32 protein-coding genes and 1 pseudogene are annotated in these 41,229 nt (G+C 62.0%); 15 read left to right on the forward strand and 18 right to left on the reverse strand.

The window, feature by feature from the left end:
- Positions 1 to 86: 86 nt before the first annotated feature.
- Positions 87 to 1,073 carry a DUF1403 family protein gene (locus tag BN1233_RS28025; protein WP_244471022.1) on the reverse strand — a complete coding sequence of 329 codons (987 nt, stop codon included), beginning with the start codon at positions 1,071 to 1,073 and terminating at the stop codon, positions 87 to 89.
- Between the two features lie 113 nt (positions 1,074 to 1,186).
- Here BN1233_RS28025 and BN1233_RS28030 point away from each other — a divergent pair, with 113 nt between their 5' ends.
- From BN1233_RS28030 to repB, 5 genes are all read left to right on the forward strand, one after another.
- On the forward strand, positions 1,187 to 2,206 hold the full coding sequence (locus tag BN1233_RS28030) for a tyrosine-type recombinase/integrase (protein WP_046866970.1): 1,020 nt from the start codon (positions 1,187 to 1,189) through the stop codon (positions 2,204 to 2,206).
- Between the two features lie 245 nt (positions 2,207 to 2,451).
- Complete coding sequence (locus tag BN1233_RS28035; RefSeq protein WP_052763959.1) at positions 2,452 to 2,988, forward strand: serine integrase family protein; 537 nt, start codon at positions 2,452 to 2,454, stop codon at positions 2,986 to 2,988.
- Between the two features lie 384 nt (positions 2,989 to 3,372).
- On the forward strand, positions 3,373 to 3,549 hold the full coding sequence (locus BN1233_RS47355) for a hypothetical protein (protein ID WP_154678302.1): 177 nt from the start codon (positions 3,373 to 3,375) through the stop codon (positions 3,547 to 3,549).
- Between the two features lie 2,177 nt (positions 3,550 to 5,726).
- A complete protein-coding gene (gene repA, locus BN1233_RS28040) occupies positions 5,727 to 6,923 on the forward strand; it encodes a plasmid partitioning protein RepA (RefSeq protein WP_046866971.1) in 1,197 nt (398 codons plus the stop codon).
- Complete coding sequence (repB, locus tag BN1233_RS28045; RefSeq protein ID WP_046866972.1) at positions 6,923 to 7,942, forward strand: plasmid partitioning protein RepB; 1,020 nt, start codon at positions 6,923 to 6,925, stop codon at positions 7,940 to 7,942. The genes repA and repB overlap by 1 nt, the downstream gene beginning before the upstream one ends.
- Positions 7,943 to 8,162: 220 nt before the next feature.
- Here the strand turns inward: repB and BN1233_RS44995 are convergent, their stop codons facing one another.
- A complete protein-coding gene (locus tag BN1233_RS44995; protein ID WP_074078378.1) occupies positions 8,163 to 8,318 on the reverse strand; it encodes a DUF1127 domain-containing protein in 156 nt (51 codons plus the stop codon).
- A 175-nt stretch (positions 8,319 to 8,493) separates the two neighbouring features.
- Here BN1233_RS44995 and BN1233_RS28050 point away from each other — a divergent pair, with 175 nt between their 5' ends.
- On the forward strand, positions 8,494 to 9,756 hold the full coding sequence (locus BN1233_RS28050) for a DUF763 domain-containing protein (RefSeq protein WP_046867228.1): 1,263 nt from the start codon (positions 8,494 to 8,496) through the stop codon (positions 9,754 to 9,756).
- A 74-nt stretch (positions 9,757 to 9,830) separates the two neighbouring features.
- Here BN1233_RS28050 and BN1233_RS28055 read toward each other — a convergent pair whose 3' ends face one another.
- From BN1233_RS28055 to BN1233_RS28070, 4 genes are all read right to left on the reverse strand, one after another.
- Positions 9,831 to 11,162 (reverse strand): aspartate aminotransferase family protein, encoded by a 1,332-nt coding sequence (locus BN1233_RS28055; RefSeq protein WP_046866973.1) that lies wholly within the window; start codon positions 11,160 to 11,162, stop codon positions 9,831 to 9,833.
- A 30-nt stretch (positions 11,163 to 11,192) separates the two neighbouring features.
- Positions 11,193 to 12,071 (reverse strand): beta-keto acid cleavage family enzyme, encoded by an 879-nt coding sequence (locus tag BN1233_RS28060; protein ID WP_046866974.1) that lies wholly within the window; start codon positions 12,069 to 12,071, stop codon positions 11,193 to 11,195.
- Between the two features lie 80 nt (positions 12,072 to 12,151).
- A complete protein-coding gene (locus BN1233_RS28065; RefSeq protein WP_187144389.1) occupies positions 12,152 to 12,856 on the reverse strand; it encodes a GntR family transcriptional regulator in 705 nt (234 codons plus the stop codon).
- Positions 12,857 to 13,121: 265 nt separating this feature from the next.
- The gene (locus BN1233_RS28070; RefSeq protein WP_048710010.1) at positions 13,122 to 14,456 is read right to left on the reverse strand and encodes a pyridoxal phosphate-dependent decarboxylase family protein; all 1,335 of its coding nucleotides are present in this window, start codon (positions 14,454 to 14,456) and stop codon (positions 13,122 to 13,124) included.
- Between the two features lie 444 nt (positions 14,457 to 14,900).
- Between BN1233_RS28070 and BN1233_RS28075 the strand changes: the two genes are divergently transcribed.
- The 5 genes from BN1233_RS28075 (at position 14,901) to BN1233_RS28095 (ending at position 19,616) form a co-directional block, all read left to right on the forward strand.
- On the forward strand, positions 14,901 to 15,914 hold the full coding sequence (locus BN1233_RS28075; RefSeq protein ID WP_046866976.1) for an amino acid ABC transporter substrate-binding protein: 1,014 nt from the start codon (positions 14,901 to 14,903) through the stop codon (positions 15,912 to 15,914).
- 136 nt (positions 15,915 to 16,050) lie between these two features.
- Complete coding sequence (locus BN1233_RS28080; protein WP_197094638.1) at positions 16,051 to 17,136, forward strand: amino acid ABC transporter permease; 1,086 nt, start codon at positions 16,051 to 16,053, stop codon at positions 17,134 to 17,136.
- Complete coding sequence (locus tag BN1233_RS28085) at positions 17,137 to 18,252, forward strand: amino acid ABC transporter permease (protein ID WP_197094639.1); 1,116 nt, start codon at positions 17,137 to 17,139, stop codon at positions 18,250 to 18,252.
- A 2-nt stretch (positions 18,253 to 18,254) separates the two neighbouring features.
- Complete coding sequence (locus BN1233_RS28090) at positions 18,255 to 19,028, forward strand: amino acid ABC transporter ATP-binding protein (RefSeq protein ID WP_046866978.1); 774 nt, start codon at positions 18,255 to 18,257, stop codon at positions 19,026 to 19,028.
- Positions 19,029 to 19,334: 306 nt separating this feature from the next.
- Entirely contained in the window at positions 19,335 to 19,616 is a 282-nt protein-coding gene (locus BN1233_RS28095) for a hypothetical protein (RefSeq protein ID WP_046866979.1), read from the forward strand.
- A 395-nt stretch (positions 19,617 to 20,011) separates the two neighbouring features.
- Here BN1233_RS28095 and BN1233_RS28100 read toward each other — a convergent pair whose 3' ends face one another.
- The 6 genes from BN1233_RS28100 to infA form a co-directional block, all read right to left on the reverse strand.
- A complete protein-coding gene (locus BN1233_RS28100) occupies positions 20,012 to 20,917 on the reverse strand; it encodes a helix-turn-helix domain-containing protein (protein WP_046866980.1) in 906 nt (301 codons plus the stop codon).
- A 28-nt stretch (positions 20,918 to 20,945) separates the two neighbouring features.
- A complete protein-coding gene (locus BN1233_RS28105) occupies positions 20,946 to 21,830 on the reverse strand; it encodes a carbohydrate ABC transporter permease (protein ID WP_048710018.1) in 885 nt (294 codons plus the stop codon).
- Positions 21,827 to 22,759 carry a carbohydrate ABC transporter permease gene (locus tag BN1233_RS28110; RefSeq protein ID WP_147707606.1) on the reverse strand — a complete coding sequence of 311 codons (933 nt, stop codon included), beginning with the start codon at positions 22,757 to 22,759 and terminating at the stop codon, positions 21,827 to 21,829. Before BN1233_RS28110 ends, BN1233_RS28105 begins: the two co-directional genes overlap by 4 nt.
- Positions 22,760 to 22,767: 8 nt before the next feature.
- On the reverse strand, positions 22,768 to 24,039 hold the full coding sequence (locus tag BN1233_RS28115; protein ID WP_046866982.1) for an ABC transporter substrate-binding protein: 1,272 nt from the start codon (positions 24,037 to 24,039) through the stop codon (positions 22,768 to 22,770).
- A gap of 48 nt (positions 24,040 to 24,087) precedes the next feature.
- The gene (locus BN1233_RS28120) at positions 24,088 to 26,760 is read right to left on the reverse strand and encodes a GH116 family glycosyl-hydrolase (RefSeq protein WP_046866983.1); all 2,673 of its coding nucleotides are present in this window, start codon (positions 26,758 to 26,760) and stop codon (positions 24,088 to 24,090) included.
- 592 nt (positions 26,761 to 27,352) lie between these two features.
- Positions 27,353 to 27,625: a translation initiation factor IF-1 gene (gene infA / locus BN1233_RS28125; RefSeq protein ID WP_046866984.1), complete on the reverse strand. Its 273-nt coding sequence runs from the start codon at positions 27,623 to 27,625 to the stop codon at positions 27,353 to 27,355.
- A 361-nt stretch (positions 27,626 to 27,986) separates the two neighbouring features.
- Between infA and BN1233_RS28130 the strand changes: the two genes are divergently transcribed.
- Together BN1233_RS28130 and BN1233_RS51230 are read left to right on the forward strand one after the other, a co-directional pair.
- Positions 27,987 to 28,574: a hypothetical protein gene (locus BN1233_RS28130; protein ID WP_046866985.1), complete on the forward strand. Its 588-nt coding sequence runs from the start codon at positions 27,987 to 27,989 to the stop codon at positions 28,572 to 28,574.
- 237 nt (positions 28,575 to 28,811) lie between these two features.
- Positions 28,812 to 29,120 (forward strand): annotated as a pseudogene (locus tag BN1233_RS51230) (glucan ABC transporter ATP-binding protein/ permease); the annotation flags it as partial.
- 1,041 nt (positions 29,121 to 30,161) lie between these two features.
- Here BN1233_RS51230 and BN1233_RS28150 read toward each other — a convergent pair.
- A complete protein-coding gene (locus BN1233_RS28150) occupies positions 30,162 to 35,270 on the reverse strand; it encodes a M10 family metallopeptidase C-terminal domain-containing protein (RefSeq protein ID WP_046866989.1) in 5,109 nt (1,702 codons plus the stop codon).
- A gap of 249 nt (positions 35,271 to 35,519) precedes the next feature.
- On the opposite strand from BN1233_RS28150, the gene BN1233_RS43380 reads away from it, so the two are divergent.
- Positions 35,520 to 36,593: a helix-turn-helix transcriptional regulator gene (locus tag BN1233_RS43380; RefSeq protein ID WP_187144390.1), complete on the forward strand. Its 1,074-nt coding sequence runs from the start codon at positions 35,520 to 35,522 to the stop codon at positions 36,591 to 36,593.
- Positions 36,594 to 37,298: 705 nt separating this feature from the next.
- Here the strand turns inward: BN1233_RS43380 and BN1233_RS28160 are convergent.
- A complete protein-coding gene (locus tag BN1233_RS28160) occupies positions 37,299 to 37,712 on the reverse strand; it encodes a response regulator transcription factor (protein WP_046866990.1) in 414 nt (137 codons plus the stop codon).
- Between the two features lie 204 nt (positions 37,713 to 37,916).
- Here BN1233_RS28160 and BN1233_RS28165 point away from each other — a divergent pair, with 204 nt between their 5' ends.
- Entirely contained in the window at positions 37,917 to 38,300 is a 384-nt protein-coding gene (locus BN1233_RS28165) for a transposase (RefSeq protein ID WP_046866991.1), read from the forward strand.
- A 339-nt stretch (positions 38,301 to 38,639) separates the two neighbouring features.
- Here BN1233_RS28165 and BN1233_RS28175 read toward each other — a convergent pair whose 3' ends face one another.
- From BN1233_RS28175 to BN1233_RS28190, 4 genes are all read right to left on the reverse strand, one after another.
- On the reverse strand, positions 38,640 to 38,993 hold the full coding sequence (locus BN1233_RS28175; RefSeq protein WP_046867234.1) for a VOC family protein: 354 nt from the start codon (positions 38,991 to 38,993) through the stop codon (positions 38,640 to 38,642).
- Between the two features lie 194 nt (positions 38,994 to 39,187).
- A complete protein-coding gene (locus BN1233_RS28180) occupies positions 39,188 to 39,499 on the reverse strand; it encodes a putative quinol monooxygenase (protein ID WP_046866992.1) in 312 nt (103 codons plus the stop codon).
- 98 nt (positions 39,500 to 39,597) lie between these two features.
- Complete coding sequence (locus BN1233_RS28185) at positions 39,598 to 39,963, reverse strand: nuclear transport factor 2 family protein (protein ID WP_046866993.1); 366 nt, start codon at positions 39,961 to 39,963, stop codon at positions 39,598 to 39,600.
- A gap of 284 nt (positions 39,964 to 40,247) precedes the next feature.
- Entirely contained in the window at positions 40,248 to 41,159 is a 912-nt protein-coding gene (locus tag BN1233_RS28190; protein WP_046866994.1) for a LysR family transcriptional regulator, read from the reverse strand.
- Between the last annotated feature and the right edge of the window lie 70 nt (positions 41,160 to 41,229).

Genomic DNA, 41,229 nt, shown 5'->3' on the forward strand with positions numbered 1-41,229 from the left:
GGCCCATCCATTCCCGCCAGCGCGCCGCCGGGGGCAGGTCGGCGAGATCGCAATCGACCGGTTCTGGCTTACGGCGGCTCATCGGCTCACAAGCCATACAGCCGAAAGCTCGGGCGGCCGGTCAGTTCGCGCGCGGCCCGGAGCGCGACCAGGCGCTCGAACAGCCGGCGCAGGCCGCGATCCGACATGCCGGCCAGGCGTGACGAGGCCGCCACGGCATCGTTCGCCAGCAGGGCCTCCACGACCACGGCGGCGCCCCGGGCGCGCAGCCGTGGCGCGACCCCCTCCAGGGCCGCGGCGCGCCGGCTGAGCTCGCCCGCCAGATCGCAGGCCTGCGCGGCGGCCTGGGCGTAACCCGCGCAGCAGAGATGCGGCCAGGCGGGATCGGCGAGTCGCACCCGGCGCCCCTGCGGGCCGAGCCGGAACTCCCCCTGGAGCGCTACGGCGGCCAGGAGCGGCGCGGCCACGGGCCAGCGCAACCGGCGGGCCAGCACGACATCGGCCAGCCACAGCCCCAGGATCTCGGCGTCGGGACGCAGGCGCGCGCAGACCGCGGCAGCCTCGGCGGCCGCGAACACCGCCGGTCGGGCTCCGCCCGCCAGGGCCCGCGCCTGCGCGACGGCGCTCCCCAGCGCCTCATCCAAGGGCAGGCTGAGATCGGCGGCGGCAGCCCGGACGCGCGCGTCGTCGAGCCCCGGGCTGTGGCCCGCGAGGCGGCGCCAGAGCACGAGCAGGCGGCCGGCCGGACCCGGATCGTCGCCGGCCCCGCGCAGGTAGAAGGCGTCGCGCAAGCCAGGTTCGTCCTCGCGGCGGCCAGCAGCGCGGGCACTGGCCGCGGCCGCCCGCAGGGCGAGCCGCTGCAGCCAGACGCCCTGCCAGGACGAGGCCTCGGTTACGACGCCCTGCAGGAGCGCCAAACCGGCGCCGGCCAGGAAGGCGGCCTCAGGTTCGTGGGCCGGGATCGTGGCGGCGCGCGCCCAAGCGGGAAATCCAGGAGACATCAGGTGGGACAGGGCGTGATTCGGGCTCGACTGTAATTCAGCACGGCGCTTTAGGCCACCTGTTGAGGCCATAAGCGCCGCACCTGTCGTGCCCGGGTTGTGTCCGATAAACTTGGCTTATCGGACGTGACGCCGCGCCCGGGGTCGTGCTAGGCTCCGGAGATCGGAATCGCCTCGCCATAAGCATGAAACCCGCCACCGAGCTAACCCGCCGGCCCCTCCCCTCCCCGCCCGCCGGGCTCGAGGAGCTCGCCGAGAGTGCCCGTGATTACGCCCGCGGCGCCAAAACCGCCCACACGCTGCGCGCCTACGCGGCCGACTGGCGGCATTTCACGGCCTGGTGCGCCCATCACGGCCTCCCTCCCCTGCCCCCAGATCCGCAGGTGATCGGCCTCTATCTCGCGGCCTGCGCCTCGGATGCGCGGAGCCGACGCCCGACCGCCCAGACCGTCGAGCGGCGCCTGTCGGGGCTCGCCTGGAACTTCCGGCAGCGCGGCACGCCGATGGACCGGAGCGACCGCCATATCGGCGAGGTCCTGGCCGGCATTCGCCGCAAGCACGGGCGGCCTCCCGTCCAGAAGGACGCGCTCTCGGCCGAGGACCTGATCGCGATGGTCGCGACGCTCGGGCATGATCTGCGCGGCCTGCGCGACCGGGCCATGCTGCTGATCGGCTTCGCGGGCGGTCTCCGGCGCAGCGAGCTCGTGGGGCTCGACTGCGGCCGCGACCAGACTGAGGACGGTGCGGGCTGGGTCGAGATCCTCGCGGGCGGTGCCCTCCTGACCTTGCGGGGCAAGACCGGCTGGCGCGAGGTCGAGATCGGGCGCGGCTCCAGCGAGCAGACCTGCCCGGTGGCGGCCCTGGAGGTCTGGATGCGGCTGGGACGCATCGCCCATGGGCCCCTCTTCCGGCGGGTGTCCCGCGACGGCAAGCGAGCCCTGGCGGAGCGCCTGACCGACAAGCACGTAGCACGCCTGGTCCAGCAGACGGCGCTGCAGGCCGGCGTGCGCGGCGATCTCCCGGAGGGCGAGCGCCGGCTCCGGTTCGCGGGCCACTCCCTCCGGGCGGGGCTCGCGACGGCCGCCGCGGTCGAGGAGCGCTATGTCCAGCGCCAGCTCGGTCACACGAGCGCCGAGATGACCCGGCGCTATCAGCGCCGCCGCGACCGGTTTCGGGTCAATCTCACCAAGGCCGCCGGTCTGTAATCAACCGTTCACACCTAATCGAGGGAGGTCTTCGACACTGATCAGCATAGCCCCCTCCCCTCCCCGACGCATCGAGCAGCCACACAGGACTCCGGCAACACCTAAGCACCTGACAAGATTGCATATTCGCAGCGAGACGCGGCGATCGGCCGGCAGCAAATTGAAATTCTTAGTCAGAAGCGACAGCTTCAAATTGAAATTCTTAGCCCGAAATTCGTACTCAAGTTTCGAGCTTACGGTTTCAATTGAAATTCTTAATCAGAATCAACACCCGGGCCGGGATCGAGAGCGCCCGGCGGCGCGGCCGCCTCCCCGGCAATCCGGCGCTTCGTGCCAGAGATCTTGAGGCCATCCGGAAGATCCGCTCAGCCCGCGACCAGGCGCAGCTCGAGCGATTGATCGAGACCGCAGATTCCTGGCTTCCTGTTGTTCGCCGGATGCGCCCCGATCGCACCTGGCACGAGGTTGCCAGCAATCTGAACGCGCACGGCCAGTCCTGGACCGAGGCAACGCTCCGAAAGGCCGTGAGGCGCATGGTCCGCGAGAACCTTGCCGACACCAGCTTACTGAACAAGGCCCCTCGGCGGCCTGCCAGCGAGCGTCTCCTCACCCTCGTGGCCGGGATTGCCATGGCGGATCCGAGCAAGAGCCACCGCGAGATCGCGGCGCAGCTTGAACGTATGCGGGAGAAGACCCCTCAAGGCGGCACGAAGTGGTCCGCCTCCTCGGTCAAGTCACTGCTAGACTGGGCTGCGAGGCTCGGACTGTCCGCTAAGAATTAGCAGTGGACTTAGGCCTCGTCCCTTTTCAACAGGTTGTTGCCTTCGCGGAGCGTCGGCCGCAGCACGCCCAATTGACCGCCCAAAAGTTCTCCCCTCCCCCTTCTCACCATTCGCATCCGACAAGCGCCTTGGCTTCAGGCCGGACGACACCCAATTGAGACGGCCTGCCCCCTGGGAACTGGGTCTGGAACCGATCCTCAAGCTCGCCCGTCTCTGCATGCCTGGCCCATGACACGATCGATCAAAGCAAACTCGTCGTCCTCGCGCCCAGCCATTGGCGTCAACATCTGGATGTCACGTCAGTTGAACCCATTTGATAACCGATATCGCTTATTCGATTGAGTAAGCGATCGAGTTATTGCTGTAAGTTTTACAGGGGATCAAATGCCGAAGCCGCGCCTCTACACCGAAGACGTGTTCGTCCGCTTGCCAAACGGCACGAAGGCGCGCATCGATCTGCTGCGCGGAGACGAGCGCCAAGGTGATTTTCTGCGCCGAATTCTACTTGGTGCTCTTTCGGAACTGGAGAGCAACTACGGAAAATCGCAGCCATCTCGTTGATCGAGATCCGGCGGCACCTGGAGACCGTCCCCGCCCTTAGTCGATTGCACCCGGACCAGTTGGCGGCCGCTGCTTCAATCCGGACGTAATGCTGTCGCCGACGTCGGATCTTCGCTTACGGGATTGCACATCCTCTGCCAGCCGCGCCCTGCCCTCCCTGCTGCCCAAATCGCTGAAACCCTCAATTCAGGAGCGGATGGCCGCCAGCTTCCAAGGAGCGGTCCTCAAGCCGACGGGCCTGCTTCGCGATTGGACCCGTTGAGCCCTCAAATCTGGACCAGCCAATCTGACGTCACCGTGTTGTCGTCTTCCCGGCACCTGTCAGTTGTAAGCTTACAACGAGGCCGCATCCAACTATCCGGCTGTCCCGCAGCGACCACCGAGGCGTGGGTCCGCGGAGGGGTGATCACTCGTCTGGAGTGGCTGGATAATCTAGTGTGAAGCGGATATGGTGCGGCCTCTTCTGTTTTGAATCTCGGCGCAGAGTTCCCGTTGCCGATTTTAGATGTACGCGCTCCGGCCCTTGTAGGCATGACGACAAGACGCTGTGCCTGGGAACTCTGGGATCTACCTGGATTTTGGGCTCGCAGGCACTAAGCAGGAGTCGACCCAGAGCTAACGGTAGCGGATTCCAGCCCTCTCGCCCGAAGCGGGTCGACGTCTCGCCGGATAGGTTCGCGCCGCGCGCGAGATCGCGATGGGTCAAGACCTGATTGACAAGACGTCCCCGAGTGCTGGCAGCCGCCAACTGCTCGGTCTGAGATCTTTTCGATTTGGCTCTCTTAACATTGGCCGCGCAGCCTCAGATGCACTGCACTGACAACACGGGCGGTGCGGCGATCGCTTGGGACACTCGATTGAGTGAGAGACGGGACTGGATTCTGAGCCTGCTTGAGTCTCGCGATACCACCCTAGGGTTCTCGGCCACCAATGATGGCCTGTACCCACTCAGCGGTCATCTTGCCCAACCGGCATCATAGCAACGCGAATACTCTGGATCACAGCCCACCGGATTCACCTGATGCGGAAACTTCGATCTGCACCCCCCGGCTGCCTCTTCGAGCAAGCGCAAACCTCTCAAACGGAAGGGGAGGGGGACGTAGGGGTAGCGAACGCCAATTCCCACAGCTCCCCGTTCGTCGCATCTGTTTAGAAAGGTGCACACCAACGATTCGGCATCGAGTAACAGCGCTGTCTCGGCGTCGCGCCTAGATCCGGTCTATAGCCAAATCAAATTGTAAGCTTACAACCACGCCCGGTTCCGGCGTCTCCCACCAGGCGCATTCCCTATGCCAAGTTGGTGAAAGCCAACTCTCTATCCGCTGATTCCGATGAGATTTCACAACCCAAAGCACTAATCTCCGGCCCTCTTTGGACGAATGATGCTCTCAGGGAGTTGGCAGGGGAGGGGAGGGATCGCACTTCGAGCATATTGGCGGAGCTGCAGGCTGCCCAAATTGGCTCCAGTCACGGCCACACTTTCTCGTAGTGGGAAATCTGTCACCCCCGACCGAGGAGCCTCAGCCTCAAAGCCAAAGGGTTGTAGCTTGGTTCGATGATGCCCGTTGTAAGCTTACAATTGGTCCCTAGTCCCGCGGGTTGTCCCAAGGTGAAACTCGAGCAGGTCCCGCTTGTGAAGCGACCACCGACGCACTGACACCGGCGCGCGAAATTAACAGTAGAGAGGGGCCCTCAGGCAGCTGAGCATGAGCTCGCCTTCGACTTCGCAGGGACCTGGCTGCGCGAAGCCCGAAACCAGTAGACAATGCGAATTAGACGGCCGCGGCAGACTACAACTGGCGTCAAGAGATGTCGCTAAGGAGAGCCCGGTCCGAGCACTGTGTAAACGATTGATTTGGCTGTTGTAATTTACAACGATGTTCAGAGGCGACCACGCGCCGCCTAGCACGGCACAGGCCGGTGGGACTTATTGTATCTGGGACACACCGCCGTTCGATCCCGAACAGATTGTAAGCTTACAACGACACCCGGTCCGGTTCCCTCGCTGACGGAGGCATGCAAGGAGGCCACACCAGGCATATTTCGGCCCACAAACTCGAGGGACGGCGAGCTTTGTTAAACCGTTGTTAACCCCTTGGACCTGTTATGGCGTCTGCGCATTTCTGCCGGATTTGGTCATTTCTGCGCAGACCCTCTCTCGTCAAGGATCATGCGTAATGAGCACCCAAGCAGCCCTTAAACCCGACCCGACGGCAACCTTTCTGGACATCCTCGGGAACGACGCTGACGAACTTGCATCAAAGTTGCAGGATCTCCAGCGCAGGATCTTTCCACCAAAAGCGAAGAAATCGATTCGTAGGCTGACTTCCGCAGAAGCTGCAAAGTTTATTGGCGTGACGGAAGGTTACCTGCGCCAAATTGCAGCTGACGGAAAAGTTCCTCTCTCGGAGGGGGCTGCGAACGGCCGACGCACATACTCAGTCGAGGACATCAACGCGATCCGCGAGATGCTTGATAGTGGCGCTAAGCCCACACGGCGGTACTCGCCACGCCGGCAGGAGGGAGAGAAACTCCAGATCATCTCCGTCATCAATTTCAAGGGCGGCAGCGCAAAGACAACGACCACAGCACACCTAGTGCAGTATCTCGCTCTGAAGGGCTATCGGGTTCTCGCCATTGATCTTGATCCGCAAGCGAGCTTGTCGACGCTGTTTGGTCTGCAACCGGAAACCGATGTCGGCGAAAATGAAACCCTATACGGTGCTATTCGCTACGATGATCAGCGAGTGGACGTCACTGACATCATCCGTTCGACGTACCTGCCGGGCCTGCACGTAATTCCCGGCCACCTGGAGCTCATGGAGTTTGAGACGACCACGCCGATGGCGAAAGAGGGACAAACCTTCTTCGCCCGCATGGCGGGCGCCCTTGGCCCCGTGGCCGACGAATATGACGTTGTTGTTGTCGATTGCCCGCCAAACCTCGGCTACCTGACAATGACTGCACTCTGTGCGGCGTCAGCCGTCCTCATCACAGTCCATCCGCAAATGCTGGATGTCCTTTCTATGGCCCAGTTCTTGCGCATGACAACCGATCTACTAAGCACAATTCATAAAGTGCGGCCCCAGTCCGACTATGACTGGATGGGATATCTGGTCACTCGCTATGAGCCGAACGACACTCCTCAGAACCAAATGGTCGGGTTCCTTCGGTCACTTTTTGGGCCTCGGTTGCTCACCAATGCGATGCTCAAGAGCACCGCTATCGCTGACGCGGGTCTGACCAAGCAGACGCTCTATGACGTCGAAAAGCAGCGCTTCAACAAGGGAACGTACGACAGGGCGCTTGAGTCCGTGGACCTTGTGAATGGCGAGATCGAAGCCCTGCTTCGTCGCACGTGGGGGAGAGTGTAATGGCTCGTCCAAATATCTTCGACGTACTGAGTGTTCCAGCCGGCAACCCTGATCAAGATATCCCGCCGGCTAAGGACGATGATCGCCCGTTTAGGTCGGACAGACCCTTCGCATCTACGGAACGCAAGTCTAGGCCAACTCCACAACTCGGGCTCATACAGGGAGCCGTGGAAAGTGCTGGACGCGTAGAAGAAATCGAGCGCAAGCTCGCGCAGGGTCAATCTGTCGTGGATCTCGATCCTGCCGACATTGACGCCTCGTTCGTTCCCGATCGGATGGCGCCTTCAGAGGAAGCACACCGCAACTTGGTTGCCTCCATCCAAGAATCGGGTCAGCAAGTGCCAATCCTTGTTCGCCCTCATCCGGAAACCTCCGGACGCTATCAAATCGCCTACGGCCACCGACGTGTTCGAGCGCTCAAGGAACTCGGCCTGAAAGTCCGTGCGGTCGTCCGCGATCTGACCGACGAACAACTTGTCGTCGCCCAGGGGCAGGAAAACAACGAACGAACCAATTTGACGTTTATCGAGCGGGCCCGCTTTGCGAAGCAGCTCGAAGACCGAAAGTTTCCCCGCGAGGTGATCTCAAGGTCGTTATGTATCGACAAAGCCAATATCTCACGCCTAATTTCCGTGGCGTCCCGCATCCCCCTCGACATCATCGATGCGATTGGGCCGGCGCCCACGATCGGGCAAGGGAGATGGATGGAATTTGCCGACCTTCTGGATCGAAAGGCCCAAGACAAGATCCGGAAGGCTATTGCCGGCGAGAACTTCGCATCTCTCATTGCGGACGCGAGATTTGATGCCCTTTATGGCCTCGTGAAGGTGAAGAGTGCGCGGCCCACCACTGAGCCGTGGACAGCAAAAGACGGCCTCCGAGTCGCCAAAGTGACACGCTCCCCCAAGAACTTCTCCCTGTCGTTCGATGAGAAAGTAGCTCCGGAGTTTGGAGAATTCGTGCTCGAGAAGCTCGAAGATCTCTACACAGAATTCAAAACGCGAGCATTGGAGCAGTGATTATTCTCGAGCGTCCCGCACCTGATCTCTGGGACTCTCACACGTAAGCCTAGCTATTGGGCGCAAGTCTGGATCAATGCTCGTTTTCCCCATGGCTTGGTTCGCAATGACGCCTGCTCTTTAGGGCGCTCGATGGACTCAGACGGCCCGAGGGCTGGAAACTTAAATGCAAACGCCCGCCGAAAGGCGGGCGTGGCTTATACTGCAAAGCGAAGATCGCTCAGGCCGCGACCACGTCGCGAGCAACCCGCTCAATCTCGACTCGGGTGATCCCCAAGTCGTCGAGTTGACGATCCGAAAGCTGCGAAAGCTCGCGGATGGTTTCGCGGTAGCGCATGTACGCGCGGATTCGAGAGATAATATACGTCAAAAACACGGTGTGCCCCCTGAGCCTCTTTCGGGCCCGAAAACGAAAGTTTTTCGTCGTTGGTGAGAAGTGGCATATAGAGCGGCGGCGCCTTTCGCAGCAGCGACATTAGCGTGGGCGCGTCATGCTCCGGCGGCATGGCGACCGCGGCCGTATCATCAACTCGCGACGGGATTGCCACGAAATGGCCCGCAGAGCTGGAAGCGCAGATCTCCCTCTCCACGGTGGGCACGTCCCGAAATGGCTGGCGGACCGCATGACGCGCCTCGGGGCGGTCATGAGCGAGGCGATCGTCCACCACTATGGGAGGGATGAGCTTCTGCGCCGCCTGGCCCACCCATTCTGGTTCCAGTCCTTCGGAGCCGTCATGGGCATGGACTGGCACTCCTCTGGGATCACCACCAGCGTCATCGGCGCGTTGAAACGCGGGTTGACGCCGCTCTCGAAGGAGCTCGGGATCCACGTCTGCGGCGGCCGCGGGCGGCACTCGAAGCAGACCCCCCACGAGCTCGCCGCAATCGCAGACCGGGTGGGCCTGGACGGTCTCGCCCTGGCGAATGCCAGCCGGCTCGTCGCCAAGGTGGACACCGCTGCGATCCAGGACGGCTTCGACCTTTATCTCCACGGCTTCATCGTCACAGACGACGGCCAGTGGGTGGTCGTGCAGCAGGGGATGAACGGCGATCTCCGGCAGGCCCGCCGCTATCACTGGCTCTCGGAAGGCCTGAAGAGCTTCGTCGACGAGCCTCACACCGGCATCGACGGAGAAGGGCAGGGGGAGATCGTCAATCTCACCGATCGCCGAGCCGACGCGTCCCGTCGCGCCCAACTCGAGCTGCTCTCGACCTTGGGGCCGGATGGCATTGCCCGAGAGATCGCATCCATCGAGACCAAGGCCGCTCCCGTTCGAGAGGAGCCGCAGCCTCTGCTCCCGCATCTCGTCATGCCGGCCCATCACGAGGTCCGGGCCAGCGATGTAGTGACCAAGCGTCTGCACGGTGCGCTCGCCGCAGCGGCCGACCGGAGTCCGGTCGACTTTCCCGATTTGTTGCTCGTCCCCGGGGTAGGGGCCCGTACAGTGCGCGCCCTCGCGATGGTCGCCGAAGTCGTTCACGGGGCGCCGTGCCGATTCACGGATCCGGCCCGCTTCTCCTTCGCGCATGGCGGGAAGGATCGGCATCCGTTTCCCGTTCCCGTGAAGGTCTACGATCAGACCATCCGGGTCCTGAAATCTGCGGTCCAGAAAGCGAAGCTCGGGCAGCAGGACGAGTTGTTCGCCCTGAAGCGGCTCGACGACCAAGCCCGGCTCCTGGAGCGCCATGCCACCGGGCCATCAGTCGAGGAGTTGATCGCGCGGGAAATGCGCGACGCGCATTCCTATGGCGGCCGCTCAATCTTCGGCGATGAGCCACCTTCTTATGCCCGAAGCGGCAAGCGCGCGCCCTGACCTCAGGCTATCTGGGTGGCTGATGCCATAGAGGCAGCCTGCGCCGTCGACGGTGCTCGGCGCAGGCGATCAGATCAAGGATGCCCAGCGGCCTTGCTGGAGAGTAGCGGCTGACGGATGGTGACGAAGTCCTCGACAGCGACCAGCAGCTCATCGACATGGCTTTTTTCGTGCACCAGCGACAGATTGATCATGCCGCGCCGTGCCAAATAGATACCGCGCTCGAGCATGTCGAAGAAGAACAGGTCGCGCAATTGCGCATTGCCACGCGCGGCATCCTCGACGTTACGGATCTCGCCCGTTGTCATGTGGACGTTCATCATCGAACCGAGCCCGGAGAAGCTCATTGCTGCATTGTGCTTCCGGGCGATCGCGTTCAGCTTGTTACGAGTGTCTTCACCAAATCTGTTCAGCGTCTTGACCGCATCACTGGTGTAAATTTGGGTCATTGCCGTCAGGCCGGCCGCCATGGTGAGCACGTTGTTGTTGAACGTGCCAGCATGAGGGATAGAATGCGGCTGACGCGGATCGAGATGGCTCATGATACTCGCCGCGCCGCCAAACGCACCGAAGCTCATGCCGCCGCCGATATACTTGCCGAGCGTGGTGAGATCCGGCGTGATACCGTGCTCGCCCTGGAGACCGCCCGGGCCGAGACGTGAGGTCATCACCTCGTCGAAGATCAGCGTGATGCCATGCGCCTTCGTCGTCTCGCGCAGCATAGTAAGGAATTCACGCGTCGCTGGAATGCAGCCGCCGCCGCCCTGCATTGGCTCGAGGATCACTACGCCGAGCACCGACGCATTATCTTCGATCAGCTGCTGCGTCGCGCGGACATCGTTATACCGGGCGATGATGAAATCGAACGGCGCGTTGATGACGTTGTGGCCATGGTGGAATGTGAACACGCCGCCATGGTAGCCGCCGTTGAAAACCATTACCTTCTTGCGCTTATTCACGGCCAGCGCGGTGCTGATCGCCATCAGGTTGGCTTCGGTGCCGGAATTGGTGAAGCGAACCAGATCGAGGGCGGGGAAGCGCTCGCACAAAGTAGCAGCGAACTGAGCTTCGAGTAGTCCGTGCCCGCCAAAATTGATGCCGGCATCGAGCGTCTTGTCGATCGCCGCGCGAATGACCGGGTGGGAATGGCCGAAGATGCCGGCTGTGAATTCCCCGAGAAAATCGATGTATTTATGCTCGTCCGCATCCCACAGATGCGGCCCCTCGCCGCGAACCAGCGCCAGTGGGAAGGGGGTGTAGAACAGGCTCGTTCGGGTGTTGCCGCCGGGCATGGACTTCGTGGCCTTAGTATAGGCCGCCTCGCTCTTCGGGTTCCTGCCGGCGAAGTTCTCTTGCGCCTCCTGCAGTGCGGCATTCAGGCTGACATTTGTGATGTTATCGGACATTCCCTGCCTCCAAGAGACCATTTGAAGAGATCATTTGCCAATATCCAGCATCTCGCGGGCTTCGGCCGGCGTTGCGGGGTCGTGGCCGAGTATGTTGATGATCGATGCGGCCTTTTCGACCAGCGCGGCGTTGCTTGGCGCCAGGTTGCCGCGAGCGAGATAGAGGTTGTCCTCCAGGCCGACGCGCACATGGCCCCCAAGCAAAATCGCCTGCGCCGCCATCGGGAACTGATGCAACGAGATGCCGAACGCGAACCACACACTGTCCGCCGGGAGAAGGTTGCGCATGTACAGCATCGCTTCGGCGCTCGCCGGCTGCGACCACAATATGCCGAGGCAGATCTGGAACAGGGCAGGGGAGCGGATCAGACCCTCGTCGATCAGGCGGCGGGCGAGCAGCACATGGCCTGCCTCGAACACCTCGAGTTCGGGAAGCACGCCGGCCTCCTTGATCGTCTTGGCCATGACCCTCAAATGGCCGGGCGTATTCAGGAATGCCTGGTCGCCCATGTTCATCGAGCCCATGTCCAGGCTGCAGATTTCGGGGCGTAGCGCCTCGACATGGCGCGTGCGCTCATGCGGCAGCGACAATGTTGTGCCGACGCCGCCCTCGCGCGGGTTCGTTTCGCCGGGCGCGAAGCGCCCACCGGCGCCAGTGGTCAGGTTGATGATCACATCGACGCCGCTGTCGCGGATGCGCTCGGTGACCTCGCGATACAGGGCCAGATCCATGCTGGGCTTTGTGGTTTTCGGATCGCGCACATGGATATGCACGATCGCCGCTCCGGCCTTGGCGGCGTCGATCGCCGATGCAGCGATGGCCTGCGGCGTCACCGGCACGGCCGGATTCTTGCCAGGCGAATCGGCCGACCCGGTTACCGCGCAACTGATCATGATCTTTCGGCTCATCGGGCTGACCTCTCGTGTGGCCTACGTGCGGAGTGATAGGAAGCGGGAACGAGTGGGCGGAGCGGACTGGCGATGGGCACTCAGCTGTCGTCGATCGCCTGGAACATGATGTCGCCGACGATGTGATCGGCAGCGCCGACGATATCCGCATGCACCGCCGCCCTGGCCTCGGCGGGATCACGCCGTTGCATGGCGGCAAGGATCCGTGCGTGATTTTCATTACCGCGCCAGTTGGAGGATTGCTTATGCAGGATGTGGAAGAATGGCCCTGCCCGAATCCACATCGACTGGATGACACTGACCAGCGTGTGCGAGCCCACCGCCCGGTAAATGAGGAAATGAAACGCCTGATTGCGAGCGAGATAGGCGCGGACATTCTCTTCGGTGTGCGGCAGCGCGGAAATCGCGCACATCTCGCCATGCGTGCGGGCCAGCGCCTCCAGCATCGCGTCAGTCATCAGCGGGGCCGCCGCCTCGGCCGCCGAGGATTCGATCAGTGAACGGGCCGCGATCAGGTCGCGATAATGCTCCGAGCCGACCAGCGGCACGCGCACGCGGCGGTTTTCCAGCAGTTCGAGGGCGCCGATCGCCACCAGGCGGTTGACCGCTTCGCGCACCGGCATGGTGCTGGTGCCAAGCGCGCTCGCGACGGCACGCAACGGCACGCGTTGTCCGGGCGCGAAGTAGCCGCTGGCAAGCGCCTGGTGCAACGACTCATAAACCTGCTGGTTCAGCGACTGCCGTGTCACGCCGGTCAGGCCGGCGAAGGGCGACGTGAAAGCCATGGCAGGCGCGCCTGCGCCGGCAGAACCCGGCATGGGTGATGAGCTGCTCGTTGTTGGCTTGGGTTTGGGCATCGGGGTTTGCCTCCGTTGGCGCTTTTCCCGGCGAAAGACCTCACGGGGAGCGGTAGCGCAAGGAAGCACAGGAATCGCTCGCGCTGGAGCGGTGTCCATGCGTAGTGCCGGGGATCGGTCCCCGACACCGGTCGTCGCGCACCGACGGCAACCGGCTTATGCTGTAGCCCGTCGACACAGTGCGCACGCCTTATCAATAGGTACGTGGGTTGAAGACGCCGCGCTCGCCGCTCTTGCGGACCGTTTTCACCGCGGCGGCGACATCCTCGAGGTATTGCGGCACCACTGGAAGGTGGACGGGATTAACGCCTTGCTGGATCGCCAGCGGCTCGCGCAGCTGGCCCGGAAGCCAGCCCTTGCCTTGTAGCTCATTGGCAACCGCAATGATATCGACCTCAGAATCCTGCGAGACATAACCGTAGAGGTTGGCCTCGCGGTTCGGCTCAAGGCAGCGCAGGCCCGGAATGGCGTTGATGCCGTGGATCAACTGGCAGGTCGCATCCATCGCCGCCTTGGTCGTCGCCAGGTAGCCCTCGCGGCCGAGAAAGCGCATCACGGCCCATGCCGCCGCCACCGACCCGGCCGGCTTGCTACCCATGAAGGACGGCGTCGCATAGGTGCCGCGCGGCCAGCCGGAGAACTCGAAGCGCTCGAATTTCTTCATTTCACTGTCGCGGAACACCAGCGCGGACGCGCCTTTGGCGCCATAGCCGAACTTGTGGATGTCGGCGGACAGGCTGGTAACGCCCGTCACCCCGAGATCCCATGGCGGAATGGCATAACCGAGCTCCTCGGCGAAGGGCGAGATGAATCCGCCCCAGCAGGCGTCGACATGCAGCCAGAGATTGCGCTCGGCCGCCGCCGCACCAAGCTCGCCGATTGGATCGAAGACGCCGTAAGGGTAGCACGGCGCCGAGGAGAACAGCATGATTGTGCGGTCATTAACCAGTTCCAGCATCCGCTTGGCGTCGGCGCGATACTCAGGCCCGACCGGCACGCGGATGATGTCGATATCCATGATCTCGCCGGCCTTATTGAGCCCGGCATGGGCGGAGACCGGAGCGATGACGTTCAGCCGCTCCCGCCCACCGTTGGCAGAGGCTGGCCGGTTGGCCTGGAAATAGTTGCGCGCAGTGCGCACGGCCTCGAACAAGCTCTCCGTGCCCCCGGAGGTGAAGGTCATTCCGGCCCCAGCCGGGGCGTGGAAGAGGTCGAGGACCATCGCGTTGATGTCCTCGAGCATACGCGTCAGGCTCGGAAAGGCACGACCTTCGCCAAGCCCGTTCTCGACCGAGTACAGGCGGTAGGCATCCATCTGTACTTTCAGCAGTTCGTCGCTGTAGAAGTAGGTGTAGGACGGCAGCCGCCCGCCACGCCAATCATAATCCAGCCCCTTGAAGCTCTTGAGCCCGCGCTCGAGCTCGTCCCAACCCGTGCCGGTCGCCGGAAAAGCCGTGACCCGCGGGATGTTGTCCGCTGCATCGCTCCGCGGTGATTTTTGCGCGCGGGGGGTGTTGGCGTGGGTCACCGGCGTCTCCGTAAGGTTTATTGTGATCACAACATACGCGTGTTGCTCCGCGGGAGGCAAGGGCCTTGCGCTCCCCACGAAACACCCCCTAGATCACTTGGATTGCGCAAAGCTTGCGGCCTCAGTCCACGTCCTGGGGTTGGAACTCACCCTCATCGCGACAATGGGCGCAGCGCCTTGCCTGCTGAATGAAAATGTGATCACATCCGCCTCAATTACAACATGCGCCCGCCGGGCTGTTGCCTTGCGCTGGGCGGCAACAACTTCGAGGGGGGAAGCCTGACACCTTGACTCATCTGCGTGCCCGTCCTTGCGGGTCGCCGCGCGGGCTGCCGTCCGCCCGCCGCGCCGCGAAGACTTCACACAGGCGCCGTGCTCGAGGGGGCGAGGCCTGCCGATCACAGCCACTGTAATGCGTTTTACAGCAGACAACCGGAGATCGACATGAGAAGTAAAATCCTAGGCCTCGCGGGAGGCATGATGTTGGCGTTGCCGATGACGGCGCAAGCAGACATGCTTGAAACCGTCAAAAGCGCCGGGATCATCAAATGCGGCGTTTCGGATGACCTGCCTGGTTTCTCGTTCCTCAACGATAAGGGGGCCTGGACGGGCTTCGATGTCGATTATTGCAAGGCGTTCTCGGCGGCGGTGTTCGGAACCGGCGACAAGGTCAAATTCACCCCCATCGCCTTCAACCAGTCGTTCACTGCGTTGCAGTCCGGTGAAGTCGACGTTCTCTCGCGCAGCGTCACCTATACAATTTCCCGCGACACCCAGCTCAAGGTCAACTTCACGCCGCCGAACTTCTATACTGGCCAGAGCTTCATGACCCATAAGGAGCTTGGTGCCAAAAGCGTCAAGGATCTAGACGGTGCCGCAATATGCGTGCTGGCCGGCAGTGTAACGGAGCGCTATATCGCCGATTACTTCCGTGCCAACAACATCAAGTTCAAGCCGATCGCGATCGAACAGACGTCGCAGGTACAGTCGGTCTATGAGAGCGGCCGCTGCGATGCGATGTCCCATGAGACCCCGTCCCTGGCGATCGCCCGCTCGCGCTTCAAGAACCCCGATGCGCATGTCATCCTCCCCGAGGTGATCGCCAAATCCTATGAGGCGCCGTTGGTGCGCGAGGGCGATGACCGCTGGAACGACATCATTCGCTGGACGCACTTCGCACTCGTGACAGCCGAGGAACTCGGCATCACCCAGAAGAATGTCGAGGAAAAGCTGAAGTCGAGCGATCCGGTGGTGCGCACCTTTCTCGGCGTCGATGGCGACATTGGCGAGAAGATGGGCCTAGCCAATAATTGGACGGTCAACGTCATCAAGGCAGTCGGCAATTACGGCGAAATCTACAACAGGCATCTCGGCTCCGACTCCTCACTCAAGATCGAGCGCGGCATGAACGACCTCTATGAGCGCGGCGGGCTCCTTTACGCCCCGTCATGGCGCTGACGCGCCGACAGCCGTTCATTCGGCAAATCGCCAACACAAAAGTGGATACTTGGTGACTGTATCTTCTGAAACGTATCGGGCGCCTCCGTTCTGGAGGCGCCCCTCGGTTCGCGGTTTCCTGATTCAGGCCGGTCTCGTGCTCGGGCTGGTCGGTGCGGCGTGGTTCTTCACGAGCAACGCCGTGGCCAATCTGGCCAAGAACTCGCTGACCACCGGATTTGGTTTCCTGTGGGGCAACGCCTCGTTCGAACTCGGCGAAAGCATTACCGGGTTTGCCGCCGGCGACAGTTTCCTCGACGCATTCTATGCCGGCATCGCCAATACCGCAGCGGTATCGGTCATCAGTATTATTGCCGCGACCATTCTCGGTGTCGTTATCGGCATCACGCGCTTGTCCTCGAACCCGCTCGCGCGGGTACTGTCGGGCGGTTATGTGGAACTGGTCCGCAATGTCCCGCTCATCCTCCAGATGATGTTCTGGTATGCGGTGATCACCCGTTCCCTCCCGTCGCCGCGCCGTGCCCTGCAGCCCGTCGAAGGGGTGTTCCTCAGCAACCGCGGCATCAACTTCCCGACCTTGCAGCTGGATGCTCTGCATCTCTGGATGGCGTTCGGCCTGACGGCGCTGCTCGTCATTGTCTTGCTGCTGCGCCGGTGGGCGCACGTGCTGAAGTCGCCGCGGCTGGCGGATGTGATACGCGATCCCAAGCTGTCGCTCGGCTTGTTGCTGGCTATTCTGGTACTGGTCGCCGCCACGGCGTCCGTCGACGCGCCGCGCATCGCGGGCTTCAATTTCCGGGGCGGGGGCTCCATCACGCCTGAATTCACCGCGGTGTTCTTCGGCCTCACAATCTATTCGGCAGCGTTCATAGCCGAGAACGTGCGCAGCGGCATCCTGGGCGTGGCGCGAGGCCAGCGTGAGGCAGCGTCGGCGCTCGGCCTGCGGTCGGGCCAGATCATGCGGCTGATTGTTCTCCCGCAAGCCTTGCGCGTCGTCGTGCCGCCACTTGCGAGCCAGTATCTCAACATCGTCAAGAACAGCTCCCTTGCGGTAGCGATTGGATACCCGGACATCATGCGGGTTGCGACCATCATCATCAGCGAGAGCGGCAAGGCGATCGAGGTGATCGCGATCATCATGGCGATCTACCTGACCTTCAGCCTGATCATTTCCTACCTGATGAATATCTATAATCGCACCATTATGGCGAAGGGGGGCTAGATGGCGCAGCAGGACGTCATGCTGACGGCTCCACCGGAGGGGCTCCGCCCGAAAGGGGCCGCACTGAGCGTATACAAGGGGTTGTTCGGCTCTCCGACCAACGCCGCGCTGACGCTGATCATTGGCGCGCTTTTGGTGATGATCCTGCCGGCGCTTTTCCGGTGGGCGATTCTTGATAGCACCTGGGGCAATGCTGGCCGCGAAGCCTGCGCTCAAGCTTCGGGCGCCTGCTGGGCCTTCATCAACGCCAAGGCGCGGCTGATCGTGTTCGGGCGCTATCCATACGAGGAGCAATGGCGGGCGCTACTCGCGATGCTGATCTTCCTCGGCGCGATGGCGTTCACGGCCGATTGGCGTCGCTGGGGCCGCCCGCATGCCGGGCGGACGCTCGCCATCGTCTGGCTCATTGCCCTGCCGTCCTGCGCTGTGCTGATGACCGGCGGCGTCTTTGGGCTACGCTATGTCGAGATGGATAGATGGAGTGGCCTGCCGCTGACGCTGATGCTGTCGGCCTTCGGCATTCTCTTCGCGCTGCTACTGTCGATCCTCCTTGCACTCGGGCGCCAATCCAAGCTGCCCGTCGTGCGGTGGATATGTATTGCCTATATCGAGTTAATCCGCGGCGTGCCGCTGATCAGCATCCTCTTCATGGCCGCCTTGATGCTGCCGATCATCCTGCCTGAAGAACTGGTGGTGTCGAAGATCCTGCGCGCGCAGATTGCCTTCATCATGTTCTTCGCCGCCTATATGGCCGAAGTGCTGCGCGGCGGCCTGCAGGCGGTCGGCAAGGGACAGTACGAAGCGGCAGATACGATCGGCTTGTCGTATTGGCAGAGCATGCGCAAGATTATCCTGCCGCAGGTGTTTCGTCTGACCATTCCGTCTCTGGTTAATATCTTCATTTCGGCGTTCAAGGATACATCGCTCGTGGTCATCATCAGCATGCATGACCTGCTTGGGACAACCAATGCCGCAATCACCGACCCGGAATGGCTCGGGATCTATGTGGAAGCTTATGTTTTTACAGCGATGATTTACTTCATCTTTTGTGGTGGTATCTCCTGGTACAGCCAGAGGCTCGAGCAGCATCTCATGTCTGGTGGGGCAAGACGTTGAACATGCAGGCTTCCTCGGGCGCATCGGCTGCTTCGCGGACCTCCGCCGTCGTCTTCGAGGACGTGCACAAGTATTTCGGCACGTTCCAGGCGCTCGATGGCATCAATCTCACCGTCCGGCGCGGCGAACGCATCGTCGTGTTCGGGCCGTCCGGCTCGGGAAAATCGACGCTGATCCGCTGCGTCAACGGGCTCGAAGGCTTCCAGCGCGGCCGCATCATGGTCGGCGAAATTCCGGTCGACCACGGGCTCGGCACTGTGCCGCTGATCCGGCGCAAGGTCGGCATGGTGTTCCAGCAGTTCAACCTGTTTCCGCATCTGAGCATCGTCGAGAACTGCACGGTCGGCCTAGTGATGACGCGCGGCATGAGCGAGCAGCAGGCGCGCGAACGGGCAATCGAGTTTCTGGTCAGGGTCAGGGTCAGCGACCAGGCTCATAAATACCCGAGCGAACTTTCTGGCGGCCAGCAGCAGCGCGTCGCCATCGCACGGGCGCTGTGCCTGCAGCCGGAAGTGCTGCTGTTCGACGAACCGACGTCAGCGCTCGATCCCGAGATGGTCAAGGAAGTGCTCGACGTCATGGAAGAGCTTGCCGAGAGCGGCATCACCATGATCTGTGTGACGCATGAGATGGGCTTTGCCCGCGCGGTGGCCGATCGGATGGTGTTCATGGACCGGGGCCGCATCCTACTCGACGCGGTCCCCGACGTAATCTTCAACAACCCTCGCACCGGACGGCTCAAGGAGTTTTTCAGCCATGTCTCGGGCTCTGCCTGAGACGGGTAGTGACCACCCGCCCCCGCAATCACCCGCCCGGCCTAGGACAACTCGATACCGGTTTCCGACAAAGTCATCATCACCTGCACTATCAGCGGGCGATCCGCACGTCCTCCATGCCAGCCGGTGACGCCGGACGAAATCGTGCGCTAGGTTGGAGCCACTTTGGTCGGCGGAGCCCGTGTTTCTCGCCCATGCCGAACACGGCTGGCTTAACGAGGCACTCCGCTCGGAGACGGATTGGGCTGCGACAAAAGATGGCCCATCATGAGGTCCGGGCCAGCGATGTGGTGACCAAACGTCTGTATGGGGCCGGCATCCGCTTCCCGTTCCCGTGAAGGTCTATGGCCAGACCATCCGGTCCTGAAGTCGGCGGTCCAGAAAGCAGAGTTCGGGCAGCACGACGAGTTGTTCGCCCTGAAGCGGCTTGACGACCAGGCCCGGCTCCTGGAGCGCCACGCCACCGGGCCATCAGTAGAGGAGCTGATCGCGCGGAAGATGCACAACTCGCATTCCTATGGCGGCCGCTCGGTGTTCGGCGATGAGCCACCTCCGTATGCCCGGAGCGGGAAGCGCGCCCTGACCTGATCCGTGCGCGCCGCTTGTCTAGAGTTCCGAGATGAGCGAGGAACCTTCCAAGGACCCGGAACCTGCAACGCGGCCTTCGCTTCCCGGGTACGCTGAGTCTTTCATGACCACAGATGCGCAGCACTCGACCCTGCCTACGGATCAGACCGCGATCCGCAGACAGACCACGCTCGACTAATAGTTGCTTCGCGATCATCGGAATCGCGGGCGACATACCGGTTCCAACGCCGCCGGGCCAAAATCCGGATCTCGAGCAGTCGGCGCAGTCCCTGACCGCGGACTCTGCAACACGGTCGAATTGCGTAGCGTAGCAGGCCAGCACAGCCACAGAATACCCGGTGGACGCTAATGTGCTTCCAGGCGGTATCAAAGTTGCATCAGCGCTGCATAGTTAACTACTCAGCCGTTGACAAAGCGGACGCCGCCAGCCGCCGGTATTCTGATGGTGTTACTCCGACATATTTCTTGAAGACGCGCGCAAAGTACTGCGAGCTACCGAACCCGAGCTCAAGCGCAATGTCAGTCACGGCACGGTTCGTTCGAAGAAGAAGAGTGCAGCATCTCTTGATCCGAAGCCTCTGGCGGTAGTCGTTCGGCGACATGCCAAACTCCCGCTTGAACAGGGCATACAATTGGCTGTGACCGTAACCGAGGGATTTCGCGAGTTCGTCAATTGGAGTATTGCTCGCCAAGTCGCGCTGCATGCCTTCTTCGATACTGCGGATGGCCCTTCTACCGTTCGTCGTCAGCTGCTTGTTTGCCGATTGAGCCCAGAACCCGACGATCGCGGCGTGGAGCCTGTTGCGGATCTCCGCCTTCAGGAGGGGCACCCCGAGAAATATCCTGTCATCTCCGAGCCGATGGCTAAGCTCCTTGAGGGTTCTTACGGTTCCCGCATCGAGGTCGACGGGCGCCCGCAGTCGATCGGCAACCGCGAAGAGGGATTCCAATTCCGTTTGCGGCATCAAACCGGGGCGGCGCGCAGTCTGACCGCGGGGGTTGAACACCATCCAGAGCGCCTGGCTCGGCGTATAGATCCCGTTCACGATCCGGTGCTTACTGCCCGCTTGGAACACGAGGGCCTGGCCACCCGTGACCTGGAAGAGACGTTCGTCATCGAACTCCCAGCATGCCTCCCCATTCAGCATGAAGAGGATTTCCGTGCCGTCGTGCGCCTCCCAGCTGTCGTTCGTCACGACAGCTCGGCGGAAGTGGCACATGCCGAAGACGGCGAGCTCGGGCATCCCGAAGTCGCTGCCGCGGAAAAAGGGCTGGCGTTCAAGGAGTTGCGAGCCGAGCATGAGGCGACCGTAATCCCGAACTGGCCTGTCAGCCCTTTAAGCCCGACATGGTCATGCTCTCAATGATGAACCGTTGAGCGATCAGAAAGATGATGATCAGGGGCAGGATCGCCATCGTGGTCGCCGCCATGATCACCGACAGCCGCGCCGATCCCATCACGCCCTGCAGTGCGACCACTCCGACCGGGAGCGTCATGGCGTCGAAGCTGCGGATCAGAACAAAAGGACTCACGAAGTTATTCCAACTCCCGATGAAGGTGATGATTCCTAGTGTTGCCAGGGCCGGACCGAGCTGGGGCACGCTCACGCGCCAGAAGATGGTCCAGTAGCTCGCGCCATCGATGAGCGCCGCCTCTTCGAGCTCACGCGGCTGGCCCAGCATGAACTGGCGCATCATGTAAATCCCGAACGTCGAAGCCATGGCGGGGAGCGCCAACCCGATCCGGGTGTCGAGCAGCCCCACTGCCGCATACCCAAAATAGATCGGGATCAGCGTCAGGGCCGGCGGCACCATCAAGCCGATCAGCATCGCTCCAAAGAGCACGCTTTTCCCCGGGAACCGCAGGCGGGCGAAGGCGAACCCGGCCATGCTCGCCGTCAGGAGCACGCCTGCCGTCGTTGTGGCCGCGACGACAAAGCTGTTCCAATACATCTGGAGAAAGGGAACGCCCGTCTTGAACACCTCGGAATAGGCCGTGAGATCCAGGCTGGTCGGCAGGAGACTGGGTGGCAGCTGATAGGCCTCGCCGATCGGCCGGAAGGAAGCGCTCAACATCCAGAGAAACGGCAGCATCATGAGGAAGCCGCCCGCGAGCAGGAGCAGCATGAGCGGAAGATTGCGCCAGTGAACCACGGAGGCCGCCCTGAGCAGGCGACCGATGGATCGTTCGTCGAACGCTGCGGTTGGGCTCATTGAAGGACAACCCTCCGGCCCAGTCGGATCTGGATGATCGTGACGATCACGATCGCGATGAGCAGGACGAGAGCAGCGGAAGTGCCGGCGCCGATATCCTGGGCCCCGAAGGTTTGGTCATACATGTACATGACCATGCTGATGGTCGCATCGGCCGGTCCGCCGGAGGTCAGAATGCGGACCGTCTCGAACATCTGAAGTCCGGTGATCGTGGCATAGGTCACGCAGAACAGAATCACCGGAGCGATCATGGGCAGCTTGACGTAGAAGAAGGTCTGCACCGGCCCGGCGCCGTCGATCTCGGCCGCTTCGACCAGGGATTTCGGCACTGACTGCAACGCGGCAAGCAGAATGATCATGAAGAAGCCGAAATGCTTCCAGACATCCATGATCACGACCGAAATCATCGCCACACGACGATCCGTCAGCCACCCGACCTTGGGCAGGCCGAGCGACGTGAGATAGTAGTTCAGGATGCCGAGGTCGGTGGAATAGATGAACTGCCAGACAAGCGACACCAGCGCGGTCGACACAAGAACGGGGAGGAAGTAGGCGAGCCTCAGGACATACAGGATGGCGGACGGAAGTGTGCGATCCAGAAGGACCGCCATCAGGAGACCGGTACCGACATTGCCGGTCACCGCCATTGCCACGAAAACGAACGTGTTGATGAAGCTCGTCCAGAACCGAGGATCCGCCAGGACGAACCTCAGGTTCTCCAGGCCGACGAATTCCATGCTCCAGGTGAACCTGTCGACCGAGGTCAGGCTGAACGCAAGCGTCGCGAAGACAGGCAACAGAGCGAACAGGATATAGAGCAGGTAGGCCGGCACGAGGAACCCGAAGCCGGCCCAGGCTTCCATGCGCTCGAGTGGTGACGCACGTGGCGTCACCGGGCGCGCTACGGGAAGCGCGCGTGCCGTAGCCACACTTGCACCTACCACTTCACCCGCGCCATCGCACGGTTGAGTTCGCTGTCGAGCGCGTTGATCATCGGCTCGAGCTTCTCGTTCCCGGTGAGATAGGATTCGATGTGTCGCATCGTGATCTCTTCCACCTGAGCGAAGTTCGGGGGCTGAGCCAGCGGCTTTGCCCTCGCGGCCGAACCGTAGAAGATCGCGGCGTTTGCGGGATAGCCTACATAAGCCTCACTGGTCGCCGACGAGCGAACCGCCGGAATGGCCCGGAGATCCTTGGCGAGCTGATCCGCGTTGGCCTTGCCCGCAAGCTCCTTCAGGAGTTCCCAGGCCAGTTCCGGGTTCTTGGAAGCCTGCGTGATGCCGAGGCCACCCACGCCGCAGATCGCGGCTTGCGCCTTGTTCTGAGGGCAATACTGGACCTCGACGGTGTCCATCTTGGCCTGCGCCATCTCGGGCACCCGGGTATGGGTGCCAGCAAACATGGCGACCTGCTTGGCGATGAACTGGCCGTGTCCGGGATCATTGCGTGCGAAGATCGGGGCGACTTTGTGCTCGAAGATCAGGCTGTGGAGGAGCTGCAAGGCCTCGGCGAACTTGGGGTCCTTGGCATTGCTGGCCCGCCCGTCCGGTGTGAGCCGATCAGTGCCATTGCTGAGGAACCAGGTCGAAAGCGCAAACTGGCCGCCGGGGATGAAGTACCCATACCGGGTGACATTATCGCCGTCCCTCCTGGTGAGGGCCTTCGCGGCATCCAGGAAGTCCGACCAGGTCCAATCGGCCTTGGGCTTGGAAATCCCGGCCTCGGCGAACATCGCGGCATTGTAAAACGTGACGACCGTGTTCCACTCGTTCGGCACGTAGCCGAGCTGGTCCTTGTAGCGAAGCCCGTTCAGAAGGTTCGGCTCGATGTCCTCGAACAGAGCCTTTCCTTGTGGGTCGCCGTTCACGAACGGCATGATGTCTCGCATCAGGTTGCGTGACGCGAGGGTCGAGACACCTTCAGTCGCCATCATGACGATATCCGGGGCCTGGTTGCTGCCCACCAGATTCATGAGCTGGTTGATGTATTCGCCCCACGGATTGGTGTTCACGTACTGGACATTCACCGTCACGTTGGGAAAGCGCGCATTGAACCGCTCGATGGCGCTCTTGCTCAGCCGGATGTCACTATCCGAAGCGGGCCTGAAGACATTGAGCGTCGCCTTGGTGTCCGTTGCCGGTGCAGCAAGAGCGAAGCGTGCGGGAACGATCGCCCCCGCTAACCCTGCGATAAACGTTCTGCGATCCATGGCATTTCCTCTCGCTTTATGTTGTTGGCCTGATATTCGAGCGCTGTCCTACAACGTCGACGCCTCCCGAAGTCCATTCACGGAAAGCTGATCCGCGGAGATGCGCAAGGTATCTCCTCGGCGTAGTCGCACCGGTTCGACGCTGACAACGTTGCCTTCGACTTTGCTCTCCACCGCTTGGTCATTGACCAGGACTCTTGCAGATCCACCCTCGATCGGAAGCCCGATCCTTGCGACATCGGTTTCTCCGTAGAGGATCGACAGCGTGAAGGTTCCCCCCGTAAACTCCGCCATGCCCCAGCTGGTGGCATTCGACCAGAAGCTCCGGAAGCCGAGGCCCTCCCGCACCTTCGGCGAGAAACCGATCTCGTGGCGGCGGGCATCGAAGCTATAGCCCGACAGGGTCAGGAGGCCGGCCCAGCTCGCCATAGAGCGGGCATAGTTCGATCCACACTCGATCTCGTTCCACGGATTCCGCGCCTTCCCATCGTACCGGTCACGAACGCCCCTGAATATTTCGACGCCTTGATCGAGCAGTCCATAGGCCATCAGGGCGCTGCCGAAGGCATACTCGAAACCGTGCATGGTCTCCTGGGCGTAGGGAACAGGCACCGCCGGCGCACGCGATCCTTTCCGCCAGGAGCAGATGACCACGCCTGCCTCATCGTAGACGCCGAACACCCGGCAGGGATTGGCGACATCCTCGAGCCGGCGCTTGAAATTGTAACGGTAGATGGCCTTCAGAGCCGAACGCACATGGGCGGGCTCCAGCAGCTGACCGAGGCCGTAGAGGTCAGCGTGCCACTGCCCGAGGACCTGGTCGACGATGCAGCCCTCACCGATCTGGTATTTGATCTCCTTGTGCTCGTCGCTCCAGTACAGGTCGTAGATGTTCGCGCCGACGATTCGCCGCGACACGGTCGCTTTTGCATAAGGATCCAGTTCCCGGCGATCATCGAGGGCGATCGATTGGATGTAGTATTCACCATTGAAGAGATTTTTGTCGACCCATGTCCGCCCCCTCTCGAAGATCTCTCTCCACTCCCGGGCGGTCTCTGCCTCACCCATGTGCTCGGCCATCTCCGCGCCGGCCTTGAGAGCGCCCAGATAGAAGCTCGTCAGCCAGGAGTTCGGGCCGAACAGTTCCATATCGAGCGTATGATGCTGCCGCCCCCAAAGCACACCGGTACGGCTCGGGTCCCATCGGTCGGGATTTTCAGGGCTCCACGCATATTCCACTGACTGCTTGACCGATGGCCAGAGCCTTCCGAGGAACTCGTCGTCACCACTCAGCTTCCAATCCCGGTAAGCCTTCATGACATTGCCGAACTGGCCATCGGCGCAGGGGCGCTCGGTCGACCCGCCAGCCCCGAGCGGCAAGGCGAGACGGAAGCTCATTCCGCCTGCTTCATTGAGATTGTAGGCGTAATCGGTCTCCCGCATGGTCCGCTCGAGCGACGGGAACAGGAAAGGCAACGCCTGCTGGTAGTTCCACACGTGGGTGCAGCTTCCCTCGCAGCTTCCGACGTCCTGATAGAGCCCCTCCCAGCCATAAAATGTGCCGTCCTGCAGCCGGACGACAGTTGCGGACTTGAGGATGCTCAGGTTGGCCGCAGCCGCATCCAGGACGGGGAGGGGGAGGGTCGACCCGTAGAGTGCATCCCTGAAGAGAAGGGTTTCGGAACGCAGGCGATCCCAGTTGCGGAGCGCCTCTTCAGCGATCTCGGATGCCCCTTGCCACTCGGTGGCGTACCAGTTCTTCCAGGCTCCGGAATGGGCCGGGGATTTCTCGAAGTGCCAGACCGGAGAGATCCAGTATTTGTGAAAATTCGGAACGTACCACGCGATGATGAACCGGATGGTTCGGCGTTCGCCCGGGGCAAGGGTGAGATGCGCGGCCTGAAGGCTGTGATCGCGATCGCGTCGCATGCCGCCGCTGGAATAGTGCGGAAGGCTGGTGCGGTCTGCGAAGCGACCTGGCCTGAGCAGATCCTCCCAATAGACCTGAAGGGAGTCGAACCAGAGGCCGTGATAGAGGTAGGTTTGCACACTCGCATCGTCGGCATCGGTCGCGATCACGAGCTCGGAATAGTCCTCGGCATCGGGATCGTCCGCCTGACTGACGATCTCCACGCCCCGCATCGCCGCTGTGCTGATAGCCTTCGCCTGCGTCGGTCGGAATGGACCGTGCCCGAGAACTCCGACGACGGTGTAGTCGGTGGGTTCGTCCGAGGTGTTGCGGAGCGAGACCTCGAACATGGCCACGGGCATGCTCGAGTTGCGACTGTCGAGGGGAATGAAGGGGTTGAATGCCTCCAGCTCTACGGCTCCCGGAAACCGATCGTCATCGAACGTGAGCCGTGCCGTTGGAAACCGTCCATGGAAGCGGCAGGACTTGAAATGAGGCATGCCCACGAGGGAGTCACGTCGGGCCCCGGTTCCGAAATTCCGGGTCGCCTCGGCCTGGAAGTCGCCGGTGCGGTCTCCGTGGTAGGGTCCATTCAGGATTCGGGCATCAATGACCCGACCGTTCCGCTCCGCCTTCACGGCAAAATGCGAGAAGCCGTTTGTGCTGCCCTTCTCGGGCTTGTTGAAGATCTCCCAGTCGATCAGGCGCCCGCCCCCGGAGAGCCCTACGGAGCCGGTTCCGATCCCGCCCAACGGAAATGATATCTTGGCGGTGTTCTCACCCTCGTAGGTGAAAGGCCATTTCAGGGGCATTTTTCCTCCACTTGGTCGTTCCAGTGGAACGGTAAGCAGGGCAGAGGTCAACCGCTTCTCCGATCGTCCATCGGAGAATTGTACCCACGAAATGCAACAAAGTTGCGCTTTTGACGAGGCTTACCTTATCCTGTCGACGCAGAACAGGACATCGGTACCCGAGGGCTCGATCTGAGTTCGTGTCCGATAAACTCCAGCACCCGGTGTGTGGTATGCTCTCAGCGGCAGGGCACCTCAGAGAGGTGGGGCAAAGAACGGCGTGCCTTGTGGATTGTTTTGAGGACGCCACCCCGTCGCAACAGAACATCTTCACCGTGATGCCGACGCAAGGCACTGCCATCGTGTGGACGCAGCGACTATAGCCCGGATTGCCGCTGGCGGTAAAAGATGGGAAGTGTCTAAACTGGCAGCTGCGTCCTAAGCCTCGGAAGAGGCGTCCAGCGCGGCTCGGATCGAGGCATAGAATCTCGTATCTTCCAGCGGCTTCTCGATCACTTCGCTGAACCCCGTGCGGGCTGCGCGCTCACGCAGTTCGGCATTCGCCTGAGGCGTGATTAGGATTGCCGCAGCCGAGACGCCACGCGCACGAAGCTTACCGGCGGCGAAACTGTGGGCGACGCGCCGGACGGGGACCTCCGGATCCGCTATCCTTGTGCCGGAAGATAAGCCTGCCTTTGTCGAGATCGTAAGGCGACATCTCGACGGTCACGCGATCACCCGCGAGCGTCTTGATGCGGTTCTTCTTCATCTTTCCTGCGGTGTAGGCGACGATCTCGTGACCGCTCTCCAGCCTCACGCGAAAGCGAGCATCCGGTAGGATTTCGCTGACCTCGCCTTCGAACGTGATCAATTCTTCCTTCGCCATTGCAAGTGCTCCATGGTGAAAAAACAAAAAGCCGCTTAGAAAGCGGCTTTGCCAAGCGGTGCACCTACCACACCATTTGCGTGTGAAGAAGCTCAGGCCGTCTGGATGTTGTTGACGGCGACCTTACCAGTGCGGCGGTCTTCCTGGGTATCGAAGGCGACCTTCTGGCGTTCGACAAGGCCGCGCAGGTGGGCGCGCTCGAGGCTTCAGCTGTCCATCGCTTCGCGAGGCGAGCAACTCCCCTTGCGAACTGGCATACCCAATTCGTCGACCTCGACGACTAATCCCGGACGAGCGATCATCTCGAAATTCAGCCGCACGAAGGAGCTCTGGCGCAGATGCAAGGGGAGATCGTCTCGCAATGAGGTCCGCAGCAAGCAGATACATTGATCAAGACGCCGTGGCGCCGGCTGCGGCCGGGATCCTCCACGCGATGCTCCCGGGAGCTGCGGCCGCCGCGATTATCTCGATCCTGGCCCTGACCCCGGCCGCCGCAGAGTTCCAGACCTATCCCGGCGCAACCCCCAGTCCAGAGCTCGAAGCCGCTGCGAGTCGGGAGGAGGTGCAGATCGGCCTCGATCCCGACGAAGGCATGGTGTCGTATTTTACCTCGCCCGATCCCTTCGAAGATGTGCTGGCCTATTACCTGCAGCTCGGCCGCGAATTTGCGATGCCGCCCATGCCGGGTCTGGCCGACAACGGCCATGATCGCGGTCTCGCGGCCGAGATCACCTTCAGTGCGCAGGGACTGCGGGCGGTGCCGACCGGGGTGCGGGTCAAGCAGGCCTTTGTGATCCTCGACGGCGCCCAAGACATCACCGAATCCAGGGATTGGCTCACCATCATCCGGCCGATCGTCACCGGCACCAGGACGCGAAATGCGGCGGGCTGGCGATTCACACCGGTCCGGACCGAGAACGCAACCGCCATCGTGCGCATGCAAAGGTGATAGCCCGTGTCTCAGCTGGCATGAGAAGAGGGGAGGGCAGCCCCGATCGACTGGATCCTAATGATCATCACGCACCCCGATATTCTCTGGCGATATCCGACTGAACATCGCTGCCGGTAATGGCGACATTGATGACCAGCTTGCGCTCGAAGCTCTCCGAGCATCGGGTTTGCTGGAGTGGGTCAAAGCCGTTCCCGGTGAACTTTCGGCCGAAATCGACGAGCGTGGCGTGAACTTGTCCGAGGCGAGCGCCAATTCCTCGCCCTTGCGCGCGTCTATGCCCGCGATGCTCCTATCGTGCTTCTGGACGAGCCGACGTCGGCACTCGACTCAATCACCGAGTCGAGCATCATTTCTGATCTACGTGGGGCGCTCACGGGGAAAACGGTGCTTCTGTCCACGCATCGGCTCTCAACGCTTCGGGAGGTCGACCGTATCATGGTTCTAGTAGACGGCCGGATCGTGGAAGATGGCTCGTTCGAACGACTAATGGCTCAGAATGGACAATTTTCCGAACTTTGCCGAGCCCATCAGCTGGTGTCCTGACGACTACCCGCGGTTGTGAACATCTCTGTAGTCCGTGAGAATGAACCCTCTAAAAGTCCCGTTGGCGAATGCACGATCCGGGTTTCTTGTAGCTTTCTGTTACGTGAGCTTACGTTTTTCGGGCAGATCCAACCTTACGCTACCGCATCGACGCCCGTAACCATCAGAAGAGTGGTACCCTGGAAGCTTTTCCTTGAAGACGATCGCCTTCCCGAGTCGTCGGTCGAAGATCCGGCGTGGCGGGCCAGAATGGCTGTCCCCCCTTCCCACGCAACACCTCCTTTTCGGCCTATAGGTGATTGCCCGCTCGTTCTCCGAAGCCGTCGAGATACTGAAGCAGAAGAGTGCTCCGAATTTCGCTTCACTCGACACGATCTCGGCCCGAGTGACAAAATGGGGCACACTTTCGCGAAGCATCTCGTCGAGTTGGACCTCGAAACCGGATGCCTGCCGGAGAGTTTTGCCTATGAGGTCCATTCCGGAAACCCGGTCGGGCGAGCCAACATCAAGAGGTTACTGAGCGGCTATCTCGCCTTCCGACGAGGGGGACCCACCGGCACCTCTTCTCCGTATTCCGATTTTACATGCGAAAATGAGCGAACGATTATGGGAGACGCCCACTACTCGGTCGAGGCAGTCGAGGTCTGCCATGCACCATCGCCCTGGGACCTCGAGAGGCCCCATATCATCATTTCGGCTACCGGCATCGTGGGGTTGGCGCGGGATTGCACCCCCCGGTCAGCGGACTGTGTCGGCGCATCGGCATCGCCACCGGGCGGAGGATCGGCCTTGGCCGGCCGCGCGCCCACGCCCCCGGCGTCCGGCCCCCGGCCCTGACGGTCTTCACCGCCGGATGCAGCCCCCGGTAGCCAAGTCTCGCCGCTATGACGGCCCGGCGGAGGCAACCCGCGGACTGTGACGGCCGTGGCCCTGCCACCACTGGCCGACACGATCCGTCAATCCGGGACGGAAGCACTCACTCTTCCGGCGTTCCGCGCCGCGTAAGCGGACGAGCCTCCGGCCAGCTGGCCGGGGAGGAGGTCAAACGCCAAAAAGAAAGTCGCTTGCGTCGAGACGGCTCAAGGTGACTTTGCGAAGCGTCACCTGATGGGCCACGTCGATCGCAATCACGACATCTGCGCCGACCTGTGTCATGGCTGCCTGCAGATCAGTGAAGTCGGCGAAAAGCCCGCCTTCGAAGAGAATGACGTCCTGATTGCCGGCTCGATCGCCAAAATCGACAATGACGTCGATACCCGATCCGGGTGCGAACACGAAGGTGTCGTCGCCGCTGCCGCCGCTCAGGAGGTCATTGCCGCTGCCGCCGATGATGGTATCGGCGCCACCTTCGCCCTCGATCCGATCATCGCCGGCGCCCCCATCCAGGAGATTGGCGGCGCCATTGCCGTTGATCCGATCATTGCCGGTGCCGCCGACGGCGTTCTCGATTGAAATCAGAACATCGATGCCGGTCTGGGCGCTGCTCGCCAAGCCGGCCAGGTTGATGACCGACGCCGCGCTCGTGGCGGACATGTCGAGTGTGTCGATGCCGCTGCCACCGGAATAAAGATCGTTTCCGTCGCGGATTCCGGCAACGATGATGTCGTTGCCGGGACCTGCATCCACGATGTCGTTTCCAGCCCCGGCTATGATGCGGTCATCGCCGGCGTCCGCGGTCACGACGTCATTGCCGCCGCGGGCATCAATCACGTCGTTCCCGGCCGTCCCCCTGAGATTGTTGGCTCGATCGTCGCCAAGCACTGGGTTGCCAGTCTCGTTCGTGCCGTGAATGGTGATGTCGATCGCCTGGGTTCCGCCGTCGAACGACTGCACCACAATAGTCTCGGGCAGCGTCTGGCCGGTAGCGAGCGCCTGCACGGCAGGGTTTGCGTTGTCGAGTGTGTAGGTCCACGCGCCGGCGGCATCGAGGGTGAGGCTGCCATAGGTGCCCGTGAAGACGCCTGCCCGGAAGCTCGCCTCACCTGCATCAGGGTCGATGATACTGAGCACCCCGCTCGCTACCAGGACGCTGTCCTCGATGACCGAGCCCGTAATCGTGCCCCCGATCACGGCTGGATCGGCGATCGGGTTGATGGTCACCGAGACCACTTGCTCGGTCATCCCGCCGCGGCCGTCCTCGATCAGGACGGTAAAGCTATCCTGGCCGTTGGCGTTCGGGCTCGGAGTATAGGTGAAGCTGCCGTCGATGAAGGTCACGGTGCCGATGGCGGGCCCGAAGCCGGGCTTGACGGAATAGAACAGCACATCGCCGTTTTCGTCGGTTGCGCCGATCGCTACCGGCGCCGATACCGTGTCTTCATCAGTTGAGACCGCATTGCTGGCTGGGGCGACCGGAGCCTCGTTGGCATTGGTGACATGGACTGCAATCGTCTGCGTGTCGGTGCCGCCCTGGTCGTCCGAGACCTGGACGGTGACGTCGTAGATGTTATCGGCGCCGGCATCGGCGGGCCGCTTGAAGTCCGGAGCCGCGGCGAAATGGAGTGCGCCGGTCAAGGGATTAATCGTGAACAGCGCTCCGTCCGCGCCGGCGCCATTCGTCCCGTCTGGCAAGACAATCGAGTAGGTCAGGATCTGGCCAGGGTCCGGGTCACTCGCGGCGACGGTAGTGACGGTCGTGTTGCCTTCCGCGACCGCCACGGAGGCCATGGCGCCGCCGCCGTTCGAGGTGATGATCGGTGGGACATTGGACGATCCATTCGGATCCGGTGCGAAGACGAAATCGCCCCCGGTGAGATTGCCCATATCGACGTTCTGCAGGACAAGACCGCTGCCGAGGGTGATGACGGTGTGGGCGCCAACCTGGGTGATGCTGAGGTCGGAAAGCTTGTACTTCCCACTTATGGCAGACAGATCGATCTTATCCACGCCTGGAACAAAATCGGTGATCGTATCCGTGCCTCCCCCAGGCTCGTAGATAAAGATGTCGGCTCCTTCACCACCGCTCATGAGGTCGTCGTCGGCACCGCCATTGATAATGTCGGCCCCCGCCCCACCCATGATCACATCGGAACCGGCGCCGCCCTTCAGAACATTGCCGTCTCCACCTCCGAAAACCCTGAGGTCATCATCGCCTGCTCCGCCGTCGAGGAGATTGCCATTGTAGTTTCCGGCGCCGATGTTCATCACATCGCCGCCGTCGTCCCCATATGCAGAGTTGTTATCGCCTTCGATCGTGACGGAGTCCGACCCAGTGCCACCATAAAGCTGATTGTTCGATCCGATTGCGCGCAGAACGTCCCGACCGTCGTCTCCATACGCTATCGAGCCATCGGACATAAGCGTGATGGTGTCTTGGCCCCGCCCCCCATAGGCTGTACCGCCCTCTGCACCCCGAAGAATGATCGTGTCGTCGCCCCGGTCGCCGTACAGCTGGTCCTGGCCACCTTGCCCGTCGATGGTATCGTCGCCATAGCCTCCGCGGATCACGTTGGCGGCCCCATTACCCGTGAGTCTGTCGGCGTAGGCGCTGCCGGTCAGGTTCTCGATGGAAACGAGAATGTCACCCTCGGCGTGCCCGCCACTCTGCGGGCCGGACCGTCTGAGATCGATGTCGACGGCCTCCAGCGACCGGTCATAATCGGCGGTATCCGACCCAGCGCCCCCGTCGAGGAGATCGGGACCGCGTCCGCCTATGAGGATGTCGTCGCCACCTCTTCCGTACAGTCGATCGTTGTAGATGCTGCCCTCAAGGGTATCATCACCCTCGGTGCCCGGGCGCGTGAAGCCTTTGAGGTCGGAATCGAAGATTAGAGCCTGGCTCCCGACGTAAAGGTCAGCCCCGCTCGTTTGGTCGACCCCGGACGGCCAGGTGAAGACGATGCGACCATCCCGTAGCTCGGATACGGAAACACCCAGGGTCCCGAAACCGGGGACGTAGCCGCCGCGGTCAAGTTGTACGACCTCCGTATGCCCTTGGATCTGGGCGAACAGGTGCCAGACAAAGTTCTGCCCTTCGAGGACTTGTGCCTGCCAGTAGTGAACAATGCGGCCATCCGCGAGCGAATAGTCTCTGGGCGCATCGAAGCTCGGCGGCAGGAAGGGCGGAATCGTGGTGATGATCTGGTCCAGCCCAACCGGATTCCCGTCAGCGTCATAGCCGCGCCGCCGGACGGGAATCTGGTAGCCCTGAGGTTGATCCGGAGTTTCGTCGGTAATCCAGTCGACAATGAACCCGCCACCCGGCGTCGCCGACATGCTCAGGATGCGGAAGTTCTGGTAGGGTTGATTCAGGCCTCCGGGAATCTGCAGTACAGGCGGGGTTGTGTTCACGACGAAGTCCGGTCCGGCCGGCGTACCGTCGGACTCGAAGATGCGACCCCGGATATTGCCGAAGCTGCCTCCTTCAGGGTCGTTCGAGTGCCAGGCGACGACGATGCGCCCATCCGTCAGCGCGACCGCATGGACCCGAAAATCGAAGCCGCTGTGGGCAGCTTGGCCAGCCGGCGTCGAATTCACCTGGAAGGTCGCGCCCGGAGTGCCTGTGTGATCGAAGGTGTGAGCGACGAGCAACCCGGATTGATAAGCCTCTCCGTCTTCCCTGATCGCGATGAACCCGCCGTTCTCGAGCGGCGCCGTGACCACGCGGTGGCCCTGGAACATATTTGCGTTCTGGACCAGCGGAAAGTCGCCCGGAGCGGAGATCGGGGACTCGGAGAACCTCATCAGGGCCGGGTCGAGATCGTCGAGCTGGAAATTCTGGAGGGTCAATCTGTCCCCGTTGCCGAAATCGAGAACAGTGTCGGCTCCCTGTTGCGTTCCTTTCGACAGAAGCTCCGTGAAGCTGTGAACGGGAGCCGTCGAGAGATTGAGCACGTCCTCTTGGGCTGAGCTTTGGGTGAAGTCGGTGATGATGGTTTCCCGGTAGCCGAGACCGTAGACAAAGGTATCGTCGCCGTCACCGCCGGTCAGCATGTCGGCGATGGAGTTGAAGCTGCCACCCCCATCGAGCAAGTCATTGCCGGCGCCTCCGTCGAGGCGGTCGCCGCCCGAGTTTCCGAAAAGCAGGTCGTTACCGTCACCGCCGAGAAGAATGTCGTCGTCCAGGCCGCCTTGAAGTTCGTCGTTGCCGGTGCCGCCATCCAGGCTGTCGGCACCAACGCCGCCGAGCAGCAGATCGTTATTGCCGCCGCCGACGAGTGTGTCGTTGCCGTCCTCACCGCGCAGGATGTCGTTGCCGGCGCCTCCGTCAAGGAAGTTGGCGAACTTGTTGCCGGTGATGTGGTCGGTGCTGCTGCCACCGACCGCGTCCTCGATCCAGGTGTTGAAGGCGATGCCGACATTGCCGAACAGGCCAGCGACGTCCGAATAGCTGCCGGGGTTGAGATCGATGTTTTGCGCAACGCCGAAGCCCGACAAGTCGAGGCGGTCATGGTCACCGCCTGCGTCCCAGATCGTCAGAACCGGCTGCGAAGTTGTCTGGAATGCAAAGACGCTCCGCCCAGCCGTGCTGTTGAAGCCATAGGTGGTGTCGCCTAGCCGTGTTGTCGTGTCCGCGCCGTAGAGCTGCTGTATCGCCAAGATATCGTAGATCATCGGCGTCAGTACTTGTGCCCCGTTCCATCCCGCCTGGGAACCGTCGTCGCTCGGGTCGAAGTAAGACGTCACTGAGTAGCGTGTCGTGTCCTCGTCGAAGCTGCGGTTGTTCTGATAGGTGATGTCTCCTTGGTCGCTGGCGTTGTAGTCGCCGGGATGCTTGAGCCCGAGAGCATGGCCGAACTCGTGGACAGCATCATACCAGCGTGCACCGCCCCTATTGATCGGCGAGTTCCGCAGGAAGACATCGGCGTCATCGGGAAAGATGGAGTGAAGGGTCGAGTATGTGACCCCCCCGGCACTGGCCGGCATGTTGCTGACCTGGTTGACCGTGATGTCAGCCTCGTCATCGCCGGCCACATGCTCGATGCTTCGCGCAATCAGGTCGTCCCACAGCTCGGCGACCTCGATCATCGTTGTCACATCGCTCTCCGGCATCGTGACAAGGTCCGGATCGAAGTTGATCCCGAGGAACTCGGCGACCTCTTGGATCGGATTTCCGGGGTCGACATTGGTCGAGAATGTGATTGTCGAGCCGTCGATCGTGTCGTCGTCGGCGATCGCGTTGACCATCGCCTGGTTGATGGTGATCGTCATGATGTCTCCCCAGCGCGCTGTTCGCCGTGCGAATCCGGGCGGACCGGCCGGGCAGGCAGAAGCGGCCCCTCAACTTTAGTAGCCGCAACCCTGCCGGTCTTGGACTGGCGCGCACCTCTCTCACGCGGGGCGGGGACGCATATTGCATAGTTTCGGGACCACATGTACGTTTTCTCCTGGCGAGTGCGGCTGATTGCTCATCACCTGCCAGCATCGGGGCGGTGGGCGTCGTCTGGGGGGGACGCGTCCATGTCACGCGTGGGGCCCGAAGCGATTGGCTCGGTAGGCGCTTGGCGCCATGAGATGGCCCGCCGGTTGCTCAACCTCGATTTCAAGCCGTTCTCGGAAGACGGATTCCGGGCATCCTTTATGCCCCTTTGGGGTCCATTGCGCATCGCACGGAGCACGATCAGCCCCGGCATAACCTTCCGGGACAACGAGCTCGTCCGCGACGGCGAGGACTCATTCACACTCCTTGTCTCACGACACAGCCGGATCACCGTTTCTCATCAGAAGCGCGAAATCGTGCTGCGGCCCGGAGAGGCGACTCTCCTGCGGAACTCAGAAACCGGCACCGTCGGCTCGGAAAAGCCGTACTCGTTCGACTCGATCTTGTTCCCCGCGGCCGAACTGTTGCAGCTCGCCCCTGGAGCGAACGAGCATGCGGCGAGGCCGATATTCGCCTCGAGCGAGGCCTTGATACTGCTTTCGACCTATGTCGGTCACCTCAGGAAGCTTGCGTGCCGCGATGCCAAAGTCCAAGCCGCCGCTCGCCAGCACATTTTCGACCTTACCGCCGTCCTCCTGGCCGGGAATGGTCATCGCTTCGACGAACAGATGGAGGACTCGCTTCAAGCGGCCCGCTTCGCCGCTGCGTGCGCCATGATCAGCGCCCGATCCGGCGAGCCAGGACTAAGTGTCGGAGGCGTTGCGGCAGGCCTTGGCATCTCCACGAGGTATTTGCAGCGGCTGTTCGAGCACCGCAGTCTGTCCTTCACAGAGTACCTGAATGAGGTGAGACTGAAGAAAGCCTATGCGATCCTCGCCGATCCGCAGACGGTCGACCGGCACATTATTGATGTTGCTCTTTCAGTTGGCTTCTCCGACATCTCCCATTTCAATCGGTTGTTCCGGCGTCGTTTCAATGAAGTCCCGACAGGGGTCCGTAAGGTGGCTAGATCCAAGGATGGACCCCCTCCGCCTTCGGGCAGGCTCGCGCATGCAAATTGCATCGGTCGGAAGCATTATGAACCCAACCAACTTCTTGGGTCGTCTGCTGACCCTCGATCGAGTGGACGCGAGGGCGGACGCAAGGCCCCCTAGGAAACCGAGCGGATTGATACACGTCCCGGCGCGTTTTCAACCGAATTCCTCCGTTCTCGAAGTATCGCGTCAAACTGGACCTCGAAACGGGCATTTTGCCTGACGATCTCGCATACGAGGCCTATTCAGTCAGCCCGGTCGGGCGAACAACCATCGACAGGCTGCTGAGCGGCTATCTCGCTTTTCGACGCGGAAGCCGGGCCGGCCGTAGCGCTTTGACCGACGATCATTCCCATGAGAAAATGAGGATACTGAATTGATATTCCCTGTCTCAACCAGAGTGTCTCATCGAGGCTGTCTTGGAGAAGGTGGAAGGCCCGAACAAGGCGTGACATTCCGAGTCGACGCCCAGAAAGGCCGAAGCAGCGGCACCACCGATCCGAGATGATGATCTCGCCCCCTTCGGGCGGATTTCCCATAGCCCTGTTCGGTCGAGTCCGGCGTTTCTGCCACGTGGGCCCAACGGCCTCACGAAACTCGGCGATGGTCCGCTGGAACCACTACCTGCGCGGGATCGGGATCTCCTTTCCAGTTCGTAGGCTGGCTGCGGGATCCTCCGTCAGCGACAAACCCGGACCCGGCGGAGATAGGTTTCCCTGAGGCGGTCATGACACTTCGGATCGCGAGCGCAGTGCTACCACCCTTGCTCGCTTACCAAGCGGGTGCCTTAGACCACTCAGCCACCCGTCCATGTCAAACGCCTGGTCAGACGTCGTCAGGAAAATCTGAATCAGATTTAGCCTTGGACGAGACCTCCAATGCGGCTCGGACCGAGTCATAGAAGCTCGCGTCTTCCAGCGGCTTCTCGATCACTTCGCTGAACCCTGTACGGGCCGCGCGCTCGCGCAGTTCGGCACTCGCCTGAGGCGTGATCAGGACTGCCGGAGCCGAGACGCCACGCGCACGAAGCCTACGGAGCAATTCGATGCCGTCCAACTCCGGCATCACGTAGTCGATGACGAGGCACGCGTTTCGCGGTGGATCGGCAGCATCGAGGAGATCGGCACCGTTCGCATACACGTCGACGCTCAGCCCCTCGGCTTGCAGCGAGAATTTCAAGGATTTTCGGACCGCTGCATCGTCGTCGACGAGAATCACCGGCCCCGTCGGGTTGCACATGATGCGGATCCGCTGGCTTGCTGAGAGTCGTTACTGCGCACTTCGGCAGCCGGTCCGCTATGGCCCAGGATGACCAGGCTGCCTATTCCGGACTTTCCCTTACCTCGAAGTGATCCGGCCCCTCGTGGCGGCAGGTGCGCATCCCTGATCCGCGCTCGGATGATGAAGCCGAACTGTATTCCCTCTCTGGGGTGGAGGTGGATCATGGGGCGCAGCTATTCCCAGAGTCTGCAAGTGCGGGTGGTGGCCTTTGTTGAGGCGGGTCATTCCCGCTGCGCGGCCGCGCGCCATTTCGGCTTCAGCGACCGCTGTTCGATCAAGCTGATGCGCCATCAGGCGCAGTCTGGCTCACCGGCCCCGGCGCGCCAGGGCCGCCCCCGTGGGCGCGGCAAGCATGAGACCTGTCTCGTCCAGACCGTGGACGCCAAGCCCGCCATCACGAGGCCGGAATGGGCCGCCCGGCTGCTGAGCCGGCCTGGCGTGCAGGTCGATCCCGCCACGCTCTCGCGCCTGTTATGTCGGCAGGGCCTCACAGATCAAAAAGTCCATGCCGGCCGCGGAGTGCGCACGCGCCGACATTCGCGATGAGCGCCGGGTCTGGCGAGACCAGCGCCAGCCCCGCATGCAGCAGCAGCCGTATCGGTTTGTGTTCCTCGAAGAGACGGGTGTGAACACCAGGATGGTGCGGTTGCGCGGCCGCAGCCGCAAGGGCGAGCGCCTGCCCGCGTCAGCACTGACGGGCCGGATCAAGTCTGGTGGCCTTTGCTGCCGAATGCCGGGTCTTCGCGATCAGCGGCCCGGTGCAGAGCCCGCCCAGCATGTCCTCGGCCTCGGAACACGGAATGTGGCAGTGTCTCAGTTTGAATTTCGGCTTACGACCGTTTCAGTCGTTCGCCGAGGCGGCCAATGTCCCATTGCAGGCTATGTCTAGCCAATGTGCGATAGCACGTTGAGTATTTTTCCTGTCGGGTCGGAAATGAAGAAGCGTCTTACGCCCCACGGCTCGTCGGTCAGATCGTGGGCGAACTCGCATCCCATTTCTCTCGCACGACGATGCACCTCGTCCACATCGTCGACCTCTATCGACAGATCGGGAACGGGCGCGCCGGAGCCGCCTTCGCGGAGAATGCTGATCTGCGTGAGGGCAGTCTCGCGGGAGGTCAGCGTGACGATCCATCCTAGATCCATGATCGTCTCGAGGCCGAAGAGATCGGAGTAGAACTTCCGAACCTCCGGGGCTGCGTCTGTGGCAATGTTCGCGACGATTCGGTGCACGGTCATTTTGCCCCCTGGAACGGTGTCAGTTCCGAAAAAATGCAGCGTGAGCTTCGCTGGCTTGTTAGCACTAAACCCGCATGTCTTCATGCGGATAAGGATATCATCGATCTGCCCCGGCATTCGGCAGCAAAGGCCACCAGCCTCGAGCCGCCTCGATTTCCGAGGGATTGTGCCGTTCGTCGGAGCACGGGTTCCGCTCAGGCCCGCTGCATGTCCGCCCGCAACGGTTCCCAGATCGAGACCTCGCGAGGCTTGCTGAGAAGCTCGGGAAGAGCCCGGTGCCCGGCCTCACGATAGGGTCGCTTGAGCTGGACCTCCAGGACATCCTCGTGGCTCTCCCAAGTCTCGTAGAGCATGAACCGGTTCGCCGCCTCGCGATCCTGGTGAAGGATCGCCAGATGGAACATCGGCTCGCTCCTCATCGCGTCGAGCAGGTCGTTGAGCAGCACGAGAAACCTGTCGCGCCGTTCTGGCACGACATCGAACTTGATCAGGTAGGTGACAGGCATCGTGCACTCCTCGGTCTGGAATCTCTGTCGTCGGGGCTGCTGGAAGGGTCCGCGAGGACCGGCGCAACAGGCGATGCGGGCCGATCCTCGCCGGAGGTTCAGGCTGCGGCCGGCACCTCGTCGAGAAAGCCGATCACACTGGTGAGGCGGCCGTTCTCGAGCGTGGCGAAGTCGGTGCCCTTGATGGGGCCGTCACGGCCCTCCGGGCCGAGCTGCCAGGAGAAGCGGACCTGGTTGCCGTAGCCGTCGGGTTGTCCCAGGAGGGCAAAGCGGAAACCGGGGAACTGCCCGTGCACGCCTGCGATCAAGGCATCGATCTGCTCGTGCCCCTGCCCCTGCATGAGCGGATCGAGATAGGTGCCGGTCTCGTTCCAGAGGTCGGCCATCAGGCTCCTGCGGCGGTGCGGATCGGTCTCGTTCCAGAGAGCGATGTAGCGGTCGGCGATGATTGCGGCGTCGGTCATGGGAAGCCTCCTGTGGGCTAGCCGGATCGGTTCCGGCATGAGAACGATGGCCGGGGAACGGCATGGCGTCGATTACGCCGGAGGTAATGGAACGGGATTGAAGCGATCCTTGGCGGGAGGAAGGGCGTCCCTGCGCCAACGGTGGATGCATGGTTCCGGACTGGGCCTTGATGGCTTGGGCTCAATGAGGCGCGCCGAATGGGCGTCTGCCAGCCGCAAGTTACTCAATTAGGCACCAGGGACGCCTCGGGTCTGGTGGTCTTAGCTACCGAATGGCGAGAATTTCAGGCACCCCTGATGCCTTGCAGGCTTCTCAGTCGGGGGCCGTCGTCCGGCAGCCAGCTCTGCGGCCCGTCGCCCGCGGCAAGCTCCCGAAGCCCTTCGACCGCGAGATTGAGGGCATCACTGCCGATTCCATCCGGATAGACGACGTAGACGGGATGCATGAAGGCCGGAGCCTCGGGAACCAGCCTCAAGCGTCCGTTCGCGAGGAAGGGCTGCACGGCACGTCGCCGGAAATAACCCGCTCCACCGACCTGAACGATGTAGTCCAGCGCGAGCGGACCGAGTCCGACGAAAAGTCCCGGGTCGGCGAAGCGCGGGAAGCTCATCCCGTGGTGGGCCGCAAAGTCCTCGCCCCAGTCGACGTAAACATAATCAGGATCGGACACGTCGGAAACCGTGACGTCGGTCGTCACGTGCACGAGTTCCTCCTCCATGATCATCTCGACCCTCAGCCCGGGCATGTGCCGTGGGGCGTAGACGACCGCCAGGTCGAGCACACCGTCACCTACTTGGCGCAGCAACCCGTCAGGGAGGCCGACCTGGGTTCGAAGGGCCACGTCGCTTGCGTTGTTTCTCATCCACACCATCCAGGCGAGGAGCAATGGATTCCACAGGCTCAACTCGCCTCCGATCGCGAGTACTGCTCGCCGGCCTGCCGGAATGGCGACCTCGTGGCGTGCCCGCTCCCAAACTTGAACCAGGGTCGGTGCGAAACGCAGGAACTGCTCCCCCGCGGCCGTGAGCGTCGCCCCCGCTTTGTTGCGGACGAAGACCGGCCGCCGCAATTGGTCCTCCAGTGAGCGGACACGTGCGCTCACCGTCGTCTGGGTCACATTCAATCGTTCTGCGGCGCGGACGAAGCTGCCGGCCTCGACGATGGCGAGGAACGTGCGAGCGAGCTCGATGTCCATCGATGGACCTTCACGGAGAGGATGCTGCGGGAGGAGACAGCCGCGCCGTAACAGCGGCTACTCGTGTGTC

It is taken from the genome of Microvirga massiliensis (assembly GCF_001006805.1).
GTDB lineage: Bacteria > Pseudomonadota > Alphaproteobacteria > Rhizobiales > Beijerinckiaceae > Microvirga > Microvirga massiliensis.

Bases quoted from the DNA above. Each gene is read 5' to 3' on its own strand.
- BN1233_RS28025 (WP_244471022.1), bottom strand. From the start codon at position 1,073: ATGGCCTCAACAGGTGGCCTAAAGCGCCGTGCTGAATTACAGTCGAGC.
- BN1233_RS28030 (WP_046866970.1), top strand. From the start codon at position 1,187: ATGAAACCCGCCACCGAGCTAACCCGCCGGCCCCTCCCCTCCCCGCCC.
- BN1233_RS47355 (WP_154678302.1), top strand. From the start codon at position 3,373: ATGCCGAAGCCGCGCCTCTACACCGAAGACGTGTTCGTCCGCTTGCCA.
- repA (WP_046866971.1), top strand. From the start codon at position 5,727: ATGAGCACCCAAGCAGCCCTTAAACCCGACCCGACGGCAACCTTTCTG.
- repB (WP_046866972.1), top strand. From the start codon at position 6,923: ATGGCTCGTCCAAATATCTTCGACGTACTGAGTGTTCCAGCCGGCAAC.
- BN1233_RS28050 (WP_046867228.1), top strand. From the start codon at position 8,494: ATGGCCCGCAGAGCTGGAAGCGCAGATCTCCCTCTCCACGGTGGGCAC.
- BN1233_RS28055 (WP_046866973.1), bottom strand. From the start codon at position 11,162: ATGTCCGATAACATCACAAATGTCAGCCTGAATGCCGCACTGCAGGAG.
- BN1233_RS28060 (WP_046866974.1), bottom strand. From the start codon at position 12,071: ATGAGCCGAAAGATCATGATCAGTTGCGCGGTAACCGGGTCGGCCGAT.
- BN1233_RS28065 (WP_187144389.1), bottom strand. From the start codon at position 12,856: ATGGCTTTCACGTCGCCCTTCGCCGGCCTGACCGGCGTGACACGGCAG.
- BN1233_RS28075 (WP_046866976.1), top strand. From the start codon at position 14,901: ATGAGAAGTAAAATCCTAGGCCTCGCGGGAGGCATGATGTTGGCGTTG.
- BN1233_RS28085 (WP_197094639.1), top strand. From the start codon at position 17,137: ATGGCGCAGCAGGACGTCATGCTGACGGCTCCACCGGAGGGGCTCCGC.
- BN1233_RS28090 (WP_046866978.1), top strand. From the start codon at position 18,255: ATGCAGGCTTCCTCGGGCGCATCGGCTGCTTCGCGGACCTCCGCCGTC.
- BN1233_RS28095 (WP_046866979.1), top strand. From the start codon at position 19,335: ATGGGGCCGGCATCCGCTTCCCGTTCCCGTGAAGGTCTATGGCCAGAC.
- BN1233_RS28100 (WP_046866980.1), bottom strand. From the start codon at position 20,917: ATGCTCGGCTCGCAACTCCTTGAACGCCAGCCCTTTTTCCGCGGCAGC.
- BN1233_RS28105 (WP_048710018.1), bottom strand. From the start codon at position 21,830: ATGAGCCCAACCGCAGCGTTCGACGAACGATCCATCGGTCGCCTGCTC.
- BN1233_RS28115 (WP_046866982.1), bottom strand. From the start codon at position 24,039: ATGGATCGCAGAACGTTTATCGCAGGGTTAGCGGGGGCGATCGTTCCC.
- BN1233_RS28120 (WP_046866983.1), bottom strand. From the start codon at position 26,760: ATGCCCCTGAAATGGCCTTTCACCTACGAGGGTGAGAACACCGCCAAG.
- infA (WP_046866984.1), bottom strand. From the start codon at position 27,625: ATGGCGAAGGAAGAATTGATCACGTTCGAAGGCGAGGTCAGCGAAATC.
- BN1233_RS28130 (WP_046866985.1), top strand. From the start codon at position 27,987: ATGAGGTCCGCAGCAAGCAGATACATTGATCAAGACGCCGTGGCGCCG.
- BN1233_RS28150 (WP_046866989.1), bottom strand. From the start codon at position 35,270: ATGACGATCACCATCAACCAGGCGATGGTCAACGCGATCGCCGACGAC.
- BN1233_RS43380 (WP_187144390.1), top strand. From the start codon at position 35,520: ATGTCACGCGTGGGGCCCGAAGCGATTGGCTCGGTAGGCGCTTGGCGC.
- BN1233_RS28160 (WP_046866990.1), bottom strand. From the start codon at position 37,712: ATGTGCAACCCGACGGGGCCGGTGATTCTCGTCGACGACGATGCAGCG.
- BN1233_RS28165 (WP_046866991.1), top strand. From the start codon at position 37,917: ATGGGGCGCAGCTATTCCCAGAGTCTGCAAGTGCGGGTGGTGGCCTTT.
- BN1233_RS28175 (WP_046867234.1), bottom strand. From the start codon at position 38,993: ATGACCGTGCACCGAATCGTCGCGAACATTGCCACAGACGCAGCCCCG.
- BN1233_RS28180 (WP_046866992.1), bottom strand. From the start codon at position 39,499: ATGCCTGTCACCTACCTGATCAAGTTCGATGTCGTGCCAGAACGGCGC.
- BN1233_RS28185 (WP_046866993.1), bottom strand. From the start codon at position 39,963: ATGACCGACGCCGCAATCATCGCCGACCGCTACATCGCTCTCTGGAAC.
- BN1233_RS28190 (WP_046866994.1), bottom strand. From the start codon at position 41,159: ATGGACATCGAGCTCGCTCGCACGTTCCTCGCCATCGTCGAGGCCGGC.